Source organism: Microcoleus sp. S13_B4, assembly GCF_036700885.1.
Classification (GTDB): domain Bacteria; phylum Cyanobacteriota; class Cyanobacteriia; order Cyanobacteriales; family Microcoleaceae; genus Microcoleus.
On sequence record NZ_JAUBPU010000004.1, the window covers coordinates 115344 to 173014 of the forward strand.

A 57671-nucleotide genomic window follows, 5' to 3' on the forward strand; every position below is an offset into this window, starting at 1 on the left:
AATGCTTCCCCAAACAAGCTGACGAAATCTCCGCTGACAATGTAGTGAGTGACATTTTTGTTGCCTGCCCTGCTGAGATTTTTCCGAAAAGTGTTGAATGTACTCGCTGAGACTCCCGGAGAGTTGAAAGTAAAGATATCTCCGGTCAGAGATGTGTATTCGGTTGCTACAAGTTGAGCGACGGCTCCGCCCCAACTGTGCCCGATGACATCGGGCAATAATTTGCTGGGATTTTTAGCAGTATTTTGACCTATTTCTGTCAGCCAATTTTTGATATTATCTTTGTTCTTTTCAAATTCAGGTAAACCAATGTCTCGGGAGTCGGAAAATATAGCGTCGCCGTCGATGAAATCTGTACCTTTAAATACGAGGGCTGGCGGTTTTTGGGGATCGAGTGAACCGAACCCGATCGCATAAAAGTTTGTTTCTGGGTCGTCGAATATGCGATCGATATAGTAGCCATTAGTATCTAGGAAACGCGAAACTTCATTTTGTGCGTTCGGTTTTTGATTCAAAAAAACAATTGACTTAGCCAGAGCTTCATAAACAGCAGGCGAGGCACTCATAATATTATATTTTGTGTTTGTTGGTATTTGCGATCGCTCAAGCTTGAGCTAAGTGTCCAATCAACCATTATAGCTGACAAGCTTTTATGGTACACTTGATAATATCAACTCAACAATCAAGTTTTTGCGGTTATGGCAATCATTCGTCAATACATTGCTCCATTAATAGCGATATTAGTATTTTTCCTGGCTCTGGTAGCAGTCAGCGCTCGCATCTTTTTGCCGGCTGACATGGCTGCCCCGGCACCGATTGAGGAAGCGATCCCCCAAAAGCAAGCGGCAGTAGTGAATCCAATTTTCTTGGGGCTAAATTATGCCGCTCTCCGTGTCCGCTGAGCTGATGTCTGCTCAACTAATACCGGGTTACTGGCTGCGCTCAGGATCGGGACTCGATCGAGCAAAACTGGTAAAGTTTATGCACCGGACATACCAAGAGCTTTACCCCGATCGGGAATTGGGACATTTGGCTCAAACGGTCGAGCAGTATTTTTCTAACCAGACGCCGGTTTGGTGGGTAGAGTGCCAGAAAAACAGCCAGGAAGAGGCAGAAATTTTGCCGGTGCTTCCCTCGCAGTATCTCAATCCCCAATCTCAAATCCAAAATCTGACATCGGTTGTGGGATGTTTATGGTTGGGAAATGCGATAGACCAAACCACCGGAGAACGGTATGCTCACATTTTTTTGCTGTACGTAGCACCGGAACATCGCCGTCTGGGGATGGGTGCAGCTTTAGTTATTCATGCTGAAAATTGGGCGCGCGAAAGGGGCGATCGGCAAATTGGTTTGCAAGTATTTCTGAGCAATCAGCCGGCGGTGAATCTCTATCAAAAATTAGGCTATCAAAGTCATTCCGTCTCGATGCTCAAGTCTCTTTAAAACATAAAAGGTAATGTTTGTAGTAAGGACGAAGAGTTTTGGTACAGAAAGAAGCTGAAAACTTCGTGACTTTATGGGGACTTAAGTCTTGACTACGAACTTTATGGAGGAGTGAAGTCCTCACTATGAACCACATGAGGAATTCACTCCTCGTTCGGAATACTTTTATTGGTATTATCCTAGTTGCTGTTGACCGTTGTCTGAGTTGCTCAGGAGCATCCTCAGTACGGTAAAGTTTTTTTATGAACAATAACGACTACTCCAACGCCCTTGATACTGACACGGAACTGGAAAGCCCTTTGGATCAATTTGACGAATCCCAACCCCCGCTGCCAGATCCCGAGGAAATGCTGCCTTTGCTGGAATCCCCGGAACCTCAGCACCGGATGATTGCGGCGCGGGCTTTTTGTGAACTGCAGGACGATCGAGCAATTTCGCATTTAATTAATTTGTTGAGAGACGGTTGCCCCTTGGTGCGGGTAAGCGCGGCTTATGCGTTGGGGCGAAATCCGAGTCCCGATGCTGTGGAACCGCTGATTCTTCAGCTTAACTCCGACTGGAACGGTTACGTTCGCAAAGGGGTAGTTTGGGCCCTGGGAAATTGCAGCGACCACCGCGCTTTGCCATCTTTAATTGATGCTCTGAAAACAGATATTTCGGCGGTGCGTTTGTGGGCAGCGAGTTCTCTGGGTCAAATGGCAAAAGTTGGTTACTATGTGGTGATTGCTGCGATTCCGCCGTTGATTCAAACGCTGCGGGGAGATTCTGTATCTGCTGTGCGGAGCAACTGCGCTTGGGCGATCGGGCAACTGGCCCGCGAATTGCCGAATAATATAGTCTACGGTGGGGCGATCGATGGTTTGATTGAAGCTTTAGAAGAAGATGAAGATATGGGCGTGCGGGAAGATGCTAAATCTTCGCTATTGCGAGTGGGCGACCCGCGCGGATTGCAGATAATTGAAGACTTAGAAATGGAAGGACTTTTGTGATTTAAACGCCCCCATTACTAATTACCCATTACTAATTATGCCTTTCATCAGTGCTAAAACAGATTTTGGTTTCAAAAAAATTTTTGGTTCGCCCCAGAGCAAAGACATTTTGATTAGCTTCCTCAATGCTATGCTCTATGACGCACAGCCAACCATTGAAGACTTAGAAATTATTGATCCTTACGCCGCGCCGAGCGTTACTGGATTAAAAGACACTTACCTGGATGTTAAAGCCAAAATTACAGGCAACAAAACTGTGATTATCGAAATGCAGGTAATAAATGTAGAAGCTTTTACTAAACGGGTAGTGTACAATGCCGCCAAAACCTACGCAACTCAACTCAGACCCAGGGAAGGATACTCTAAATTAAATCCTCTGATTGCTTTAACAATTACCGATTTTATTCTATTTGAAAATACCGAAAAGTGTCTCACCCATTTTGTCTTTAAAGAACTAGAAGAAAACTTCGAGTATTATAACAGAGAAATCGAATTAGTGTTTGTCGAACTTCCTAAGTTTAACAAAGAACTGGAACAAGTCGAAAACCTAATTCAAAGCTGGATTTATTTTATCAAAAATGCTCCCCTCTTCGAGGAAATTCCAGAAAAATTTGCATCAATGCCCGAAATTCAAACAGCTTTTTCCATTGCCAGCAGAACTAATTTAACCCTTAAGGAATTAGAGGAACTGGAAAAGCGGGAAATGTTTTTGGAAGACCAGCGCGGTGCTATTATTAAGGGGATGCAAGAAGGTCGCCAAGAAGGCCTTATTGAGGGGCAAACAGCATTAATCTTGCGTCAAGTCGCGCGGCGCACTGGCGAAATCTCACCAGAAACTAAAACTCGCATTCGGCAGTTATCTCTCGAACAATTAGAGGATTTAGGAGAGATTTTGTTAGATTTTACCAGTCAAGAGGATTTGATAGCTTGGCTGGAATCCGTGTCAGCATAAATTTATAAATTTTGCACTTCTGATACTAAATCCGGCTTTAATACCCCCTTCATTCTTGATTCGCCGCAGGCGGACTGTGTTTGTGTAGTAGCGGTTTCAACCGCCTAGTTCCTAATCTAATAAGTCAGGTTCTCGGCGCACAATCATGTCATAAAGCGGTTGAAAGCTAAACCATCCCATGCGGTGAGACCCTACTTGCTGCTGTGTTAAACGCGCACATTCTGGCTTGATGAGAATTGGTTTTCCCGCTGCTTCGGCCATTAACTGCGCTTGACAAGAACGTTCCATTGCAATAAACCACCAAGCTGCTTCATCTACTGTTTGACCTACTGTTAACAGTCCGTGATTTTGTAAGATAACGGCTTTTTTCTCACCTAAAGTTTTGGCGATGCGTTTAGCTTCTTCGATTTCCAAAACAACTCCGGTGTAATCGTCAAATAAAGCTTGGTCTTCATAAAAAGAACAAGCATCTTGCGTCAGCGGGTCAAGCAGGCGGCCCAAACTCGACCAACTTTTGCCGTAGGGAGAATGAGCGTGGGCTGCTGCAATTACGTCGGGGCGGGCGCTGTGCACTTGGGAATGAATGGCAAATGCTGCTTCGTTTACGGGTTTATTTCCTTCAACAACTTCGCCTTTGTGGTTGACTAAAATTAGGTCACTGACTCGAATTAAACCAAAGTGCATTCCAAAAGAATTGACCCAGAAATGGTCGAGGTGTTCGGGGTCGCGGACGGTGATATGTCCGGCCACTCCTTCGCTGAATCCGAAGCGGGCAAATAATCGGAATGCGGCGGCTAAACGTTGTTTGCGGTGACGGCGTTCTTCTTCAAGTGAGTTGAATGTGGGCGGTTGAAAAGTGACTTTGGGGATTTTTAATGCAACCATATATTTTATTTTGTAATAATGGGTAATTGCTAATTGTGGGGCAGGCATCTTGCCTGCCCTACTCAACTGCGATTTCACTAAGGCGCAAACCTGCGATATTTTGGCAGTCGAAAGTTGCGTTATTTCCGGGGTGGCGTTTGATTAATTCGATGATTTGTCCGGCGGGGTTTTGCAGAAACCACTGGGTTAATGAGCCGGAGTCTAGAGGAGGCTCTGATAGCGGTTTAAAGTTTTTATTTTGCCATATTTTAGCAGCATTCTGCAAGTTTTCAACTCGGATCGCGACGTGGTGAACTGCTGTTAATCCTCTTTCTTGCTGGAAGCGGTCTGCTTGGTCGCCGGCTGCGTGGGGCGCATCTAATACTACTAAGCCACCCGCTGGCATTAATAAGGTCATTAAATACAGCCACAAATCGGAGGGAATCTTGATATTTTGCGAACAAAAGTTAATTGGGAACAAGTCTGGGCCTTCGACAATTTTGGCACCGAAGGGGCGGAAAGATGCGGCGTAGTTTTCGAGTTCGGTTCGGCTGGGAAATGTGATGACAAAGTGGTCGATCGCAACTTGTTCGTCGTACAGGTGTGTTTCAAACGTCCAGGCTGTTAAAAATTCGGGAGTGATAAATTTGGGGTTGAGTTCCACCAAGCCATTTTTTTCGATGAAAGGTGAGTCAAGATGGCTGTCAAGGTTGCGATCGAACTTTAGGGTTTTTAGATTCAAGTTTTTCATGTATCTCACCCGATGTTAACTTCGCAAAACTGCAAATTTTGTCTGCAAGCCGAATTGGACGCACATTTGGTGCGCCTTAATTTAAAAATAACACAAAATTTAATACTGGCAAGTCTACATCGAGTTCAGTGGCCGATCGCGTTCCCGGCCAACCACGCCGTAGTCCAAGCACTTTGGAAGTTGAAACCGCCCGTCACGCCGTCGATATCTAAGATTTCGCCAGCAAAGAAAAGTCCGGGACAGTGGCGGCTCTCCATTGTCTTGAAATCGACTTCTTTGAGGTTGACACCCCCGCAGGTGACGAACTCTTCCTTAAATGCGCCTTTTCCGGCAATCTGATATTCGCCTTGAACGAGTTCTTGCAGGAGGCGATCGAGGGTTTTGTTAGATAAGTCGGCCCAGCGTTTTTGCTCATCAATGCCGATCGAACTTGTCAAACGTTCCCAGAGGCGGCGCGGCACCGGAAACGGACAGCTAGAGACAATCAATCGGTGCGACAACTGCGACTTAACCGCTAGCAGTTGCTGCCGCAAAACTTCCGCATTGTACTGGGGAAGCCAATTAACCAGCACAGATGTTTTATAATGGCGATCGTGCAAAAATCTCGCACCCCAAGCCGACAGTTTGAGTACAGCAGGCCCGCTTAAACCCCAGTGAGTAATTAGCAAAGGCCCGCTTTGTTCTAATTTAGCTCCCGGCAATTTCACCTTAGCATTAGGAACAGAAATTCCGGCTAAATCTTTAATTCGGCTGTCTGAAATATTAAAAGTAAATAGAGAAGGAACGGGCAGTTCTACAGTATTACCTAACTCTTTTGCCCACTTATAACCCGATGGATTGCTGCCTGTAGCGAGAAGAATGCGATCGCACTTCAATTTCTCCCCGGATTTCAACTCAATTTCAAAACTAGGGGCGGTGTCTCCGTGTTCGCCCTCTGCCGTATTTCCTGTTAATTTCTTTACAGAAACTACTGCATCGCCCGTGCGAATTTTTACGCCTGCATCCTCAGCAGCGCGGATCAAACAGTTAACAATAGTCCCCGAATCGTCTGTGGTCGGAAACATTCGCCCGTCTTCTTCTGTTTTCAACTTCACACCGTGACCTGCAAACCATTCTACAGTATCGCGCGGTTGAAATCGAGTAAAAGCACCGCGCAGAGCTTTTCCACCTCTGGGGTAATTCTGCACTAAAATACCGGGATCAAAACAAGCGTGAGTAACGTTGCAGCGCCCGCCGCCCGAGATGCGAACTTTGGCCAGGAGTTGCCGGCCAGCTTCTAGTAAAGTGACGCGGGCCTGGGGGTAGGTTTGGGCACAGGTAATTGCACTAAAAAAACCAGCAGCACCGCCACCTATGACTGTAATTTTGAGCATTCGATCGGACAAATTATTTCTCGCTTATTCTGGTTCAAAATCGGATTTTTTCGCCCCGCAAGTGGGACAAACCCAATTGTCGGGGATATCTTCAAAGGCAGTACCGGGATCTATGCCTCCGTCGGGGTCGCCTACTTCGGGATCGTAGACATAATTGCAAACTGTACAAACGTATTTTTGCATTTGCTTAACTCAATTTTATATTGTAAGCCTATAGATTGTACTTGACAACGCAACCTAATGCAATACCACTTTCAAAAAGTAAGGCGACTTTCGGCAATTCCCAAATTAATTATTAAAAATTAAGTGGTTGACAATCAATTAGAAAATCTAAAGTATATTTAATATAATTAAGTTTTGCACAATTAGAAAATCTAAAATCTAAAATCGTCAAAGCCTCCAGAACCACAGTTCTAGAGGCTTGATTGTATTTTTTATTAGTTTACTGCGATTGGAAGACTAGACTTTCGCTAAAGGCTTAGTCCAAACGCCGCTTTCATCTTCTTCGTACTGCTGATGAATGGCGGCCCAAGCAGTGTGTTCCGCTTGTATCGAGTCGTTGGTTTCGTCAAATGCGGCGTTGTAGGATTCCATAAAGGTTTTTTGAGCAGCTTCCGACAGGTGCGATCGCACTTCTGGAGATAAATCTGCCGGACTATTGCAGCGACCTTTGACGGCGCGCGGCAGCGTCATTTCGCTAACTGAAACTTCTTCGCCACCTGCACTTTCTAGCAAGAGTTGAAATTCGCCCGATTTATCTGCAGGAACTTCTGCCATCACGAGAAATTCGCCTGCTTCAACGCGGGTTTGATAGATAGTTGCTTTCTCTTCGGGCATTCCCAAAGCGACCAAAGCGGAAACTAGACCCGCACCGGCCGAACCTGCGATCGCGCCGCTAGCTGCACCCAACAGTACCGCACCCAGCGGGCCCGCCGATACTACTGCACCGACAAAGGGAATAAACAGCACGCCGACGCCAGTTAGCAAACCCAAAAAAGAACCGAATAAGGAACCAAAAATCGCCCCGCTTCGGAGACCGCCTAATATCACATCTTTTTTAGTAATAAAGCCGGCAATTTTAGTTTTAGATTGAAAGTTTTTTCCCATTACTGAGATGTGGTCGCGGGAAACTCCGCGATCGAGCAACCGCCGAATTACGCCGTCTAATTGTTCTTCTTCCTTAAATACGGCTGAAACTGTGCGTTCGGCTAAATATTCCTCGGTCATTGTTCCTCCTTGATCGTTTTTCGATTAGTTATGCTGGTTTTTAGTATAGGAAGACAGTGTAGGGCAATCGCATCGACCGTGAGATAGAGGTCGATGCGATCGGATATAGTTTGAAGCTCTATCAAAAGACTTAAGGCAGTTTTTAATGGCGATGGCTCATCTATTATAGACAGCTATTTAGATACAATTTAACCTTTTAAATTTGGCTATTTTATTCTATATTAACGGCTTAAATTTATGGTATTTTTCGATTTAAAGCGCTTTCGATCAGTGTTTTTTTGCTGCTATATCTGCGTCTATTTTGTCTGGGTTCGCCTAATAGCAGGCTAGTACATCATAAATTTGCGATCGAGTCAAATGCGGTTTTTAATCAATGATTTTTTCTGGAGGCAGCCCAGCATTAAAATCAATAGCAATATTTTCTACGGTAATTCGGGTTTTGGCGATGCGGGGGCGGCCGTCTGCAGTTCCTGGCGTGCTGACAATTAGCGTTACAATATCAACGGCAGTTGTCATATTTACCTCGATTGGGTTAACTTTATTCTATTGTAACGCAGCTTCATTTCTACCCGATCGCATTTATCAAGGTTAATCAATGCCATTAGCACCCCTGTTTCCTGTCGTTCATCCCATTCTCAAATCTGCTTTTCCCAGATGTCTGTGGACTGGAGATATCAACAGCCGAGAAATTGCCCTCACATTTGACGACGGGCCCCACCGTCAGCACACACCTCAACTGTTAAAAATTTTAGATAAATACGACATCAAAGCTAGTTTTTTCTGGCTAGGTTTTTGCGTTGACAGGCATCCAGAAACGGCTAAAGAAGTGTACGATCGTGGACACTGGATCGGCCTCCACGGCTATCAGCATATATCGTTTCCAAAACTCAAAACCCACGAACTCAAACAAAGTTTAGAAGATACCCAAAAAGCAATTGCCAAAGCTTGCGATTTAGACCCAAAATTAATCCGGGACGTGCGCCCGCCCAACGGCATTTTTACGCCACGAACATTAGAGTTATTGCAACAGTGGGAATATCGCCCCGTAATGTGGAGCGTCGTCCCCGAAGATTGGGTGCGACCGGGGGTTATGAAAGTTATTGGTCGAATCGTGCAGCAAACTGAAAACGGATCTATTATTGTACTGCACGACGGCTATTGCGGCGGCGAAGATGTTGCAGCTTCGGCGGACAAAATAATTCCCTTGCTTTTGTATAAAGGTTACAAATTCGTGACAGTCGATCGCCTGTGGGAACAGACCAACATTCAAATAACAGGAAATTAAGTTAATGAAAAAAAGACAGTTTATTGCATCTCTTTGTTTGGTAAGTGCCGGATGGGCGATCGAGCTTTCTCCTGCTTCCCTCAGTGCGGAAACTCCACTTGTCGTGCAGCAGCCAGCCCCTGGCGTATCCGCGCTTGTCCGCAACTCCAAAACCCCGCAAGTGGAACTGCTAAATCCGGGAGTGGAACCCCGACAGCAACTGCGTTTGAAACCAGCTATTAATGTCAAAGAAACCACTGTGATGACCGTAAAAATGGATATGGACATATCCGCATCTGGTCGGTCTTCGGCTGCGGCTAAAATTCCAGTATCGGTGATGACTTTCGAGACCAAAGTCACTAAAATCCATCCCAACGGCGATATTTACTACGAGTTTGCTTACACTAATGCAGATATCGTCGGTGATACTGGAAATGCCCAGCCCGCGGCGCTAAATGCCATGCGTTCTGAACTCAAAAACATGGTGGGAGTGAAAGGCTCTTTCATCATGGACAATCGCGGTTTTCATAAAGGAGGTGACATTATTTTGCCCGAAGGAGCTGACAACAACGTCAAACAAATGGTTCGACAAATGTCTAAATCTCTAGAGCAACTTGCCTCGCCTCTGCCTGCCGAAGCCGTCGGAAAAGGAGCCAAATGGCGCGTTTCTTCTTTCTCTAATTTCAGTGGCATTAATGTGAATGACATTGCTACGTATGAATTGGCTAGCTGGCAAAATGGAGTTGCGTCTCTGAATGTAAGTATAGAGCAGCAAGCAAACCCCCAAAATATTACCTCTCCCCAACTGCCTCCGGGAGCTACCTTAACCCTAAAATCTTTTGCTTCTCAGGGTCGGGGAGCAGCCACAATGCGCTTGGATAGATTAATTCCTTTTCGCTCTACTGTGTCTATTAGTTCAAATAGCGAAATGAGTGCTAAAAATGCTGGCAGTTCTCAAGAATCAACAATCAAAACAAAAATGGCCATGGAGATGACTTTAGAGTCGAAGTAAGCTTTATTATAGGAACTCTAAAAATTAGGGACACGGCACTGCCGTGTCCTTGGTCGTCGATAAATTTTTAATAAATGGTATTAAATCTGGTTAATGTAGCTGATATTATATAAACCAAGTTTCCGAAAGTTTCGATCGCCAATTTGCAAGTAGAGGAGTCTGTTCTATGGTTCGATCGCACAAAAGTCAAGCTGTAATTGCTTTCGTTGTAGCTTTGGGCATAATCATCGGGAATTTAGTGTTTCCGGGCCTGAATGTAGCGCCGGCATTTGCGGAAGCAAAATTTAAGGATGTTAACGACCATTGGGCGCAAGCTTGCATTGAGGAGTTAGCAGAAAAAAAAATCATCAGTGGCTACTACGAAGACGGCACTTTTCGCCCGAATCGCCCCGTCAGCCGCGCTGAGTTTGCGGCGATGGTTCGCATGGCTTTTCCCGATGCCAAAACCGTCCGCGCTCCGATGGATTTTGCAGATATTCCTACAAATTACTGGGGTTTTAAAGCAATTCGAGAAGCTTATCAGACGGGTTTTATGTCTGGATACAGTGGCAGTATCTTTAACCCCACTTTGAATATTACCCGCTGGCAGGCTTTGGTAGCTTTAAGCAGCGGCTTGAAATATACACCTACGGGGCCGGCGGCTGAGATTTTGGATGCGACTTTTGAGGATGCGCCGCAAATTCCCGAACTGGCAAGAAATGCGATCGCAGCCGCCACAGAAAAACGACTCGTGGTCAATTATCCGGCTGTTAAACAGCTAGAACCTACTCGGAATGCTACTCGCGCTGAAGTAGCGACTTTTTTCTGTCAGGCGATCGCCAAACCCGGCCAAACTGCCTTAGTTCCTGCGGAATATATCGCCCAAGTTCCGCCGAATATCGGCCCGCCGAGAACAACAGAAATCTCGGAAGCGGGGAAAGTTCGGGCGGAAGTTTCTTTTGTAAAAGAAGCAGAAAATGCTAAAAATCTCCGCATCAGAATTATCCGCGACGGTAAAACTTTATTAGAAGAACCAGTGCTGATTCCGACTCGTTCTCTAGTAGATAATCCCGACACAAGAGCCAGCGAAGAAATATCAGAAGGACGTTTTTTATCGCTGCGAATCCGTGATTTGGACGGGGACAAGGAACCGGAAGTGCTGGCAGATTTAGTGTCAATCAAAAGCGGCGTCCGCTGCTGCAATTATTCGTTTATTTACCGCTACGAATCGGGGACAAACAAATACAGTCACATCAAGCATTTTTGGGGCAATGTGAGTTACGAAATAGTGGATTTTGGCAAAAATGATATCCCCGAGTTTAAGAGCCAGGACGGCAGATTTTCCGAGGCTTTTACAAATTACGCTGATTCTCGCTTTCCGCTGCAAATTTGGCAGTACCGCCAAGGTCAAATGCAAGATGTTAGCAAACAGTATCCGGTGGAAGTATACACGAATTCTGCTGAGCTTTGGCTGGAATCTAACAAGCGTTTGAGTGAAAATGGGGAGGTGAAAGGGGTTTTAGCGGCCTTCCTGGCGAACAAGTATGTCATGGGCCAAGAGGCGGAAGGTTGGCAGTTGTTGGAGAGAGTTTATCAAGGGCGCGATCGCACTCAATTCTTTGGGAAGTTGCGCGAGTTTTTGGTAAGTACGGGTTATGCGAGTAAGTAGATTTGGAGGTTTTTAACCGCAGATGAACGCGGATTAACGCGGATAGTGTCTGTAGGGCGGGTTTTACGAAAATATCTAATTCCCACTCACAATATTACTAAACCCGCCCCCAAACAACTTTTTTAGGCTTTAAGCTAAAATTAAGTATAAAAGCTCAAGCTTAAAATCACTTAAAATGGTATATCCACCTGCACCTTGGAATCTGCAAGGTTATGCTGTTCAGACTTTACAATTGGTAGATGTGGCACGAGTGCGCCCCTTGGTTCCCTCTGAGTTAGAAATTGTCTCTTTATTGCCCGGAAAAACCCTAGGTGGCATTTATATATCGTCCTACGGGTTGGGTTCGGTGATGCAATACAATGAGTTAATTGTAGTTAGCGCGATCGCCAATTATGCAGGAAAATGGGGCGCTTGGATTTCCCATATTTACGTAGACAACCCTAACTCGGTAGCCGGCGGGCGCGAAATTTGGGGACTTCCTAAAGAATTAGCTACATTTAGTTGGGAAGGCAGCGATTCGGTAAAGGCAGCACCGCTAGGCTACCGCGTCACAGTTAGCCAAGGAAACCGTCCACTGTGCAGTCTCAATTACAGCAAGCAAACTTTAGCCTTACCGCTGCCTTTTAGCGGAAATGTTTTCAGCGCTGACCGCAGCAATTTGCTGTTGTTTAAAGGAGGATTACTGTCTCGCATCGGTTTGATTAAAGGCGAAGTAGAAGTGGCCGAAGAAAGTCCTTTTGCCAGTTTAAAATTTGGCCACCCCTTGCTAACTTTTGGCTGCGAAGATATGCGTTTAACAGTCGGTGCGCCGGAAGTTGTGGCCAACAAATCCCTTGAATTCAGTTATTAGCTGTAAAGTGCGGGTATTCGCCGTAAACCTAAAAAAACAGAACAGCCAGAAACCCGGTTTCTTGAATAAGCCGGGTTTCTGGCACGGCGTATTAGTTTGAGTTGCTTACTAATCTTTTTGAGGACTTACGCATCAAACGGCTAAAAACCCGTTTTCTTCTTAGATGCCTCGTTGCTGCACCCAATATTCTCCTAGAAACCGGGTTTTTTTTCGTAAGTCCTATTTTAAATGCCAGCCCCCGGAGCGGCTTCAGCACCCATTTCTAAAACTGTACCGCGAAGGAAATCAATTTGTTGCTGAAAGTCCATCGCCTGAACCTTTCCTAATAAAGCTTTTCCTGCTTCGGGAAGTTGATAGTCGGGAGGCACAGGAATAATAGTTCCTTCGTCCATTCCTACTGCTAGAAAATACCAAAAAGCCAGCTTGGTTTCAGGACTCATCGAGCCGTACATCCGGCTGAGTTCTGTATTGGCTTTTGAGGCAATGTCGCGCATTACTTGCAGTTGTGCTTCGTGGGGCAGCGGTTTGACTTGCTCGAACAAACCCTGAGCGATTTCCGAACCCGAAGCACCGGGAGCCGCTGGCGTTATTGACTTGCCGATTTCGGTGTAAATAAACCACAGCACACCTAATTGGTCGTCTACACTCAAGCTCTGGATATCTGCTTTTCCTTGGTCGTAAGCACCGGCAGTAGTAAATGTCATTCAAGCCTCCAAAATAATATGTATTGCTCAGTTTTCTTATTGTTTAGAAAACTTTTGTTTGCTACTTAAGTTAAAGTACCTAATAAAGAGTGAGGCTAGAATCTTGCTTAAGACAGAGATGATCCCGCACATAAGTTCGGGGAGTAAATTCACCAAAATTGGGAAAATTTGCAACCAAAGGATGAGGAAATTTTGACAAGATTGTTGTTACCCGTGCTCATGATTAGCATTGTTTAGCCGATCGACGATCGCCTATAATCGCACCAGACCTGTATTGAGGTGCTGTTATGTCGATCGCAACTGCAAAACGCTTCACCATAGCGGAATATCACCGCCTGACAGAACTGGGGTTCTTTAGTGAGGACGATCGAGTTGAGTTAATCAAGGGAGAACTTGTCAACATGGCTGCTAAAGGTACGGCTCACTCTGTTTGCGAGACACGCTTGGAACGCGAGTTATTTAAGCTGCTGGGAGAAAGGGCGACCCTGCGGGGGCAACAACCGATTATTCTGCCTAATGACAGCGAACCAGAACCCGATCGCGCGATCGTGCAAAATCGCCCTGATGACTATTTATCCTGTCACCCCACTGCTGCGGATATATTGTTACTGATTGAGATTGCGGATTCTTCTTTGAATTACGACAAACAAGTCAAGTTGCCCCTTTATGCTGAAGCGGGTATCTCTGATTATTGGATATTTAATTTATTAGAAATTTGTTTGGAATGTTACAGCGAACCTTATCAGAATTCCCAAGGCCAATTTGGTTATCGCGTCAAGAGAATTTTTCTGCCTAACGAGACAGTTGCCCTGCCTAATTTTGGGGATTTCTCCCTCGATTTATCTAAAGTATTTCCTCCTAGTTTTCTCGGCGAATAGAATTCACTATAGAAAAAAAGTCCGCCGCAGTTGACGTGGCAGGATGTAGGGTCGGGTGGACTAAAAAAGCCGGGTGTCACTCAAAGAAAATAGGCTGGCAAATAGCCAGCCTAGAATCAGGAGAACTTTATTTCCAATTCGTGGAAAGTCTAGCTAAACAAACCCGAAATACCACCGACCGCTATTGCTCCAGCCAAAGCCGAAACAACCACAGAAGTCAGAGCCGTACCGAACAGCCACCAAGCAGCAGTTGCGGCGGCTTCGCGCGCATCTTCTGCTTGCTGCTTTGCCTTGTTTTTGAGCTGTTTCAGGCGTTTTTTAGCTTCAGTTTGCAGGCGTTCCGATCGCAATAAAACGCTGTCCCGGGCTCCTTCCATTTGGTCAACAATTCGGTGCGCGTCTGTCTCGGAAATATCGGAACGAGAACTCAGTAGGGCAACTAAAGTACCACGATCGAACTCACCTAAACGCTCCTTAATCGCGTCAAATCCGGCCTGCGGGTCGTCAAACACTTTGCGGAAATCCCGCTTGATGCCTTCGTAGTTGAGCTCTGGTCGATCAAGCGAATTGAGGTAATCGCGAATTTTCGTGAAAATACCATCAATTGCTGACTGAAACTTGTCCTGAACCATTTGAACTTGTTCGACAATTTGGTTGCGGACAGATTCAATTTGGTCGGCAATTCTGTTAGCTTCCTCTTGCGAGATGTCTTCCCGCTGCGACAACAGTGCTACCAGAGTATCGCGGTCAAAATGCTTCAGGCGATCGCCCAAACTTTGCATCCCCGCTCCCGGCTCACTAAACAGCAATTGTAAATCGCGTTTGATGCTTTCAGGATTTAGTTCTTCCTTGTCCGTATTCCGCAAGTAATTTTCCAAACTTCCTTGGAAATCCCGGACTGTTTTTTGAGCGCGAGATGCCAAGCGGCGGGGCGATTTCACAATGCTGCGAATCGAATCTTGCACGCGATCGATCGTCCGATTGATCTGTTCTTCGCTCAAATCTTCCCGCTGCGACAGCAACTGAACTAAAGTTTCGCGATCGACCTGAGAAAGTCTATCCCGAAGTGCCAATGCACCCTCTTTCGGACTTTCAAACAATTTGGTCAAATCCCGATTGATGCCTTCAGGATCGAGTTCTTCCAGGTTAGTATTCCGCAGGTACTCGCCAATTTTTGCAGTAACTTCCTCGTACTGCTCCTTAGCTTTATCTGCAACTATTTGCGGGGCGTGGATAATATTGTCGCGCACAGATTCGATGCGGTCGATCGCCTGATTTATCTGTTCTTCGCTGAGGTCTTGCCGCTGTGACAGCAACTGCACCAGCGTATCGCGGTCGAATTGGGATAAGCGTTCTCTCAGCGATTTAAATCCGGCTTCCGGGTCGCTTAAAAGCGTTTGAAACTCGCGCTCGATCGCTTCAGGATTGAGTTCTTCCTTATTAGTATTGCGGAGATAGTCTTCTACCTTTTGCCGCAATTCTTGCGCTTTCGATTGCGCTTGCTCTTGCAATTCTTGAGCTTTAGAAATCACGCGATCGCGCGAACTCTCCAGTCTGCCGATTAACTGATCGGCTTCCTCTGGACTGAAATCCTCCCGCTGACCGAGCAACTGCACCAAGGTATCGCGGTTAAACTGAGACAGGCGATCGCGCAAAGCCTCGAAACCAGCATCCCGATCTTCCAAAAGCGCTTGGAAATCCCGCTCAATACCTTCAGGATTCAATTCTTCCTTGCCAGTCGATCGCAAATAATTCTCAATCCGGCTCCGCAAATCTTGAGACTGTTCTTCACCAGCAGCAGCTTGCACAATTTCCAACACTTCTTGTCGGACACCTTCAAGCTGTTCGGCAATTTCCGTCACCTGTTCAGGAGCAAACCCCTCGCGGCGGCGCAGAATCCCTACAAAATAATCGGGATTAAACTGCTCTAACTGGCGCAAAACAGCTCCCGGAGAAGCTTCCGGGTCGTAAATCACATCCCTAAATTCCTGCTTGATTGTCTCCCGGTTGAGATGCCAAGGTTGGGTATTCAGCAAGTAGTTTTCCACATCAGCCTTACCTGTATTGAAAGGCAGCGCAGGCACTTTGTCACCCACCTTAGAAGCCAAAGATTTAGCTTGTTCCGTCCCTTTGGCTGTCAGTTGCTGCAACTGACCAGAGATTTTTTCAACATCCAAATCAGACAAATCCGTCCGCGACAAAACAGTGCCCACAAGAGCTTCCACACCCAACTGCATCGCTCGCTTCATGCCGCTGCTGGATTCCGATTTGTTTTCCCTACTTTCCAGAATTTGAGACAGCTTGGCGTTGAGTTCGTCCGACTTCAGCAAATCTGGAGCCGCAAACTTGAGAAAATCCACCAACTCCAAATTCGGGTCTTTTTGCTCTTGCTGCTTGCCGAATGTTTGCTTCCAAACGCCTTCGAGTTGGTCGGCAACTTGAGTTATTTCCTCTTGAGAAAAGTCTGTGCGACTCTTAATTAAATCCACAAAAGTCTGGCGGTTAACATTCTTCAGAACGTCGCTTCCCGCAAGAGATTTGATATCTGCATCGCCCAGCAACTTTTCAAATTGACCGCGAATTTCTTTAACATCTAGTTTCGGTAACTGCAAAGCACCCACATAATCTTGCAGTGTTTCGCGAATGCTATCGGGGTCTACCGCGGAACTCAATTCGCGGCGGACAGCGGCAACAGATGCCTCTACAGTATTCACCATTTGGTCGCTAGCCATCTTCCCGCCGATCGCTGCACCAGCAGTACCCATGACGCCTTGAACGCCTGAAAAAGCAGTTTTTATCAAGGAACCGATCATAGAACCGACGGCGCTAGAACCGAGCCATACAAGGGTTAAAAAGTACGCTGCCCAGATGACCACACCAATAATTGCCGCTCCATCTACGCTGGCAATTGAAGTTAGTTTTACCGCCAGAAAACAAGCCAAAAATAAAGCTAGGTTAACTGTGACTAAAATCCAACCTCCGACTAAACCTTCGATTTTCCGAACTTTAGTGCCTAAACTTTCGGACTCATCATCGTCATCGTCGGCTAAAGCCTCGTCCCAATTTGAGATTTTGGCGGCGATCGAGAAATTTGTTAACAGGAATTGGAAGCCGAAAGCCATGATGACTCCGGCGATTAATGCCACGAAAAACTGAGGGCTTAAAAACATCAGACCTCCGATATCGGGGTGATTAAATGGCACATCTATTTCTACTGGCATTTCTACTGGCATTTGACCCCTATTGAGTTGGGGAGTGTACAGCGACATTAATAACTCGCTTTGAAACATAATTTACCTCCTTAATTTTTATGCCTAACTCGGCATAGCGAAAATTGCCCCCAACTTTTTTCTAGGGGTGTTTGTAATCTTTAGATGAGGTTTTGTTTTGGTTCGGCTTTATCTTACGGAAGCCTTATTAGTGACATTGGGATGAGTGGTAACTCAGTTCTATAGTGATCTCATCCTTACTGCTTATTATGGCTCTGGAAGCTAAAAAATAAATCCGTCTAAAGTCAGAAATTACTTTTTAAGGGATTGGTAGCAGCAGAGTTCGCATAAAACGGGCAAGTTTGAGGCGGGGGCAATCCCCACCAATTATCAATAGTAGTAAAGTGCGATGTGATGCACTCTACATATCGTAGAGTGCGCTACCGAGTTAGGATTCCGTCGGATTTTCAGGCTCAAAACGAGCGAGTAATTGCGATCGATTGAGCTGCATAATCAGTCGTTGGCGAGGGAGGGTTTCTAAATCTAATTACAGGCAATTCAACAAACATGATATCGGGTGCGCTGCAGCCTAGGCTACGAATTTTTGCCGCAGCATTTTCCCTCACAGTTGCGAATGCTGCGAATACAGCCGTACTGCTCGAAACGTTGACTGTGTTTGCGAACAGTAGGATAGGCCAGTAAATATAAGGGAATTCCGATTATTTTGTAAAGCAATCGACCAGCAGCATGAACAATATCCCAAATTTCACTTAAATTAGGTTCTCGAACAAATTCTCCTATTTCATCTTTTAAGGCAAGCCACTGAGATTGCACAGTAAAAGAGTGACAATCATCAAAGACTGCCATACCTTTTTCGTAGTTTTGCCAAATTTTATTCATATATTTAATCAAATCGGGCTTAGTTCTGATAATATCAGAAGTTGATCTAAAATTACAATCATCCGGTATTTTAAGGAAATTAGCTATGCGACTCTCTCAAATGCTTTTTGTCACCCTGCGGGAAGACCCAGCAGAAGCAGAAATTCCCAGCCACAAACTATTACTGCGTGCGGGATATATCCGGCGCATCGGCAGCGGAATTTACGCTTATCTGCCCTTAATGTGGCGTGTACTCAAAAAAGTCTCCCAAATTGTGCGCGAAGAAATGGACGCTACCGGCGCTCAAGAATGTCTCCTCCCGCAATTGCAACCGGCCGATTTGTGGCGGGAATCCGGTCGCTGGGACACCTACACTCAAGCTGAAGGTATTATGTTTGCCATGACAGACAGGCAGCAGCGAGAATTGGGACTGGGGCCAACGCACGAAGAAGTAATTACTACAATTGCTAAAGATATGATTCGTTCCTATCGGCAATTGCCTTTACATCTTTATCAAATCCAAACTAAGTTTCGCGATGAAATCCGCCCGCGTTTTGGGTTGATGCGCGGTCGCGAATTTATTATGAAAGATGGCTATTCTTTCCATACAAACGAAGAAAGTCTGAAAAAAACTTATCAGGATATGGCTCAAGCTTACAGCAATATGCTGCGCCGATCTGGCTTGCAATTCCGAGCAGTAGATGCTGATTCGGGAGCAATTGGCGGTTCGGGTTCTCAAGAGTTTATGGTGCTGGCTGAAGCGGGAGAAGATGAAGTTCTTTATACTGAAGATGGTCAGTATGCAGCTAATGTGGAAAAGGCTGTATCGATGCCGGCTGATGTAGAACCGTCGCCCTTTGCAAGTTTTGAAAAGCGGGAAACGCCGGGAACTGAAACAATTGATAAACTTTGCAAATTTTTGAAATGTTCTCCGACGCAAGTTGTCAAAAATGTGCTTTACCAAGCTGTTTACGACAATGGCATCACAGTCTTGGTATTGGTAAGCATTCGCGGCGACCAAGATGTGAATCAGGTAAAGTTGCTGAATGAATTGACGAAGTTAGCGGGCAATTATCAAGCTAAAACTGTTTTATTTTTGACTGTTCCAGATGCGGAAGCTCAGCGGAAATGGGCTGCTAAATCTTTACCTCTCGGTTATATGGCTCCCGATGTTGCTGATGATTATATCGCTGGGAGCAAGGAGGTAAACTCTAAGTTTTTGCGTTTAGTCGATCGCACTGCTGTTGACCTGACAAACTTTGTCACCGGTTCAAACGAATCAGGATACCACGTTGTCGGGGCCAATTGGAACAAAGAATTTCCTCTACCAGCAACGGTTGTAGGTGTCAGAACAGCCAAAAAAGGCGATAGGGCCGTGCACAACCCCGAACAAACCTTGCAAAGCGCCAGAGGCATCGAAGTCGGCCACATCTTCCAATTAGGAACCAAATACTCCCAAGCAATGGGCGCCACCTACACCAGCGAACAAGGCGAAGAAATGCCCTTTGTTATGGGCTGCTACGGCGTCGGCGTGTCGCGGCTAGCTCAATCTGCCGTAGAACAATCCTACGACAAAGACGGGATAATTTGGCCAGTGGCGATCGCCCCGTATCACGCCATCATTAGCATCCCCAATATTTCCGACCCCCAACAAGTAGAAGTCGCCGAAAAACTCTATGCAGAGCTTAACCAATCTGGCATTGAAACCTTACTCGATGACCGTGACGAACGAGCAGGAGTTAAATTCAAAGATGCTGATTTAATCGGCATTCCCTATCGCATTGTTCCGGGTCGTTCGCTGAAAACAGGCAAAGTTGAAGTGGTGGAAAGAGCAACTCACAAATCCCATGAAATTCTTGTTGATGAAGTAAATTCTACTTTAAAACAGTGGATTGAAGCCGCCATCAACTAAGCCTTTTTCACCAGTAAGGTGCGCGCACCGCGCACCTACATTTAGGCTCGCAAGGTGCGCGGTGTACACCCTACATTAGCTCCCCTCTTGGGAGCATCTCAATGAAAGCACCCAGCTAGAAATTGGAGACAGGGGGCAGGATGCAGGAGGAAAGTGGAAGAAAGAAGGAGCCAGAAGAAGTGTTTTTACAAATATGAGATGCTCCCCCCCTCTTCCTTCTTCCCTCTTCCTTCTTCCCTCTTCCCTCTTCCTTCTTCCTTCTTCCCTCTTCCCTCTTCCTTCTTCCCTCTTCCTTCTTCCTTCTTCCTTCTTCCTTCTTCCTTCTGATGTGAAATTCCCTAAAACTTAACACTCGATATGAATCTGAATTTAAATCAGTTTCTTCGATTCCCTCAATCCCGAATTGGGCGGTACTTAGCCCAAGTAACTGTCGTTGCGGTCGCTTACGCCGTGGGGGCGAGGCTAGCAATTTCAATTCAAGGTGTTAGTCCCTTCGCTTCCTCGGTGTGGCCACCCGCAGGAATTGCACAAGCCGGACTTTTATTGTTTGGGAGTAAAGTCTGGCCTGCCATTGTTTTGGGTACATTTTTGCTCAATTTGGTTAACCCAAGTGAACAGATATTTGCACTTTGGCTGGGAGGAAACGCCGGGGCAATTCTGCAAGCGGTTTTTGCAGTAACTGCCCTGAGCTGGTTCCGATTTCGTCCCTCTCTCGAACGTTTGAAAGATGTAATTAATTTAATCTTGTTTGGCGGTCTAATTGCTACTCAAATCAGTTGCACTATTGGCGCATTTTCTCTGTATTTAGCGGGCAAAATAGAGTGGAGCGAGTATTGGTCTGCTCGATGGAATTGGTGGTTAGGAGATACCATGGGAGTTTTAATTATAACTCCCTTAATTTTAATATTTATTCGTCCTCAAGTAACCGCAAATCGTTTAAAAATACAAACAGAAACCAAGAAAGCTTATTTAATTGAGAGAGGAGTATGGTTAATATTATTGATCGGGGTGAGCTGGCTGGTATTTGAGTCGAAACATGAAGCTTCGATTTCTCGTTATCCCCTGGAATATTTACCGTTTCCTTTGATCATGTGGGCTGCGCTTCAATTCGGTCAGCGAGCCGCTGTCCTAGCATCGTTTATTGTCTCAATCATCGCAATTTTTGGCAGTTCTCATGGAGGGGGCCCCTTCACAGCCAAAGCCGAAAATATCAATCAGGCTATCTTATTTTTGCAAGCTTTTATGGGTGTAATTACGATTACCTCGCTGTTATTGGCAGCAACAGTTGCTGAACGTACATCAGCGGAGTATTCTTTACGAAAGAGCGAAATTAAATATCGAGAATTGGTGGAAAATGCTAACAGCATTATTCTGAAACTGGATGCTGAGGGCCATATTACTTTTTTTAACGAATTCGCCGAAAATTTCTTTGGTTACAAGGAGGAAGAAATTCTGGGAAAAAATGCCTTGGGAACCATTATTCCACAGACGGACATCGCAGGGAATAACTTAGAGTTGGTTTATGGTCAAATTTTACAAAATCCCGATCGCTTTACCAGCTATGAAAATGAAAATATCCGGCGCAGTGGCGATCGGGTTTGGGTATCTTGGGCAAATAAACCGCTGGTTGATTCAGCGGGCAAACTTTTGGGCATCCTCTGCATCGGGACAGATATCACCGATCGCCGAAAAGCTGAAATAGCGTTGCAAAAGCTCAATGAAAAGCTAGAAATCCGAGTAGAAGAGCGGACAAATGCCCTGAAACAAAGCGAACTTCAGCTACAGAAACAGAAAGCGGCATTAATTGATTTAGCCAAAAATAAAGCGCTGAATCAAGGCGACTTAACAAAAGCGCTTCAAGAAATAACTGAAACTGCTAGCCGTACTCTGGAAGTTGCCCGATCGAGCGTCTGGCTGTACGATCGTACTAAATCCAAGATGGAGTGCCTGGATTTGTTCGATCGCACTCTCAACCAGCACTCACACGGCTTGGAATTAGCAGCAGCAGACTATCCTGCCTATTTTCAAGCACTGGGAGAAGAACGCGCAATTGCTGCCTTTGACGCACAACAAGATTTTAGAACTAGAGAATTTGCGGAATCTTACCTAGTTCCCTTCGGCATCACTTCCATGCTAGATACGCCGATTCAAATAGGCGGTGAAACAGCAGGAGTTATTTGTTTGGAACACGTAGAAACTCCCCGTTATTGGACTATTGAAGAACAAAGTTTTGCTGTTTCTCTAGGAGACTCTGTAACTTTCGCCGTAGAAGCGCGACAACGCCAGCGGGCTGAAGAAGCGCTGCGGCAAGCTGAAGAAAAATACCGCAGCATCTTTGAAAATGCGATAGTCGGCATTTTTCAAACTACCCCAGATGGGGAATATCTCAGCGCCAATCCTGCTTTGCTTCGCATTTACGGTTACAGTTCGGGCGAGGAATTGGTCGGCACATTAACTGATATTAGCCAACAACTTTATGTTGACCCCGATCGCCGCGCCGAAGTTGTCCGCTTAATAGAAGAACAAGGCAAAGTATCGGATTTTGAATCTCAAATTTACCGCCGAGATGGCAGCGTAATTTGGATTTCCGAAAATACTTATACCGTGCGCGATTCCTACGGAAATTTGCTTTATTACGAAGGTACTGTTCAAGATATCACAACTCGTAAACAAGCTGAGGCAGCTTTGCGCTTAGAACAAGAAAAATCTGACCGTCTCCTGTTAAACGTTTTACCACAACCCATTGCCGACCGATTAAAACAAGACCAAAGCATCATCGCCGATACTTTTGCCGAAGTCACAGTATTGTTTGCAGATATAGTCGGTTTTACCCAAATTAGTTCCCAGATTTCTCCGCCCCAATTAGTTTCCTTGCTTAACGACATTTTTTCCACATTCGATCGCCTAGCAGAAAAGCACGGATTGGAAAAAATTAAGACGATTGGCGACGCTTACATGGTAGTTGGAGGGCTGCCGATGCCCCGCAGCGATCATGCAGAGGCGATCGCACAAATGGCCCTCGATATGCAGCACGCAATTACTGACTTCAGCGATACCCACAAGCAAGATTTTAGCATCAGAATTGGCATTAACACCGGCCCGGTTGTCGCCGGAGTAATCGGTATTAAAAAATTTATTTACGATTTATGGGGAGACACCGTTAACACCGCTTCCCGCATGGAATCCCACGGCTTGCCGGGGTGCATTCAAGTCACGTCTGCAATTTATGATATATTGCAGGACAAGTATGTATTTGAAAGTCGCGGCGCGATCGAAGTTAAAGGCAAAGGCCAGATGAACACTTATTTTCTAACAGGCATCAAGTTATAGCAGTAAGGAAAAAAGCCCTTCGGCTTCGCTCAGGATAAAAAGAAGGAAGAAGGAAGTAGCAATATAAGAACTCATCTTTCAGCAATTAAGAACCTCCTAATGGGACTTAGGCAAAAACCGAAGCGAAAAAGGATTCAAACCCATAGCTAGAAAGACTTTTAGCTCTAGTAGGCATAAATCTAGTATGCACAAAGGTTTCAGGCGTTTTTATATCCTCAACCTGTTTTCTTTGTCCACAGAGGTTTTCCTCCCCTTTAGTGGCTAGAAAATGTCTAAGTCCTGCTAATATTCAGTCGCAATTACTATAGTTAGTTAAAAATACAAAACTCAGTATGAACCAAAACAAAAATCAGTTTCTGCGATTTCCTCAATCTAGAAATTGGCAATACTTAGCACAAATAGCTGCCATTGCTTTTGCTTACGCTTTGGGAGCAAAAATAGCAGTTTCAATCCCCGGCGTAAATAAATTAGCTACCTGTGTCTGGCCGCCCGCAGGAATTGCACAAGCGGCAATTTTATTATTTGGTCGGCGTGTTTTGCCGGGAATAGCTTTAGGCGTATTTTTTTACGAGACTATTAATCTCAATATATCCATAATAAGTGCAGCAATTAGTGCTTTTTGCGGTTGTTTACAAGCTTTGTGTGCATTTACTTTGTTGCATAAACTCAAGTTTCGCCCGTCACTAGATCGGCTAATCGATGTAGTCAATTTAATTTTTTGGGGTGCTGTAGTTGCCACTCAAATCAACTGCACTCTCGGCACGCTGCGCCTCTGTGTAACTGGTTTAATTGACTGGAGCGAATATTGGCACATTCGATGGAATTGGTATCTCGGAGATACATTAGGAGTTTTAATTTTTACTCCCCTGCTGTTGATTATATACAACCACAAACCAGCGCCCAGCCCTTCACAAAATACAGATTCTCAAACAATTGTAAATCGCATCGGTGCCGGAATATGCCTCCTGTTATTAGTAACAGTCAGTTGGCTAGTATACAACTCAAAAAGTGAAAGTAATCTCTCCGGTTATCCCCTCGAATACTTACCATTTCCCTTGGTAATTTGGGCAACCATTCAATTCGGGCAGGGCGGGGCTGTTATAGCATCTTTCATTGTATCCAGTATCGCCATTTGGGGCGGTTCTCAGGGAGGTGGCCCCTTTATTGCCAAAGCGGAAAATATCAATCAGGCAATCTTATTTTTGCAGGCTTTTATGAGCGTAATTGTAGTTACTTCGCTGCTGTTGGCCGCCACTGTAGCCGAACGCGCCTCAGCAGAGGATTCGCTGGGCCAAAGCGAAATTAAGTATCGGGAATTAGTGGAAAATGCTAACAGCATTATTTTAAAACTAGATACAGAAGGAAATATTACTTTTTTTAACGAATTTGCACCAAACTTTTTTGGTTACGATGAAAAAGAGATAATTGGCAAAAACGCCGTGGGAACAATTATTCCCCATACAGATACAACAGGAAATGACTTGTCAGCAAAGTTGAGAGATATTTTGCAAAACCCAGAACAATACGCGCGCAATGAAAATGAAAGTATCCGCCGCAGCGGTGATCGCGTTTGGGTATCCTGGGCAAATAAACCGCTGTTTGACTCGGCAGGAAATTTTGTGGGAATGCTGGCAATCGGTACGGATATCACAGACCGCAGGCGGGCGGAAATGGCGCTTTACAAGCTGAATGAAGAGTTAGAATTTAGAGTGAAAGAACGAACTCATGCTCTGAATAATACTTTAAATGCCCTGCAAATTCAACAGGAACAATCAGAACGCTTGTTGTTGAATATTTTGCCTGAAGAAATAGCAAATCGGTTGAAGCGAGGAGACAGTACGATCGCAGATACTTTTGCTGACGTTACTGTCTTGTTTGCGGACATAGTAGGCTTTACTCAATTGAGTTCGCGAGTTTCTCCAACGCAATTAGTAGCCTTGCTGAATGACATCTTTTCGACATTTGACAACCTCGCAGAAAGGCACGGTTTGGAAAAAATTAAGACGATTGGCGACGCTTACATGGTAGTTGGAGGGCTGCCAATTCCTCGCCCGGATCACGCAGAAGCGATCGCCCAAATGGCCCTGGATATGCAGCAAGCAATTATTGACTTCAGCAATACCCACAGCCAAGATTTCAGCATCAGAATCGGCATCAACAGCGGCCCGGTTGTCGCCGGAGTCATCGGCATTAAAAAATTTATTTACGATTTGTGGGGAGACACCGTTAACACCGCTTCCCGCATGGAATCTCACGGCAAGCCAGGGAGTATTCAGGTAACAGAGACAACTTATCAGCAGTTGCGAGAAAAGTATTCCTTTGAAAACCGTGGCGCCATCGAAGTTAAAGGCAAAGGCCAGATGACTACTTATTTACTGAAATGCCGAAAATAGCTTTAGTAAAAGTTTTTCTCTAAAAGTAAGGGCGATCGCACACATGAAAGTGCGATCGCCCTTACTTTTAATTTAGCCAAGTTTTTTAAAGCTTGTACAGGTTAATTCCAGCTTCCTTCGCCATGATTTCCAAACCCTTGTGTTGCAAGGTTTTAATTGCCTTTGTAGAAAGATGCAATCTTACCCAGCGCTTCTCCTGCGGCCACCAAACCCGCTTCCACTGCAAATTGGCGTCTTGCAATTTGTGAGTGCGGTGGTGCGAGTGAGAAACCGCAAAACCGTTATTCGCCTTCTTCCCCGTTAGCTGACATTTCCGTGACATATTGCCCTCCAGATTACCGTTTTTTTGCGTGCAGCATTTCATTATACCCGAAGGAAGAAGGAAGAACGAAGAACGAAGAAGGCTTCACTTATCCCTTTACCCATAGAAATAGACTCTTGCCTCCCCCCTTAGCAAGGGGGGGTTGGGGGGGTAATTACATTGCACGTTCAGTCAATTTTGTCAACACTTGATTCGATCGCTCGACAAAATCCTTCATCCCTTCAGCATCGAAACCCTTCTGGGCCATCAAAGCCAAGTCGTAAACGTGGTGACAAATCATACTCGCCAACTGACTTGACGGAGACTCCCCGCCGCCTTGAATAATCGCACCCTGACTCAAACTAGCCAGATTTTGAATCAGCGGGTGAGACGTATTCACCAGCAAAACGTGTTCTTCGGGGAATTCCGCTGCTTGCTGCTGCAAAAGCGCCGTCATGTCGCGCATCCGGCGCAAAGCTTCGGGCAAAAGTACGATCGCAGGTGGCGTCCCCTCCGCAGAGTCAGACTTCAAAGCTTCTGTGCGGATGTTCACTTTCGGCTTATTAAGAGCTTTTTGGAACATTTCTTTAACTTGTTCGCTGCGAGTTTTATTCGTCGCCGGATCGACAATTTCCGCTTCTTTCTCTTTGTCAATTAGCGTTTCGTCGATGTCGGAATCAACCCGCGAGAATTTGACATCTGAGTATTCTCGTTCCAAGAAGCTGATAAAGTGCGTGTCGATGAAAGAATCCATAAACAGCACTTCTAAACCTTGGCTTTTGTGCATAGCAACGTAAGTTGCTTGAGACGCAGGTTCCGTACAATAAAACACGCGATTTTCGTGACGTTTTTGATTGCGTTCCAAATACTCTTTTAGAGTCGTGTAAGGCTGCGTGGAACTAGAATTTTCCGACTTCGGAGTGACATCTTGCCACAGATCTCCTTCCTCAGTTTGCACCTGAACTTCGGGCGTTACAGTTTCTGGCTTCTCGGCTGTTGGTTCGTAGGTGCTGCGGTAGATTAAGATATCTTCGACTTGCTTTTTGAACTTGTCATCGTTGAGAGTTCCAAACTTGACAAAAGTGCCGATATCTTGCCAGCAGCGGATGTATTCGTTACGGTCGTCGCGGTAAAGTTCTTTCAGGCGATCGCCCACTTTTTTCGCAATATAATCAGCGATTCTCCGCACAGTACGATTGCTTTGCAAAGAACTGCGAGAAACGTTCAGCGGAATGTCGGTACTGTCAATAACTCCCCGCAGCGGCATCAAGAATTTCGGGATAATTTCTTCGCAGTGATCGCTGACAAAAACCTGGTTGCAGAATAGCTTAATATTGCCTTGGGTAACATCGACATCCGGCCGCAGTTTGGGAAAGAAAAGAATCCCGTTGACAATGAAAGGATAATCTGTATTTAGGTGTACCCACAGCAGAGGCTCGTCTTGGAACGGGTAAAGGTAGCGGTAGAGTTCCAAGTAATCTTCTTTTTGCAAATTGCTGGCTGATTCCCGCCAAATTGCTTTGTGCTTGTTGAGTTCCTCTCCCTCAAATTTGATGGGAACGGGCATGAAATCGCAGTAAGTTTTGATTAACTGCTTAATGCGACTGGGTTCTACATATTCTTGTTCTTCGTCTTGGAGGGTAAGAGTAATAGTAGTGCCGCGTTCCGTGCGGGTGGATTCTGATAGTTCAAAGGCGGGAGAACCGTCACAATGCCAGTGTACTGCTTGCGCGCCTTCTTGGTAAGAAAGGGTGTCTATGTCTACTTTCTGAGCGACCATGAAAGAAGAGTAGAAACCGAGACCGAAGTGACCAATGATTGCGTCGTCGCCGCTGCCTTGATATTTTTGAATAAATTCTTCTGCGCTGGAGAAAGCGACTTGATTGATGTATTTTTTTACTTCGTCGGCGGTCATGCCGATGCCGTTGTCGGTAATTGAGAGTGTTTTGTTTTCTTTGTCGATCGCTATGTTGATTTGCGGTTCGCCCATGTCGCCGCTGTATTCGCCGGAACGAGAAACCATTTTGAGTTTGGCAATGGCATCGACGGCGTTAGAAATTAGTTCCCGCAAGAAGACTTCGTGGTCGGTGTATAGCGACTTCTTGATAATCGGGAAAATATTTTCGGTATGGATTGAGATTGTTCCCTGTTCTAAAACTGTCATAATTTTTCTCTCTGATGACTGCTAATTGCTTAGAAATAGCTATTTAATGATTTTCGGCGATCGCGCTATCTTCTGCAAAAGGGATTACCCTAAAAAGACGATTCGGTTTCCCTCACATAGTAACTCACAAAGGCAGCCGCAGGAGAAAGGTGCTGCCGGAATCCAATTCGCTGCGGGCGCTGAGGCTGCCGCGGTGTGCCCGGGCTATGGTTTGGGCGATCGCCAATCCCAGTCCCGAACCGCCGGTATTGCGCGATCGATCGCTGTTGACTCGGTAAAATCGATCGAATATTCGCGCTAAATCTGCCACCGCCATCCCAATACCCGTATCTTGAACCTGAACGATCGCCTCCTGGTGACTGCAATCTAAAATAACTGTTACTTTCCCGCCCGCCGGAGTGTATTGAATGGCATTAACAATTAAATTAGCAACTAAGCGATAAAGTTGGTCGGAATTGCCGACAACATTTAATTGCTGCTGTACGCGGATTTCGGATGTTAGCGCTATTTGAGAAGCGATCGCCATTGCGGCCAATTCCTCGACTAAATCGCTAACAAGGTCATTCAAACAACACAATTGAGCGCGAGAGGGTATGGCTTGATTATCCATGCGGGCCAGCAGCAGCAAATCCGCAACTAACTGAGTCAGTCGTCGGTTTTGGCGATCGATAGTCCGCAAAGTCTCCCGCGCTTCTTTTTCATCTAATTGAGGCGTTAACAGCGCCGATTCTACTGTCGCCTGCGAAGCCGCTAAAGGCGTCCGCAATTCGTGGGCGGCATCCGCTGTAAACTGTTGAATTTGTCGGTAGGAAGAGTAAATCGGTTTCATTGCCAATCCTGCCAGCCACCAACTAGAAAATCCTACCAAAACAAGCGCTGTCGGCAATCCCAATTTCAAAACCAATTTCACTGTACTGAGATAACTGTTGAAGTCTTGCAAACTCCGCCCCACTTGAAAATATCCCCAATCTTTCTGCGTCTGAGTGTGCAGCGATACAGAAATTTGATGATAAATATTGCCTTTTTGGTCAGTGATTGTTTGCCAGTGTTTGGAGTTAAATTGTTGAGGTAATTCTGCTGGATAAGCGCCCGCAGTAGCAATCAATTTTCCGGAATAATTAAATAAACGGGTATAGTAATAGCTTTGGTTAATAGCACTTAAAGTATGGCGCTCTGGCAACTGTTCTTTAATGCCGTTAACTCCAATTACGCGGAGGTTCGGCAAAAGTTCCTTGACGATTGGTTCCAAGCGTCCGGGCTGCTGCAATTTGAGTTCTAGGCTGTCGTGCAGCGTCCCGGCTACCGATTCTAATTCCCGGTCTATGGCTACCCAGTGAGCGTGGGCGATCGCCTTATATACGCCGAATCCCAACAAGCTTAAAATCACACCCATTACAGCCGCATAGGAAATGGCTAATTGCCAGCGAGTTCGGTTAAATAGTTTATTTTGATTCACCTTTCATATCTTGCTAGTAATTGGTAATTGGTAATTAGTTGAAGATGATATTTTTTTATTTACCGCAGAGGGCGCAGAGAACGCAGAGGAGGAGTAAAAAAGAAAGAATAAGCTTAACTAATCAGGTTTCTGACCCGGTGCCTAATTCCTATGAAAATAAAAGTTTACCGCTAAATAATACATTCTTTATATTTGACTGTCATGCCAAATCGTCATGTTTTAGGAGTTCTGCATATTCGCTTATTCCGAGTTCCGCAAGTTGTCGGTCTTCTTCGGCAAATTCGCCGTAGAGTGCAGCTAAGTTAGTTTCATCGATTGCTAGAATAGTAGCTAACCTGGCACGGAATTTTAAGAAGGTAATAAATTCAAATACTTGTTTGAGTTGTTCTAGATCGAGATTTTCTAACTCTTGTTGGATTAAATCTTTCATAGCAGTCATTTTTACGATCGAGTTTTATATATTATAGCCAGATACTGGAAACGAGATATAATCCGCCCGCCGCTGCCCCTACAGCTTTAATTTCTCATGCGGTATCCGACGCCGTGAACGGTTTCAATTAAATTTGTGCCGCCAACTGATTCAAGTTTGCGCCGTAGCAAGCGCACTTGAGCTGCTACCACATTGCTAAAGGTATCTGCACTAACTTCCCATAGCTGATTCCGAATTTTGTCAGTGGTGACAATTTGGTTGGGATGTTTCATAAAGTATTCTAGCAGTTGAAACTCTTTGTTTGTTAGAGAAATTATCTGGCTGTTACCACTGCGACCGAGATGACACACAGTGCGATTTCCGCAGTCCAAAACCAGATTTCCTACCTGTAGCTGTTGCGGTTGAATTTGGGGCGATCGCCTTTGCAAAGCCCGCAATCTTGCTAATAGTTCCGCCATGCCAAACGGCTTGACTAAATAATCGTCAGCCCCGGCATCTAGTCCCGCAACTTTATCTTCCATTCGGTCTTTGGCGGTTAGCATCAAGACGGGCAGGGCGCTATTTTTAGCACGCAATCTCCGCAGCAGTTCCAATCCTGACAATCCTGGTAGCAACCAGTCAAAAATAGCCAGGTTATATTGCATCCAGTGACTGTCTAAATATTGCCAAGCTTCACTGCCATCCAAAGCCCAATCAACTATATATTTTTCCTGCTTTAAAGTGCGCTCGATCGCTTTTCCTAAATCGGGCTCGTCTTCAACTAGCAAAACTCTCATAACACTAATTTACAGCGCTAAATCTCTATACATTGTTAGCCGCCGACAGCGCCAACCCCCAGCATCTAAGTTGGCACACTTAGATGAAATCAGCATGAAATCTTCTGAGTTTGCGGAAGAAAAAGATTATAGTTGACAATTATTGACAACAAGCGGGAAATGTCTTATACTCAAATGCGACCAAAGTTTTGAGAATTATTTTCAAGAAAAATGGCAGACTTATCCGATCGTTCCGTCATTAAAATGGCGGGGCGCTTGAGTCGCCGTCAACTCCTACAGCTAGGAATAGCCAGTGCTGGGGTAGCGGGCGGCGCGATCGCATTGCAAAATTTCACCCAAAAACGACCGGCAGCCGCGAGAATACCGCCAATGCCCGCCGATGCAGTCGCATCTAGCAACATCAACCCGATGCAGATTGCGCGGGATTTTGATTACGGCACGGTGACGCGCGAAAATGGACGCACGGTTCGGGAATTTCGCCTGGAAGCTAATACTTCGATCGTCCAACTTAACAGTGCCGTCACTTTCAACACCTGGAACGTCAACAATCGCGTGCCCGGGCCGACATTGAGGGCAACTCAGGGCGATCGTATCCGCGTCATCTTTTCTAACAAAGGTGGACATTCTCACTCGCTGCACTTTCACGGAATTCATACCAGCGAAATGGATGGCGTTAAACCTGTGAGAAACGGTTCGGTATTTATTTATGAATTTGATGCCAATCCTTACGGAGTGCATCTATATCACTGCCATATTGCTCCCGTAACACGCCATATCGGTAAAGGACTATATGGAATGTTCATTGTCGATCCGCCAAAACCCCGTCCTCCCGCCGATGAAATCATGTTAATCATGGCGGGATATGACGTAAACGAGGACGAAAAAAACGAACTTTACGCTTTTAACGGGTTGCCCAACTATTACATGAAAAACCCTATCTCTATCTATAAAAATCAGCTAGTTCGGCTCTACGTCCTCAACCTAATTGAGTACGAAGCAGCAGTAACCTTCCACTTGCACGGTAATTTTTTTGACGTATATCGCACGGGAATGACTTTAACTCCCAGTGAAAGAACTGATGTCATCACAATGGGAGTAGCTGAAAGACATATCTTAGAATTTACTTACGGCTACGCTGGAAAATATATGTTTCATCCCCATCAAGATGCCATCGCCGAAGCTGGCTGCATGGGTGTATTTGAAGTCATCACTTAAACCCAATCCTGCTACCAGGGTGCGCCGATTCAAATAAAGAAACTATGAAATTATTTGACAAGCTCGATCGCACATAGGTAGAATAAATAGCTCACAAATTGAGAATTATTCTTAATAAGTTGTGAGTCCAAATGCACATAAAGTAAAAATTAGCAACTGCCATGTTACCATCCTTTCGCTTATTACCGACCGCCACGGCTACAGCCATCCTCGTTGCTCTGACCGGTTGCGTTTCCCCCACAGCCAGCAACACCAGCAGCACCGCCTCACCCGTTGCCACAGCCAGTCCCCCATCCACAAGCGGTCACAGCATGAACCACGGCGGCAAAGGCGGCATCAACATCAATACTGCCATTCTTTCAGAGTTAGATAAACTCGAAGCCAAGTTAGGAGTGCCGGCACTTTCTAACAAAATTCAAGCCAGCCGCCCTTACGGAAAAGTCGAAGAATTGGTGTCAAAAAATGTCATTACTCAAGCCCAATTCGACGAAATAAAAGAATTGGTAACTATTGAAGATGTGGTGCTGACAGGGGAAGCCAAAGATGTAGACTTCATGACTAAAATGGGATTGATGAAAGGGCATCTTTTCGTAGCCAAAGAACTCTTGGCTCAAGGCAAACCAGACCAGGCAGAACCTCACATCGGGCATCCAGTAGAAGAAATTTATGCCGATGTGGAAGATCAGCTAAACGAGCGTAAAATTACTGAATTTAAGACTACTTTAATTAAATTGCAGGATTTAGTTAAAGCGGGTGCAAAAGATCCGGCTCAAGTGAATGCGGAATTCGACACATCCATGCAAGCAGTTGACGGAGCAATTGCCGCCCTTCCCGAAGCCCAGCGAAAAGATCCGAAATTCGTACTGCAAGTGATTAACGGCTTGCTGGATACAGCTAATTCCGAATACGGAGCGGCAGTTGCTAACGGCAAAATTTCCGCAATTATTGAATATCAAGATTCGCGGGGTTTCGTCATGTACGCGGAAATGCTGTACAAAGATATCGCCGAGCAAGTGGCTAAAACCAGCCCGGAAATCGATAAAGCAATTGTTGCCAACATGACTGAACTGAAGACAAATTGGCCAACGGCGATCGCACCCCCCGCCCCCGTAAAAACCACCGAACAAGTCAGCCAGCTCGTTAAAACTATCGAAAGCGACAGCCAAAAAGTTCTCAAACCAGCATCCTAAAAATCTCACTCTCATCGTCGGCGGTAATTGGTAAATAATCTGCCAATTACCTCGCTCCTTAACTACTCCCATTCCTACCATAAAAAAATGAATTTTGGCGAAGCATTGCCCACATTTGTAATTACTCTGCGCGAAGGAGTCGAAGCCGCCTTAGTTGTCGGAATCGTTCTCGCTTGTCTCAAAAAATCAGGACAAAGTTATTTAAGTCCTTGGGTTTTCGGCGGTGTTGGCGTTGGACTTATCGCCAGCGCTTTGATAGGTATACTGTTCGGTTGGACTATTCAAATTTTATCCGCATCCAATCAGCCTTTTGCACCGATTATGGAGTCGCTGCTAGAGGGAATCTTTGGGCTGATAGCGATCGCAATGCTGAGCTGGATGCTGATTTGGATGACAAAACAAGCGCGATTTATGAAAGCCGAAGTTGAAGGCGCTGTGAGTGCGGCCTTAACGCAAAACTCTCATGCTGGTTGGGGCGTATTTAGTTTAGTTTTTATTGCCGTTTTGCGCGAAGGGTTTGAAACTGTTTTGTTTGTCGTCGCCAAGTTTCAACAAGGCATTATTCCGGCGATCGGCGCTTTGGGAGGAATACTTTCAGCCGCCGGACTTGGCGTCCTGCTGTTTAAATGGGGAGTCAAAATTAATATCCGCCTGTTTTTCAAATATATGGGCATTTTATTGCTCTTTATTGTAGCGGGTTTAGTGGTATCTACTTTGGGTATTTTTGACAGCGCGATGAATATTTTATCGCAAACAAATCGCGAATCAGCAGCACTGTGTTTCTATTACGAAAGATTTACTAAAATCCACTCTTGCATTCTCGGGCCGATGGTCTGGAATACCTCGCAACTGCTTCCCGAAGAAAAGTTTCCAGGTTTGTTGTTGAGTGCGCTGTTTGGCTACACGGATAAGCTCTATGTCGTGCAGGCGATGGCTTATTTCGTCTTTTTAATTACCGTCGGCGGCATCTACCTCCAAAGTTTGGCAGGTCGAGTGTTTTTCCCATTCAAAAAAACTCAGGTAATGAAATAGGAAATTAAGTGCGATCAAAATACGATCGGCTTTTTAGTGGAAATGTAGGAGGCAGTTGTTTGTTGCTGATTTCCTAATGCGCTCTCACTTATGGGCGCATTAGGAAATCAGCTATCTATTGATTGAAGGTAAAACGACCGTCAACTTTTTCTCCGTTAATATCCGCAGTAACTTTCACGGGATAACTTCCTGCATCTTTGCCGGGAAACACCACAGCGTAATGTTTGCCCTCAGCATCATACTTGAGAGCTAGGGTTTGCTGCTTTCCATTCGGCAACTGCACTTGAGCTGTCATTTTGGCGTTAGGAACTGGTTCCTTTTTCTCCCCTTTTTGCAAAAAAACATCTAAATGAGTTCCGGTAGCTTCTTTTTCAGGTACAAACTCTAAATAGTAAGCTCCAGACTTTACAACTTGCCCCCCTTTAGTTGCTGTTGCAGGAGCAGTGGCGGGAGCCGAAGACGCAGGTTGAGAGGCGACAGGAGGGGATGCTGGAGTGGTATTCGGCTCGCTTGCTTGGTCGCCTTTACTGCAAGCTCCCAAAAACAGTAATCCGACACTACCTAGAATAACTAAGCTAGACTTGAGCGATTTCATTGGTTTAACTCCTTGCTGACGGACAATCATTAGAAAATATCACACATTAAGTACCTTACCGTCTTCAATAACTGGCTGAGGTTTTTGAGGTCGTAAAAATGTCCCAAATTGAGCATACAAAGCTGGCAAAACTAACAGAGTTAGTGCTGTAGAAGTAAATAATCCTCCTAAAACTACTACTGACAGCGGTTGCAAAATTTCCTGGCCCGCCCCGCCTTCAAATACTAAAGGTGCTAAACCCAAAGCTGAAGTTAAAGCGGTCATCAGGATGGCGTTGAGCCGTTCCATCGAGCCTTTAACAATAGCTTCCTTAAAAGGCAGTCCTTCGGCAAACTTAGAGTTGTAGTTGTCTACTAAAAGCAAGCCGTTACGGGTAGCAACCCCGAATAATGTGACAAAGCCAACCAGGGAAGCTACAGAGATGATGCCGCCAGTCAAAGCTACCGCAATGACTCCTCCCACTAATCCGATAGGCAAATTAATCATAATCATAGCAGTTGAAGCGATCGACTTGACGGACAAGTACATCAATACGGTAATTACCAAAAAGGCGATCGCACTAAATATCATAATATTTTGCGAAGCTCTTTGTTCTGCTTCAAATTGACCGCCGTACTGGATAAAATATCCAAAAGGCAACTGCACCTCTCGTTTGACTTTAGCTTGAATTTCATTCACAACCGATCGCAAATCCCTACCTTTAGCATTAGCCGCCGCCACAATCAAGCGAGAAACATTCTCACGGTTAATCGTATTGGGGCCCGTACCGTATTTGACAGTAGCAACTTGGGCGAGGGGGATTTTGTTGCCACTTGGAGTATCTACCAGCAAATTCTGAATAGTTTCTAAGTTATTTCTGGCTTCAGGCTGCAACCAAACAACCAAGTCAAAAGTTTGCTGCACCTCCAAAACTTGAGAAACAACTTTGCCGTTCAAAGCTGTCTCAATAATTTCTGAAAGCTCTCCTATTTTCAAACCGTATCTACCCGCAGCTTGGCGGTTAAACTTAATTTGAATTTGTTGCACGGGAACCTGGGGTTCTAGTTGCAAATCCACAATTCCTTCAACTGTTTTCATTTGCTCTTCAACTTGGGCACCGATGCTGCGAAGTTGCTCCAAATCCGGGCCAAAGATTTTGACAGCAATCTGACTTCGGACACCAGATAAAACCTCATCCATCCGGTGAGAAATAAAACCGCCGATATTTGGTGCAACTCCCGGCAATCTAGCAAATTCCTGCCGCAGCGACTCCAAAGTTTTCGGCCTGTTTTTCATCCCAGCCTCGCTCAAACCGATATCAATGTGAGCTAAATTAACTCCCGCAGCATCAGCATCTCCGGGAGCTCTGCCCGATCGCACTTGCACGTATTCAAACCTGCTATCATCCTTAAGTGCATCTTCAATAGCAAAAGCCGCGCTATCTGTTGTCTCCAAAGAAACCCCCGGATAAAGCAGAATAGTATTTACCAAAGTTTGCTCCTGAAACTCCGGCAAAAACACCCGTCCAAAGGAAGGCAAAATAATTAATGCAGCCACCATACTAGCAGCCGCTAAAGCTAAAATAATCCCCGAATAACGCATTGACAATTCTACGATCCAATGATATTTTTTCTTGCAAAATCTTGGCAACCAGGGTTCTCGTGAACTCATGCGTTTGGTAGGCAACAAGATAGCGCAAAGTGCCGGAGATATTAACAGCGATTCCAGACTAGAAATCACAACAACTACCAAATAAGTAATCCCCATCGGCGTAAAAATCCGACCTTCTACACCGGGCAAAGTAAAAATTGGCGAAAACACCACAATGCCAATAACAGTCGCTCCAATTAACGAATCGCGCACCTCTTGACTGCCGTCAAAAATCACATCCATCACCGGACGTGGATGAAGAGAAGACGTATTTTCTCTCAAATTGCGGTAGGTATTTTCCGCATAGACGATCGCATCGTCGATCGCAGTGCCGATCGCCACCGACAAACCACCCAAAGTCATGGTATTCAGCCCCAGCCCCAGCCAATACATCGCCAGCAAACCGAACAGCCAAGTCAGAAAGAAATCCAGCAAAACAACCGTCAGAGTGCGCCAATTCATCAAAAACGGGATGAGAATAAGGGTGACGATAATACTGCCTTCAACTAAAGCCCCTCGCACATTCTCCACCGAGGAATTAATATATTCTTCCTGTCGAAAAGTCACAGTAACTTTAATATGTTTGGGCAGAGCTTGCTGCACCTCAGCCATTGCTGCCTCAACCGCTTTAGTTACCGTCGGAGTATCAGCAACTGGCTGTCTGTTTACCATCACAATCACAGCTTTTTTGCCGTTAAAACTGCCATCGCCCCGCTTGATTGCAGCACCAATTTTGACATCAGCTACATCAGCAATTCTGACAGGTGTTCCGTGGCGAGAGACGATCGCCGATTGCTGCAAATCTTCCACAGACTCAATTCGCCCCACCCCCCGGATTAAAGTTTCTCGATCCGGCGTAATTAAATACCCCCCCGGCGCGTTAACATTCGCAGCCGCCGCCGCTTCGGCAACTTGCTGCAACGACACATTAAACGCTTTCAACTTGGCAGGTTCTACTAATACTTGATACTGCCTCTGATCGCCGCCGTAAGCTACTACTTGAGCAACGCCAGCCACTGCTAGAAGGCGATTTGTAACTTGCCAATCAACCAGACGGCGCACTTCCATCAAAGAAGTAGTTTCCGAGGTAAAAGCATAGGTAATAACAGTACCCACAGGAGAAGTTGTGGGAGAAATTTGTGGTGCCTCTACTCCTGCGGGAAGCTTGCTTTGAGCTTGCTGCAACCGTTCTGTTATCAACTGGCGCGCTTGATAAATTTCAGTTCCCCAATCAAAGATTACCTTAACTGCAGAAAGACCCACAGCGGAAGACGATCGCACTGCTGTCACCCCAGGAGTTCCATTAATCGCACTTTCAATTGGCAGTGTTACTAAAGACTCGATTTCTTCCGGCGCGAGACCCGGTGCTTCCGTCTGAATTTCGACTTGCGGCGGTGCAAAAGGAGGGAAGACATCAAGGGACATTTGGGGGATGATATATAATGTCCAAAGACTAACAATAATGGTGGCGAGAACGACTAGCCAGCGGCGGTTAATTACCCATCTGAGAATTGTGCTGAACATTTAATAATTTGGGAATTAGGCATTGGGAATTGGGCATTGGGAATTGATAAAAACAGCTATCCGTGTATCCGTGACTTCCGTGTCGTGCTGTTACTTTAAACTCTTGACTTCTGCGTCTTGAGTTTTAACGTGATGGTTGTCATTGTGTAACAGCAGTTCATTGTCCAACGCCGGTGCAGAGGCGGAAAAACTATTGTTTCCGGCATTGGTTCCAGAATCGGCTGCTAGTGCTGGAAATTTGCGCCGATTTCCCCACAACACGCCGGCTGCAAAAGTCAGGGATGCGATCGCAACTCCTCCTCCTATTCCCGCCCACCATAAAGACACGGGTAAATTATTAAAATTAACTTCTGTTATCTTGGGATTTGCCTCTTTCTTTGCCTCGTCTTTTGAGGGCTTGCTGCCGCCCCGCAAAGATTGTGCGTAAAGTTGAGGTGCTCGCTGCGTTACTATCAAATCTCCCTCGAATAAACCCCTCTTCACTTCAACTAAATCTCCAGCAGTTTGACCCAGTTCAATTTCAACCGCTTGATAAGCATTGCCATTTTGGACGTAAACGGTTTTTTTACCGCTAACATCCACTACCGCCGCATTCGGAATTGCTAAAATATTTGTTGCAGTTTTGTCTGTTAAAATCTCCAACTCCGCAAACAGTCCGGGCTTTAATTCGCCGTTAATATTATCTAGTTCTGCTTTCACCGGCACCACCCGCGTTTCTCCTTCCACGGATGAGCCAATTAAGGCGATTTTGCCATTGAAAGTGCGATCGGGTAAATTAGCGACTTTTACCCTGACTTCCTGACCCTGTTTTACTTGATTCAGGTCTTTTTCGTAAATATTGGCTGTGGCAAAAACGCGGCTGTCATTTAACAGACTCATCAACGGTTTTTCAGCGTTTACTGACTCTCCTAGGGTGATTTCGCGATCGGCTACCGTCCCCGAAATCGGAGCAACTACGGTAACGAGTCCTCGATCGTTGGCAATAGTTCCTAATTGTTGGAGCCGCGCTTGATAGGCTGCGTCAGCCAAGCGAATGCGCGACTGAGCGACTTCGACGGCAGTTTTGCCGCGTTTGAGTTGGTTCTCGGCTTCTAGGACTTCCCGGCGGCTCTGGGCTCTGGTAAGTTGAGCTTTTGCTTCTGCTACTCTGCCTTGAGATTCCCGCAATTCCCGCATAGGGAGGTCTACTTCGGCTTGTTTAATTTCGGTTTCGGCTTTGATAACTTCAGGACGGCTTTTTGCCTTGGCAACAGCGGCTTTTGCTTCGGCGAAGTGGGCTTGCGATTCCAGCATTGTCCGCCGCGAGATCGCTCCTGATGCCACTAATTCTTGGTCGCGATCGAACTGTTCTTTAGCAATAGTTAATTCTGTTTCAGCCCGCGCTATTTCGGCCTGCGCTATTTCAACTTGACGTTGATAGTTTTCTTTAGCGGCTTGCACAACGGAACGCTTGTTTACTAATTCTTGTTCTCGCTGGTACTGCTTAGTTACCGCTGTCAATTGGGTTTGGGCTTGGGCGATTTCTGCTGCGGATATTTGAAGTTGGCGATCGTAATTTTCTCGTGCTAGTTTGAGATCGCCTTCGGCTTGCTGCAAATCTGCCTCAGCTTCGGCACGTTTCGAGAGAGATTCAACCCGCAACAGTCCTAATTCTGAACTCGATAAAACCGCAACCAGTTGACCTTTTGATACTTTGTCGCCAGGCTTAACCAGCAACTCTACTACTTTGCCAGCAACAGGAGCCGTCACTTCGACTTTTTGGTTGGGCAAAGTTTCAATTTGTCCTGTGGTTTTGATGCCGATATCTAGTCGCTGGCGGGCGGCAGGGGAGACTTTAATACCTAATCGTTTTGCTGTTTCGGCATCGACAGAAATAGCAGCAGGAGTTTGAGTTATTTCGCCTCTTTGGTGAAATTCATTTCCGTGACCAGCGTGGGCAAAAACAGCGGCAGGAAAGCTTAGCCAAATTAAGCTCAACAAACTTCCCGAAAAGCTGCTAATAATTGCCGGAGATAGAGCATATTTGTGGGATATCATCGTTGGCATTGTCCTTGAAATCAGGTTGAGTGCCACAGGTTTAGCAGTTGGTATTATGCCAAGGTAAGTAAGTGATACCCATTAAGTAAAGTTACTTATTAGCATTTTCCAAGAAGCGACCGCTAAGCAATGACCAAGAGCTAGAATTGCTCTACTCAACCTAGTATTTCACGGTCAAATGAAATTAGGATGAAATTTCGCATCAGCAGCCCAGATGCCCACCAGATTCTAAAATACGAAGATAAGTTTCGCCTAATGACAAGCGATTTTGCTGTAGATTTTTTTCCGGTTTTTTTATCTCTGCTTGCGCTTCAATTGCGTTTGTCAATGCGCTCACTAGCTCATCTACGGCTGAATTTGATTTATAAGTTGTGGTTAATTCCAAGCTATTCAATATCATAAACTACCCTCTCTATCTATATAGCTTTTTGCTGACTTATCTACTACTTTAGAGGTAGGGGTTATCCATCGTCTACAGTATTCTTACGTAACTTTCTACTACTTTAGAGGTAGGGCGGCTCAATTATCTACAGTATGTCTAGGTAATCTCAGGAAACTGAGGTGGAGTCAGACAAATGCTGACAGCCACAGTCGATCTACATTACTTTGTCTACCAAGGTTGTCGCCACTTTTTCATTTGCTCAATTTCTTGCTTTGGTGAAGCAAGTATTTTCGGAACTCTTGAGCTACTGTGATTAATGTCACTCATTTTCGGGATTTGGATCACGTTTTGTTAAGGGGAGCTAAATTACTGTTTGTACCAAGCTTGCCGCCACTGTTTCATTTGCTCAATTTCTTGCTTTTGCGAAGTCAGAATTTCTTGAGACAATTTCTTCATTTCGGGGCGTTTTGACTTCTTCAAAGCATCTTCAGCCATCACTAAAGCTCCTTTGTGGTGAGGAATCATCGCATTGATAAATCGCAAGTCAAATTGGTCGTCAGCGGCCCCTAAATCCATGCTCATCATCATGCTTTGCATTTGTTCGGGAGTCATGGCCATCATGTGACCCATGGCAGCATGATAAGCCATCGGCGTACTGCTGGCTTTGGGATACCAAGTTTTTCGCCACTCTTTCATTTGATTAATTTCGCGGTTTTGAGCAGCAATTATATCAGTGGCAAGTTTTTTCATTTCCGGGCGTTTGGATTGTTTAAGCACATCTTGAGCCATTTTTACAGCACCTTGATGGTGTACTGTCATGCCATCAATAAACCGCAAATCGTAGTCGGCATCAGCCGGCCCTAAATCCATTGACATATTGTGATTCATGCCATGATTCATGCCACCCATGCCGCCGCCTTGTGCCATGTCTTGCTTGTTGTTTGCTTCCTTTGCAGCCGTAACCTTTGGGGCTTGAGTTTCGCTGGAAGGGGCTTTTGAACAAGCTGCAAGCACTCCGCTGGTTAAAGCGGCTGCGGCGGTCAATATCAGCCCTGCAAAGCCTGTTTTTAATGAAATTGGTTTCATAGATTTTATATCCTTAAAAAGGTCATTTATCTTCAGCTTTCCACATATAAATGAAATTAGGATGAAATTTTGGCCTCGGAATTGTAAATAATTATTGCTGTGCCGTCGATCGCACTCAAAGTTAAGATTTACAGGACTCACTTGAACCTAATTATGTAGGGTGCACAGTGCGCGCCTTACCCCTATGGGTAGCGTGTCACACCAGTTTTTTGATAATTTCTGATTTATTTTGCAATTCCTCTTGACTCTCCTGTGGACTGGAGACTTTACAATAGAGTTAATTCATTGATTGAGCAGAGTAGTTTCTGCTGAGGTTCAAATTATGACTTTACAGCTAAAAGTTCCTAAGATGGCTTGTTCTGCTTGTGCGACTACAATCACAAAAGCAGTCCAAGCCATTGACTCAGCCTCCACGGTTGAGGCGGATATCAAGACAAAATTGGTCACGATTCAAACAGCTAAGTCGGAAAGTGAAGTTAGGAAAGCGATCGCATCGGCCGGCTATCCAGCTATTTAAAGACAGAAGGTAATTGTCTAATTTAGGAGGGCATCTATGGACAATCTCACACTTAAATTGCGGGGCATGAGTTGTGCTTCTTGTGCTTCCTCTATCGAACAAGCAATTCAATCTGTTCCGGGCGTAATTGAGTGTCATGTCAATTTTGGGATGGAACAAGCAACCATCCAATACGACTCCAAGCAAACAAACTTAGAAACAATTCAAGCGGCTGTTGATGCTGCGGGATACCAAGCTTTGCCACTTCAAGAAATGGCGGCAGCAGAGGATGATTCCGAACAAGCCGATCGCAAATCTGAATCTCAAACCTTGCAGCGGAAACTCTGGACAGCAGGTATCATCAGCATCCTGGTAGTTGTGGGCGCTATTCCGGCGATGACCGGCTTGCACCTGCCATTTATTCCCGCGTGGCTGCACAATTATTGGCTGCAATTAGTCCTGACCTCACCCGTACAATTCTGGTGCGGGAAATCGTTTTATGTGGGAGCTTGGAAATCCCTAAAACGGCGCGTAGCAACAATGGATACCCTGATTGCTTTGGGTACGAGTGCTGCTTACTTTTATTCTGTATTGGTGACATTTTTTCCCGGTTTCTTCACCGCTCAAGGTTTGACTCCTAGCGTTTACTACGAAGTGGCAGCTAGCGTTGTTGCCTTAATTTTGTTGGGGAAAACCCTAGAAAATCGCGCGAAGGGAGAGACTTCCGAAGCCATTCGGAAACTCATGGGTTTGCAAGCAAAAACGGCTCGGATAGTTCGCAACGGGGAAGAGTTGGAAGTGCCGATCGCCCAAGTGGAAATTGGTGACATCGTGCAGGTGCGGCCGGGCGAGCAAATCCCCGTAGATGGAGATGTTGTTGAAGGCTATTCCACAGTAGACGAAGCAATGGTTACGGGAGAAAGTTTGCCCGTTAAAAAGCAGCTTGGCGACGAAGTTATCGGAGCCACAATTAACAAAACTGGCAGCTTCAAGTTTCAGGCGACAAGAGTGGGCAAAGATACATTCTTAGCTCAAATTGTCAAGATGGTGCAGGACGCACAGGGTTCAAAAGCACCGATTCAAAAGTTAGCAGACCAAGTGACTGGTTGGTTTGTTCCAGCAGTAATTGCCATCGCTTTAGCTACTTTTATTATCTGGTTTAACGCGACTGGAAACTTCACTCTAGCCACAGTGACAATGGTGGAAGTGCTGATTATAGCCTGTCCTTGCGCTTTGGGTTTGGCGACTCCGACTGCTGTGATGGTGGGAACTGGTAAAGGTGCAGAAAACGGGATTTTAATCAAAGGATCGGAGAGTTTAGAATTGGCTCACAAAATCCAAATTATCGTGTTAGATAAAACTGGAACTCTCACAGAAGGCAAGCCGACGGTAACTGATTTTGTGACAATTAAAGGAACGGCGAACAGCAATGAGTTAAAGTTGCTGCAATTGGCGGCGTCTGTCGAGCGAAATTCGGAGCATCCTCTGGGGGAAGCTGTTGTGAGGTACGCTCAATCTCAAGAGGTTAATTTGACGGATGTTAAGGATTTTGAGGCGATCGCGGGGAGTGGTGTTCGAGGGGTTGTAGGCGGAAAGTCGATCGCCCTGGGAACGCTCAGGTGGATGCAGGAACTAGGCTGCGATACTGAATATCTGGAACTGCGCGGGAGAGCTTTGGAAGCTGCGAGCAAAACGGTTGTTTGGATGGCTGTAGAGAGCCAAATAGAGGCAATTCTGGGCATTGCGGATGCTCTGAAACCATCGTCAGCGCAGGCGGTGAAAGCACTTCAAAAACTCGGTTTGGAGGTGGCGATGCTGACGGGGGACAACCGCGCGACTGCGGAGTCGATCGCCCAATCCGTGGGCATTACTCGCGTTTTTGCCGAAGTTAGACCCGACCAAAAAGCAGCTCAAATTCAAGCCCTGCAAAGGGAAGGAAAAATTGTCGCGATGGTGGGAGACGGGATTAACGATGCACCGGCTTTGGCCTTAGCAGACGTGGGAATTGCGATCGGCACCGGCACCGATGTGGCGATCGCAGCCAGCGACATTACCTTAATTTCAGGAGATTTGCAAGGCATAGTTACAGCAATTCAACTTTCCCGCGCCACCATGCGGAACATCCGCGAGAATCTGTTTTTTGCGTTTATTTATAACATCGCTGGAATACCCATCGCGGCGGGCATTTTGTACCCCATTTTCGGTTGGCTGCTCAATCCAATTATCGCCGGCGGAGCAATGGCTTTTAGTTCAGTTTCCGTACTTACTAATGCTTTGCGCTTGCGGAATTTTAAACCAAAATCTATTGCATAAATTTGGAGGAATTATAAAAATGTTAGACCATCGTCAAATTTTGGGAATTCTCGCGAGTTTAGGACTTGTGATGGGAATGGCATCGGGAGTTGAAGCTTCCGAACAGTCCGTCCAGCATCCTACTTCAACGAATCAATTCCGCAGCATTGAACAGCCGTTAAGTTTAAAAATTGGCGTAACAGCAGGCGGATTGACATTAATTGGTTTAGAACTGTGGTGGTTTTTGTTCAGTAAAAAGCAAGTTAACACCAGGTAAACTGTACCGACGCGGTTTTTTCCAGCAAGATATCGCTAAAATTGAGGAAGCTTAAAAAATTTGGAGTGAGCTAAATGCAACTACTACACACGATGCTCCGAGTCGGCAACCTGGAAGAATCCCTCAAATTTTACACCGAGGTTCTGGGCATGAAATTGCTGCGACAAAAAGAGTATCCAGACGGTAAATTTACTCTGGCTTTTGTTGGCTACGGCGACGAATCAGACACTACAGTTTTGGAATTAACATACAACTGGGGCGTCGCAGAGTACAATTTAGGGGATGCTTACGGTCATATTGCGATCGGCGTTGACGACATTTACGGTACTTGCGAAGAAATTAAAGCCCGCAGCGGTAAAGTTATTCGCGAACCCGGCCCAATGAAGCACGGTTCAACTGTCATCGCTTTTGTGCAAGATCCAGATGGATATAAAGTTGAATTAGTTCAACTGGAAAAATAGCTACCACTATTGCTAGAAAGAAACCGGGTTTCTGCGATAATTTTGGCATCCTCATCGAGACTTGGTGAAGAAACCCGGTTTCTCACTCCCAATGGGAACCAATTATTAAAGTTTAGGGTTTCTTTTTGGGAGATTTGGGAGATTGGGGAGATTTTAAGATTTTGTCGGCGACCATTTTATCAGCAACTAAATCGCCGATAATTCTAGCTCCGTGGGAGGTAAAATGCACGCCATCATTAGCTTTGACATATCCTCGCTTTCCGGATTTGTCAGCAACTACAGTAACCAATTTTCCGGCTTGGGCAAAAGTCTCCCAAGTAGAAATAAATTCGATTTTGGATGAAGATTTGCTGGCATTTTTATAAATATCGTTCATGATTGGAAAAGCTTTGAGATACAAAGATTTAGTAGGTATGGATTGACCGATCCAATACACTTTTCTCACAGATGACGAATTAAGTAAATTGGCATATTTTTCAACTCTTTCTTGATAAGCTTTTTGCCATTCTTTGCCCAAAACAGCCCAGGCTTTCCCTTGAAAATCAATAATATTTTGAGGGTCATTTGCTCCGAACAAAATTATCACTACATCCGGCTGATAATTATTAAGAATTTGGCTAGTTCTGGCATACCAGTCATAATAATCTATCCGATTTAATCCGGTCGAGACCTTGTAGTCAATTTTCGTATCGGTGATATTGTATTTTTTCTTAAGAGTGTACTGGAGTTGAATTCCTAAGTCGAACATTACGGAATCTCCAATAAATAAAAATCTGCGATAAGGTCGGGTCAGCTTGGGTTTAGCTGGGGTTTGTTTTTTAGCAGTAGCCGGCTTTGGGGGCTCAACGGCCACTTTTGTTTCTGTTTTTACAGGAGGAATTTCTGGTTCTTTAGGGAGGCTATCGAAGTTAATATCTTTAATTTGGCTCCAAAAATCTTGTTCGGATTTTTTGAAATGGTCTAGTTGGATTTGGCGCGCTGCTTGTTTGATTTCTGGACTGGCGAAAGGGGTTGAAGCAAAGCTTTTTAGAAATAATGATAAGTTGGAAAATATTAAAGTGAGAATTACAGAAGTAACAATTAGCAAAATTTCCCGGTCTTTCATATTTCTTAGAAATTAAAGTAAATAAAAGGCGGAACGGTACTCGGACCCAACATCAAGATAGTATACACGAGCAACGAAACTAAGACAACCCGAAAGAAAATGTTTTTTAATGACAATACGGTTTGCAATAGTTGGGAGATGCGATCGCCCCACAAGTTGATCGCGCCAATGACTGCAATTACTAAATACAATTGCCAAAAGTTAAATTGAAAAGTTGCGACGGCAGGATGGACAATTCCTTCAAAAAAACTCACCGCCGTTTCCCAATTGGGAGTGCCGAAAAATACCCAACTACAAGTAACAAAACTAAAGGTTAACAACCAACTGCAAAATTTAGCAAATCTGGGAAAGGCATAGTCTAATTTAAAGTGGATAGCTTGGGGAAGATCTTTACATAAATGGTTGATAACCAATCCTAAACCGTGAATTGCTCCCCAGAAAATAAAGTTTAAACCTGCGCCGTGCCAAAATCCGCCGATCGCCATTGTTAAAAATAGATTGAGGTACTTCCTCAACTTGCCGTATTTGTTGCCGCCCAAGGGAAAATAAACGTAATCCCTCAACCACTCGGAAAGACTGATGTGCCACCTTTTCCAAAATTCTTGCAAGCTGAGCGATCGGTATGGCATATTAAAGTTGGCAATGGGTTTGAAACCCAGCAAACAGGAGATGCCGTTGGCTAAATCCGAGTAGCCGCTGAAATCTACGTAAATTAAACAGGAATAGGACATTGCCGCGAGGATTAAATCGATGCTGCTGTACTGCTGCGGGACTTTGAATGGCAAGTCAGTGAAGTTAAACAAAAAGCTCGCTAAAGTATATTTTTTAAACAGTCCCGACAAGATCAAAACTATAACTTCTTCGATTTGATAGTCGTATTTGTTCGGTGAATTTAGCTGCGTGTAAAATTCGCCAGCCCGGGAGATTGGCCCGGAGGCAATTTGGGGAAAGTAGGTAATGTATGCGGCGTAATCTACCAATTTAGGACAGGCTATTTTTTGCTGGTAGCAGTCGATTAAATGCGAAATCATTCTAAAAGTGTAGAACGACACACCGACGGGGGTGATTATTTGCAAAACTTGAAAGTTGGCTGGAATTTGTAGCTGGTTCAGTACCTCAAATAAAGAAGTTACAAAGAAGTTGCAATATTTAAAGATGCCGAGAGTGCCAATGTTGAAAATTAAGCCGGAGATTAAAGCGATTTTTTTATGTTTACCGTTGCCGGCAGCCCGAAGAATGATATAATTGTATGCTGTACATAAAAGAAGAATTAAGAGAAAGTCGCAACTCCAAAAGGAATAAAATAATAAACTGGAAACTAACAAAACAATTTTATACAAATCGACTTGGGGTTTTACCGAGACGATAACGCTAAAAGTAATGAGGAAAAATATTAGAAATTGGTAAGTGGGAAAGAGCATAAGTCTCAACCGATAAAAAATCTTGTTGCCGGCAATATTTTTATAAGTACGGCCACCCAACCTATCCCGAAGGGAATTGCCATAGTCGGTTTGAACGCACCAAATTTCGGGGTGGATTGCGGACGGTAAGCTTTTGCAATCTTGTCAATTATTTCACAACTTCCGCCCTAGTTAACCGCACTCATAAATTCATAATCCTGTTTAAAGATTATGATGGTTGTGAGACGATGTATTAACGGATAACAACAGGCATCCCCTTGATTGCGAGGAACCAACGTGCAGCCAACAGACCCTAGCAAATTTACCGATCAAGCCTGGGAAGCCATTGTCAAATCCCAGGATGTAGCCCGCCGCTTTGCCAATCAGCAGCTAGAGGTTGAACATTTAGCGATCGCCATTCTCGAACAGCTTGCGACAGCAAACACCATTCTCAGCTTGGCTGGGGTTGATGTCACCCGCTTGGCCCAGCAGTTAGATGCTTTTGCCAAACGACAGCCCAGAGTTGCCAACGCTGACCAACTATACCTCGGTCGCGGCTTAGAAGTGATGTTAGATGTTGCCGAGGCCACCAGAGCGACTTGGCAAGATAATTTTATCGCGGTTGAACATTTATTAATTGGCTTAGTAGAAGACGAACGAGTCGGCCGCAGGTTGCTGACAAAAGGCGACGGCCCGCCGGGCCGCCCCGGTTACGATCGCAAACCCCCAGCCGGTACGATCGATCGACCAAAACTCGAAGAAGCCATCAAATCTTTCCGCGCCACTGCTAAAGCCCAAGAAAAAACTTCTGAAACGGGGAAAGCCAGCCGCAGCAACGCTAAAGCCCAAGATCAAGATGGCGAAGCTAACTCCGACGCCCTCAGCAAGTACGGCCGCGATTTGACAGAAGCCGCCAAAGCCGGCAAACTCGACCCAGTAATCGGCCGCGACGAGGAAATCCGCCGCGTGGTGCAAGTTCTTTCCCGCCGCCAAAAAAACAATCCGGTGTTAATTGGCGATCCCGGAGTTGGAAAAACTGCGATCGCCGAAGGTTTAGCCCAGCGAATTGTCAACGGCGACGTACCGGAATCTTTGAAAAATCGCCAGCTATTTAGCCTCGACATGGGCAGTTTAATTGCTGGGGCAAAATTCCGGGGCGAATTTGAAGAACGATTGCGGTCTGTTCTGCGGGAAGTCATCGATTCCGACGGGCAAATTGTCCTATTTATTGACGAATTGCACACAGTTGTCGGCACTGGCGGCGGTGGTAGTTCCGGTTCGGGAATGGATGCGGGAAATTTGTTGAAACCAATGTTGGCTAGAGGCGAATTGCGCTGCATCGGCGCTACAACTCTCGACGAATTCCGCAAGCATATCGAAAAAGATCCTGCCTTGGAACGTCGGTTTCAACAAGTATTTGTCGGCGAACCCAGCGTTGAAGATACTGTTTCGATTTTGCGCGGATTGAAAGACCGTTACGAACGCCACCACGGGGTAAAAATTACTGATTCGGCCCTGGTAGCTGCTGCAACTCTGTCTTTCCGCTATATTTCCGATCGATTTTTGCCGGACAAGGCGATCGACCTGGTAGATGAAGCGGCCGCCCACTTGAAAATGGAGATTACCTCTAAACCTGTGGAATTGGAAGGAATTGACCGCCGGGTGATGCAGTTGGAAATGGAAAAATTGTCGATCGAAGGCGAAGGAAAAGGTACTCTCGCCCCTGGGCTCGGCTTCCGCGTCGAACGCATCACATCTGAGATTGACATCTTAAAAGTCAAGCAGGAAAAATTGTCCTCTCAGTGGTTGGGCGAAAAGCAGTTGTTGGATGCAATCAATAAATTGAAAGCAGAAGAAGACCAACTGCGAGTCCAAATCGAACAAGCAGAAAGGGCTTACGATTTGAATAAAGCCGCACAGTTAAAGTACGGCAAGTTGGAAACGGCGGTGCGCGATCGCGAAGCGAAAGAAGCGGAACTTTTGAAACAGCAAGCTCAAGGTTCTTCCCTGCTGCGAGAAAAAGTTACTGAGGGCGATATTGCGGAAATTGTCGCCAAATGGACGGGCATTCCGGTTAATCGGTTGTTAGAATCCGAACGCCAAAAATTGCTGCAATTGGAAAAACACTTGCACCAAAAAGTCATCGGTCAAGAGGAAGCTGTAACAGCCGTGGCGGCGGCAATTCGGCGCGCTAGGGCGGGGATGAAAGATCCGGGGAGACCGATCGGCTCTTTCTTGTTTATGGGCCCGACAGGCGTCGGAAAAACAGAGTTAGCGCGGGCGTTGGCGGAGTTTTTGTTTGACAGCGATGATGCGATTATCCGCATCGATATGTCGGAATACATGGAGAAGCAAAACGTCTCCCGGTTGGTAGGAGCTCCCCCCGGATATGTCGGTTACGACGAAGGCGGACAACTTTCCGAAGCAGTGCGGAGACGCCCTTATTCGGTGGTGCTATTTGACGAAGTGGAAAAGGCACACCCGGATATATTTAACATTTTGTTGCAAGTGTTGGATGACGGCAGAATTACCGATTCTCAAGGTCGAGTGGTTGACTTTAAAAATACCGTAATTGTGATGACTAGCAATATCGGCAGCGATCACATTTTAGACGTGTTTACTAAGAAGGAAAAAACCGTCAAAAAACCTGCCAGTCGGAAGCAGGAAACGAAAGATTTGTCAAGCCAAAAGACAGATTATAAAGTGGCTGCCGACGGTACTGTTGAGGTGTCGGCCGAGCGAGTCGATGGTGATACTGTAACTAAGAGTGAAAACAAGACTGAAAACAAGAGTGAAAATGAAAATTTATTGACTCAAGAACGGGAGACAGACCAAGAGTACGAACAGATGTTAAAACGGGTGATGACAGCGCTGCGATCGCACTTCCGGCCCGAATTTCTCAATCGGGTGGACGAGATAATTTTGTTCCACACTTTGAGCAAGGTCGAACTGCGGCAAATAGTCAGTATCCAAGTGAAGCGGATCGAGCGTTTGTTGGCCGAGCAAAAAATCACTTTGGAACTGTCCGATGCGGCGAAAAACCATATTACAGATGTCGGTTACGACCCGGTTTACGGCGCTCGTCCCTTGAAACGCGCCATCCAGCGGGAGCTGGAAAACCCGCTGGCTAACAAGATTCTGGAAAATGCCTTTGTGGAGGGAGATACAATTGCGATCGACTGTGAAAATAACTCTTTGCAATTTCGCAAGAAAGAGTCTCGCCCAGCGCTGACAGGTAAGAGTTTGTAGTTGCCCAATAGTTAGGAACAGGCAAGATGCCTGTTCCACAAACAATCAATTTTCTTGGGGAACAGGCATCCTGCCTGTTATTGAAAATTAGGAACAGGCAGGATGCCTGTTCCACAAACCATCAATTCTCTTGTGGAGCAGGCATCTTGCCTGTTATTGAAAATTAGGAACAGGCATCCTGCCTGTTATCGAAAATGGTGAAACCTGTTACTTGATATCAAGAATTCGAGATGGTGCGGCTGCCGTAAGCATCCATGCTGTAGGCGGGAACGCGAACGCTGTAATCCATCTCTGTTGCTGTGATTGCTACAGCCAATTTTTCAAAAGATTCATCGTTCCAATTCCGCTCGTGGATGGGCTTTGACTGTTCTCCGAGGAAATATGCTTGAGTGCCAATTACGGAGGCCGCGACCCAACCGACGATTAAAAGAGCGATTACAATAGCCATATTTGTTTTTTCCTTAACTTTTGTTGCTTTATGTAAACTAATGTAACGAAAATTAGTAATCAACGTCAAGGTAGTGTATTGTCGTGGCAACCGTCCGGCAGGTAGTAAATACCGCACCTAATCCTGAGTCTGTAGGGTGTGCTTAGTGTCAATAAGGGCTCGATCCCCCCTAGCCCCCCTTAATAAGGGGGGGACAAGAGTGTTCTCAAAGTCCCCCTTATCAAGGGGGGCTAGGGGGGATCTAGACTGGGCTACCAGCAAGAGATACAGAGGGGTTTCAGGCTTAAGTTTACACGCCTTGCTAGGGTGGACACTACCGCGCATCGGTAGCTAGCACAGGACCCGGATTGTGAACTGTATCCGAAATTGCAAAACAGATTGTTGAGAGTTGAGAGTTAAGAAATTATAAGTTTTGCATTAATAAATTACGATTAAAACTCTGCCGCTCGCATGAGGAATTGCGGGCAAATTATGAGTTATGATTTATCAGTTTGGATGGGAACTAACACATCCCAATTACCAAATTTTAAGTACAAAGTCCCAATTACCAATCATCGCTACAAATCATGCCAAACTCAATGTTAAATAACGACCCCTTGTGGTTCAAAGACGCGATTATTTACGAAGTACCAGTTCGGGCTTTTGCCGACAGCAATGCAGACGGCATCGGCGACTTTAGAGGACTGACAGAAAAACTGGATTACCTGCAAAACTTGGGAGTAACAGCAATTTGGGTACTGCCATTTTTTCCCTCGCCGCTCCGAGACGACGGTTATGATACATCTCACTATACCACCGTCAACCCGATTTACGGCACATTAGAGGATTTTAAAGACCTTTTAGAAGCAGCGCACGATCGGGGAATTCGAGTCATTATTGAGTTGATTGTCAATCACACTTCCGATCAGCACGCTTGGTTTCAGCGAGCGCGCCGTGCCCCAAAAGGCAGTAACGAAAGAGATTTTTATGTGTGGAGCGACACGCCGGAAAAATATCAAGATGCTCGGATTATTTTCCAAGATTTTGAAACATCTAATTGGGCTTGGGATGCGGTAGCAAAAGCTTATTACTGGCACCGTTTTTATTCCCACCAACCCGATTTGAATTACGACAATCCCGCCGTCCGCCAAGCCATCTTAGATGTAGTAGATTTCTGGTTGGCACTGGGAGTAGACGGACTGCGAATGGATGCGGTGCCTTACCTGTACGAGCGGGAAGGTACTAACTGCGAAAACCTGCCAGAAACTCACCTATTCCTGAAGCAATTGCGGCAGCACGTAGATGAGAAATTCCCGAACCGGATGCTGCTGGCTGAGGCGAATCAGTGGCCGGAGGATGCGGTTGAATATTACGCTGCTGGCGATGAATGTCACATGAACTTTCATTTTCCGCTGATGCCGCGTTTATTTATGGCTTTGCACATGGAAGATAGCTTTCCAATTAGCGATATTCTCCAGCAAACTCCCCATATTCCTAATAACTGTCAGTGGGCTTTATTTTTACGGAACCACGATGAATTGACGCTGGAAATGGTGAGTGATGAAGACCGAGATTATATGTATCGGGTTTACGCTCAAGACACTCAGGCGAGAATTAATTTGGGCATCCGCCGCCGCTTGGCTCCTTTGATGGGAAATAACCGCCGCCGCATTGAGTTGATGAATGCTTTGCTGCTGTCTCTTCCGGGTACGCCGGTGCTTTACTACGGCGATGAAATTGGCATGGGAGACAATATCTATTTGGGCGATCGCAACGGGGTGAGAACTCCGATGCAGTGGAGTGGCGATCGCAATGCCGGTTTCAGCCGTGCTAACCCGCAGCGACTGTACGCACCGCCCATTGTTGACCCTGAATATCACTACGAATCTGTTAACGTGGACACGCAGCGGGCGAATCCAAGTTCTCTGTGGTGGTGGATGAAACGCCTAATTGCAATTAGGCAGCGCTTCCAAGCATTCGGCCGCGGAACGTGCGAGTTTCTGTCCCCGGAAAACCGCAAAGTTTTAGCTTTTGTGCGGACTTATCAAGATGAACACATCCTCATAGTCGCTAATTTGTCGCGGTTCGTGCAGACGGCAGAATTAGACCTTTCGCCCTTTAAAGGTGCTGTTCCGGTGGAGATTTTTGGTCGCACTGAGTTTCCGGCGGTTGGCGAATCACCTTACTTTTTGAGCTTGAGTCCTCACACGTTTTACTGGTTTACTCTTACTGTTAAACACGAAGATTTTTCCCTGCACGGTTATCATACAGACTTGCCGAGTTTGGCGGTCATCGGCAATTGGAAGAATGCTTTTTCTACCAGCCAGTTAAGCGATATGCTGCTCAATCTGTTGCCTGAATACTTGCGCCGCAATCGCTGGTATAGCGGTACAGACAGGACAATTCAATCCTTAGAAATAAGTGAGGTGGTGCCTGTTGAATGTAAAGATAGTGCCGGGGAGGAATCAAAAGTTTACGTTCTGTTTTTGCTGTTGAATTATACTGAAGGTATGCCGGAAACTTACGTCTTGCCTTTAGGTTGGGAAGAGATAAAAGGCGATGTGGACGATCGGGCGATCGCGCGCCTGCAGTTCCCAGAAACCAACAAGGAAGTCGGGGTACTATTTGACGCTGCCGGGGACAAAGGTTTTCTGAGCGCGCTGCTGGAGGCGATCGGCAATTCTCGCAGTTACAGAGGTGTTGCAGGTCAACTGGTAGGAATTGCCGACAGTGCATTCAGCTCAGAAGAAGATTTATCGCAGCTCGACCCTCACCTGTTCAAAAAAGAACAAAGCAATACATCCGCAGGTTACGGCGACCGCTTCGTCCTGAAAATATTGCGAAAAGTCGAGGAAGGAATCAACCCCGAATTAGAAATCGGACGCTTTTTAACAGAGCGCAACTCGATCCAACATTACGCTCCAATTGCCGGAGCATTGGAATATCACACACCAGCAAAACAAGTCCTTACAGTCGGAATCCTACAAAAATTAATCCCCGACAGCGTAGATGCTTGGTCTTATACATTAGACACACTGCGCGACTATTTCGAGCAAGTAATGACAGTAGAAGCAAAGCATGCGGGTGAGAATTTATCTACTGCCCCCGAAAATTATTTACCGAACGCTTTGACCGGACAAACGCAGCGGCAGCAAAACTCGCTAGTAGCCGATTTATCGCTAGAAATTCCGGAATTAGCTCGCGAACTCATCGGCTCTTACTTAGCATCAGCGGAACTTTTAGGTCAGCGGACAGCCGAACTTCACCTCGCTTTAGCTTCTGACACAGAAAATCCCGCTTTTGCCCCAGAAAACTTCACCTCCTTTTACCAGCGTTCCATTTATCAACACATGAGAAATCTGGCCGGAAGAACTTTGCTGGATCTGAAAAAACGGATGTCCAAACTGCCGCCAGAAGTACAAAAATCGGCTCACAAGCTCCTCAACCGCGAAGAGTTAATCATGGAACGTTTCAAGTCTATTTTGAACTTGAGAATCACGGCCGATAGAATTCGGTGTCACGGGGACTTTCATTTCGGACAAGTTCTTTATACAGGCAAAGACTTTGTAATTATTGATTTCGGAGGAGAACGGAATCGACCGTTAAGCGAGCGGCGGATGAAGAGGTCGCCCCTGCGAGATGTTGCGGGAATGCTGCAATCTATAAGTTACGCTGTTACTTTGGCACTCCGCAAAGAAGTAGAAAGTGGGATGATTCGCCCGGAAAATCTCCCGGAGATGCAGCAGTGGGCGAACGTTTGGCTCCGCTGGGTCAGCCTAACTTTTGTCAAGAGTTATTTGGCGACTGCCGCCGATGCAAATTTCTTGCCAAAATCTATCCCGGAACTACAAGTTTTGCTGGATGCTTACATTTTGGAAAAAGCGGTTGCCGAACTAGCATACGAACTCAATTACCGCTTGGATTTGGCCGAAATTCCGCTGCAGCGGATTCTACAATTGCTAAATTAATAAGGGCGGGTTATCTATACCCGTTAGGGTGCGTGACTTTCTAGCCACTCAAGTGGCAGCGAGATGCTGGAGAGTCACGCACCTTACACCATACCCAATCTACTTTGATAACGATTTGATCGGCGAATATAATTCGCTCTTCTACAAACAAATTCCGCGCCCAGCGAGGCGAGAAGAAAAGATGGTAAAAAAGTGATTTCCTATTACTTAAAATAAAGAGCGGCTTGATATAAAACTTGTTCTTGATGAGTTAACAAAGTGCAGTCAGAAAGCGGGTAAGCCACACAAGTAACAGCATAGCCAGCTTGCAATTCTGACGGCTTCAAAAACTTTTGTTCGCTTTGGTCTATTTCACCACTCAGCAGTTTGACAACGCAAGCAGAACACTCTCCTTGCTTGCATCCGTTGGGCAAGCGAATACCGACATCTTCTGCCATATCTAAGATATACTGGTCGTCTGGTACTGCGATCGTGCGATCGAGCGCGAGAGCCTCATTCACCAACCGAACTTGATAAACTGCCATTTTTTTCTTATTCCTCGCGAAAGGGCGGGTTTACGATGCTGTTAGTCCTAGCAAATATTTCGGGGAAAACCCGCCCCTACAACTAGAAAGGGCGGATTTATATCGTGTATATCTAGACAATTGCTTCCTGATAATCGAGATTTTCATCTAGATAAATAGCCCGAATATCCTCCGGCAAGTTGGATTCTAAACTTTGATATCCTTTTTGCAGCAAAGCCTTTACCTGAGCGGGCGAAATAGCTTCGCCTTCTGCTTGCAAATAAGCTGCAATGCGAGTTTCGCTCCAGCGGAAAGTCTGAGCCATCAACACCACTAAACGCGGCAGCGGGGCTAACAATTCTAAAGCTTGTTTGACGTAACACCACAGGGGAGGCGGAGCCGATTGCAAAGAGTAGTGAATCGACTCAACAGGGGGCAATTGGGCTTGATTTATGCAGACTGCGGTGACATTAATCAGCCAGTTTTGGAGACTGAGATTTTCGCTTTCAGACTCTTGGATTTCGCGACGCAAATCCAGACCTCGCAGTTCGTGATAGATGTGCAGCCAAGTGTGGGCAAATAGGTAATCGCCTTGTACGGGCGATCGCACGGAATGGCGAATCAGGGAGTGTACAATTTGAGCGTAGCGGCAAAAAATCGCCGTGAAGAAGCGACCCTGATCGGGATGGTTTTGAAACAGAGTCAATAATTCCTGGTCGCTGTGATGGAACAGGGATTTGACCACAGGATGGTTGAGTTCGGAAAAATTAGGTGTTTGCACAATTGTTCTGGAAAGGTTGGGAGAATAAATGCTGGTGCAGCCCGATTCTACACTACGATATACATTTGATGCAACTCCTTAAAAACTGTTGATATTTAAGTCAATTAATTATATAATAGAGTTGTTGGTGATGCTGCATTAATTTAAATTAATACATATAAACTCTATGTATTCAGCGCACCTAAAAAGATAATTAGTTGTTTCAATGGTAAGGTTATTGTATGTCTAGCATTAATACTGGTATCGAATGGTGCGATCGCACATGGAATCCAACAACTGGCTGCGATAAAGTCAGTCCCGGTTGTACGCATTGTTATGCTGAAGCATTAACAAAACGGTTTCATACTAATTTTCCTAACGGGTTTACTTTAACAGAATACCCAAAGCGCTTGAACGAACCTAAGAGTTGGCGAAAGCCGAGTCGCATTTTTGTTAACTCAATGAGCGATTTGTTCCATGAAGATGTTTCTCTTGAATTTCTGAAACAAGTCTTTGATGTAATGCGTGAAACTCCTCACCACACTTATCAAATTCTTACGAAGCGACATGAGCGTTTAGTAGAGTTAGCTCCTCAACTTGAGTGGTCGAATAATATTTGGATGGGGGTGTCTGTTGAAAATCAAAACTATGTTCATCGTGTGGATCATTTGCGACAAGTCAATGCAAAGGTACGCTTTTTATCCTGCGAACCACTTTTAGGGCCGTTACAGCTTGATTTAACAGGAATTCACTGGGTAATAGTTGGGGGAGAGTCGGGGCAAAAACACCGTCCCATGCAAGCCGAATGGGCACAAAGTATTCGGGATCAATGTCAGGATGCTGGAGTCGCGTTTTTCTTTAAGCAATGGGGAGGTAGAACACCTAAAGCTGCTGGGAGACTGTTGGATGGGAAAATTTGGGATGAGATGCCCGATGTGTTGGATCGGCATTTAACAAAGTGCAAACAGCACACACTGGAACCAAATCGAAAAAGCAACAACGTAGGTGTTACTGCTTTGCTGGAAATGTGATTTTTACCGTCTCTGCCAGTGTATTTTTTCTTCTTTTATTAACAGGTGGATCGGTGATAATTTTTCCCTCCGCCTCCAGTTTAAGCAAAACCTCCCTGTAGTTTTTCTCAATGTAGCGCTTGCCAACGTGGTGGCGATTATAAATGTCTACTCTAGTTAATGTCTGAGCTGCAAATTCATCCATAAGCATATTTTCAAGCTCATCAA

49 protein-coding genes (2 of these 49 cut by a window edge) are annotated in these 57671 nt (G+C 45.5%); 22 read left to right on the forward strand and 27 right to left on the reverse strand.

The window, feature by feature from the left end:
• Positions 1-566 carry the beginning of a calcium-binding protein gene (locus QT994_RS04360; protein WP_333172080.1) on the reverse strand. 796 nt of this gene lie to the left of the window's left edge, so only the first 566 of its 1362 coding nucleotides appear in the window; its start codon is at positions 564-566; its stop codon lies off the left edge, out of view.
• A gap of 132 nt (positions 567-698) precedes the next feature.
• On the opposite strand from QT994_RS04360, the gene QT994_RS04365 reads away from it, so the two are divergent.
• The 4 genes from QT994_RS04365 (at position 699) to QT994_RS04380 (ending at position 3384) form a co-directional block, all read left to right on the forward strand.
• Positions 699-902: a hypothetical protein gene (locus QT994_RS04365; protein WP_333044997.1), complete on the forward strand. Its 204-nt coding sequence runs from the start codon at positions 699-701 to the stop codon at positions 900-902.
• 4 nt (positions 903-906) lie between these two features.
• Positions 907-1443, forward strand: coding sequence for a GNAT family N-acetyltransferase (locus tag QT994_RS04370; RefSeq protein WP_333172081.1), 537 nt, complete (start codon positions 907-909; stop codon positions 1441-1443).
• Positions 1444-1685: 242 nt separating this feature from the next.
• The gene (locus QT994_RS04375; RefSeq protein WP_333044994.1) at positions 1686-2432 is read left to right on the forward strand and encodes a HEAT repeat domain-containing protein; all 747 of its coding nucleotides are present in this window, start codon (positions 1686-1688) and stop codon (positions 2430-2432) included.
• A gap of 37 nt (positions 2433-2469) precedes the next feature.
• Positions 2470-3384: an Rpn family recombination-promoting nuclease/putative transposase gene (locus tag QT994_RS04380; protein WP_333172083.1), complete on the forward strand. Its 915-nt coding sequence runs from the start codon at positions 2470-2472 to the stop codon at positions 3382-3384.
• A 111-nt stretch (positions 3385-3495) separates the two neighbouring features.
• On the opposite strand, the gene QT994_RS04385 is transcribed toward QT994_RS04380, so the two are convergent.
• The 6 genes from QT994_RS04385 to QT994_RS04410 all read right to left on the reverse strand — a co-directional run bounded on the left by QT994_RS04385 (position 3496) and on the right by QT994_RS04410 (position 8115).
• Complete coding sequence (locus QT994_RS04385; protein ID WP_333172085.1) at positions 3496-4269, reverse strand: class II aldolase/adducin family protein; 774 nt, start codon at positions 4267-4269, stop codon at positions 3496-3498.
• Positions 4270-4327: 58 nt separating this feature from the next.
• Positions 4328-4999: a hypothetical protein gene (locus QT994_RS04390; protein WP_333172087.1), complete on the reverse strand. Its 672-nt coding sequence runs from the start codon at positions 4997-4999 to the stop codon at positions 4328-4330.
• Between the two features lie 125 nt (positions 5000-5124).
• Entirely contained in the window at positions 5125-6372 is a 1248-nt protein-coding gene (locus tag QT994_RS04395; protein WP_333172089.1) for an NAD(P)/FAD-dependent oxidoreductase, read from the reverse strand.
• A 24-nt stretch (positions 6373-6396) separates the two neighbouring features.
• Positions 6397-6555 carry a rubredoxin gene (gene rd, locus QT994_RS04400; protein ID WP_333172091.1) on the reverse strand — a complete coding sequence of 53 codons (159 nt, stop codon included), beginning with the start codon at positions 6553-6555 and terminating at the stop codon, positions 6397-6399.
• A gap of 276 nt (positions 6556-6831) precedes the next feature.
• Positions 6832-7599 (reverse strand): ChaB family protein, encoded by a 768-nt coding sequence (locus QT994_RS04405; protein ID WP_333172093.1) that lies wholly within the window; start codon positions 7597-7599, stop codon positions 6832-6834.
• A 366-nt stretch (positions 7600-7965) separates the two neighbouring features.
• The gene (locus QT994_RS04410) at positions 7966-8115 is read right to left on the reverse strand and encodes a DUF433 domain-containing protein (RefSeq protein WP_333044985.1); all 150 of its coding nucleotides are present in this window, start codon (positions 8113-8115) and stop codon (positions 7966-7968) included.
• Between the two features lie 79 nt (positions 8116-8194).
• Between QT994_RS04410 and QT994_RS04415 the strand changes: the two genes are divergently transcribed.
• From QT994_RS04415 to QT994_RS04430, 4 genes are all read left to right on the forward strand, one after another.
• On the forward strand, positions 8195-8884 hold the full coding sequence (locus QT994_RS04415; protein ID WP_333172095.1) for a polysaccharide deacetylase family protein: 690 nt from the start codon (positions 8195-8197) through the stop codon (positions 8882-8884).
• Between the two features lie 4 nt (positions 8885-8888).
• Positions 8889-9875 carry a hypothetical protein gene (locus QT994_RS04420; protein WP_333172097.1) on the forward strand — a complete coding sequence of 329 codons (987 nt, stop codon included), beginning with the start codon at positions 8889-8891 and terminating at the stop codon, positions 9873-9875.
• 166 nt (positions 9876-10041) lie between these two features.
• Positions 10042-11523, forward strand: a complete 1482-nt coding sequence (locus tag QT994_RS04425) for an S-layer homology domain-containing protein (protein WP_333172099.1) — start codon at positions 10042-10044, stop codon at positions 11521-11523.
• 175 nt (positions 11524-11698) lie between these two features.
• Positions 11699-12373: an acetoacetate decarboxylase family protein gene (locus tag QT994_RS04430; RefSeq protein WP_333172101.1), complete on the forward strand. Its 675-nt coding sequence runs from the start codon at positions 11699-11701 to the stop codon at positions 12371-12373.
• 224 nt (positions 12374-12597) lie between these two features.
• Here QT994_RS04430 and QT994_RS04435 read toward each other — a convergent pair whose 3' ends face one another.
• The gene (locus QT994_RS04435) at positions 12598-13077 is read right to left on the reverse strand and encodes an orange carotenoid protein N-terminal domain-containing protein (protein ID WP_333044976.1); all 480 of its coding nucleotides are present in this window, start codon (positions 13075-13077) and stop codon (positions 12598-12600) included.
• A gap of 287 nt (positions 13078-13364) precedes the next feature.
• On the opposite strand from QT994_RS04435, the gene QT994_RS04440 reads away from it, so the two are divergent.
• A complete protein-coding gene (locus QT994_RS04440; protein ID WP_333130216.1) occupies positions 13365-13955 on the forward strand; it encodes a Uma2 family endonuclease in 591 nt (196 codons plus the stop codon).
• 149 nt (positions 13956-14104) lie between these two features.
• Here the strand turns inward: QT994_RS04440 and QT994_RS04445 are convergent, their stop codons facing one another.
• Both QT994_RS04445 and QT994_RS04450 read right to left on the reverse strand, forming a co-directional pair.
• Complete coding sequence (locus QT994_RS04445) at positions 14105-17245, reverse strand: MFS transporter (protein WP_333172103.1); 3141 nt, start codon at positions 17243-17245, stop codon at positions 14105-14107.
• A 513-nt stretch (positions 17246-17758) separates the two neighbouring features.
• The gene (locus tag QT994_RS04450; RefSeq protein ID WP_333046774.1) at positions 17759-18064 is read right to left on the reverse strand and encodes a hypothetical protein; all 306 of its coding nucleotides are present in this window, start codon (positions 18062-18064) and stop codon (positions 17759-17761) included.
• 85 nt (positions 18065-18149) lie between these two features.
• On the opposite strand from QT994_RS04450, the gene proS reads away from it, so the two are divergent.
• Complete coding sequence (proS, locus tag QT994_RS04455) at positions 18150-19955, forward strand: proline--tRNA ligase (protein WP_333172105.1); 1806 nt, start codon at positions 18150-18152, stop codon at positions 19953-19955.
• Between the two features lie 115 nt (positions 19956-20070).
• Here the strand turns inward: proS and QT994_RS04460 are convergent, their stop codons facing one another.
• The gene (locus tag QT994_RS04460) at positions 20071-20307 is read right to left on the reverse strand and encodes a hypothetical protein (RefSeq protein ID WP_333172107.1); all 237 of its coding nucleotides are present in this window, start codon (positions 20305-20307) and stop codon (positions 20071-20073) included.
• A 5-nt stretch (positions 20308-20312) separates the two neighbouring features.
• Between QT994_RS04460 and QT994_RS04465 the strand changes: the two genes are divergently transcribed.
• Both QT994_RS04465 and QT994_RS04470 read left to right on the forward strand, forming a co-directional pair.
• Positions 20313-23285, forward strand: a complete 2973-nt coding sequence (locus QT994_RS04465; RefSeq protein ID WP_333172109.1) for an adenylate/guanylate cyclase domain-containing protein — start codon at positions 20313-20315, stop codon at positions 23283-23285.
• A gap of 332 nt (positions 23286-23617) precedes the next feature.
• Positions 23618-25678: an adenylate/guanylate cyclase domain-containing protein gene (locus QT994_RS04470; protein WP_333172111.1), complete on the forward strand. Its 2061-nt coding sequence runs from the start codon at positions 23618-23620 to the stop codon at positions 25676-25678.
• 85 nt (positions 25679-25763) lie between these two features.
• Here QT994_RS04470 and rpmB read toward each other — a convergent pair whose 3' ends face one another.
• From rpmB to rppA, 5 genes are all read right to left on the reverse strand, one after another.
• Positions 25764-26000, reverse strand: a complete 237-nt coding sequence (rpmB, locus tag QT994_RS04475) for a 50S ribosomal protein L28 (protein ID WP_006634309.1) — start codon at positions 25998-26000, stop codon at positions 25764-25766.
• Positions 26001-26154: 154 nt separating this feature from the next.
• On the reverse strand, positions 26155-28143 hold the full coding sequence (gene htpG, locus QT994_RS04480; RefSeq protein ID WP_333046771.1) for a molecular chaperone HtpG: 1989 nt from the start codon (positions 28141-28143) through the stop codon (positions 26155-26157).
• Between the two features lie 124 nt (positions 28144-28267).
• A complete protein-coding gene (gene rppB, locus QT994_RS04485; RefSeq protein WP_333172113.1) occupies positions 28268-29599 on the reverse strand; it encodes a two-component system sensor histidine kinase RppB in 1332 nt (443 codons plus the stop codon).
• Between the two features lie 199 nt (positions 29600-29798).
• Complete coding sequence (locus tag QT994_RS04490; RefSeq protein WP_333172115.1) at positions 29799-30029, reverse strand: hypothetical protein; 231 nt, start codon at positions 30027-30029, stop codon at positions 29799-29801.
• A gap of 86 nt (positions 30030-30115) precedes the next feature.
• A complete protein-coding gene (gene rppA / locus QT994_RS04495; protein ID WP_333172117.1) occupies positions 30116-30805 on the reverse strand; it encodes a two-component system response regulator RppA in 690 nt (229 codons plus the stop codon).
• Positions 30806-31015: 210 nt separating this feature from the next.
• Between rppA and QT994_RS04500 the strand changes: the two genes are divergently transcribed.
• The 3 genes from QT994_RS04500 (at position 31016) to QT994_RS04510 (ending at position 34242) form a co-directional block, all read left to right on the forward strand.
• On the forward strand, positions 31016-32020 hold the full coding sequence (locus tag QT994_RS04500) for a multicopper oxidase domain-containing protein (RefSeq protein WP_333172119.1): 1005 nt from the start codon (positions 31016-31018) through the stop codon (positions 32018-32020).
• 161 nt (positions 32021-32181) lie between these two features.
• Positions 32182-33210, forward strand: coding sequence for a helix-hairpin-helix domain-containing protein (locus tag QT994_RS04505; RefSeq protein WP_333172121.1), 1029 nt, complete (start codon positions 32182-32184; stop codon positions 33208-33210).
• Positions 33211-33297: 87 nt separating this feature from the next.
• Positions 33298-34242, forward strand: coding sequence for an FTR1 family protein (locus tag QT994_RS04510; RefSeq protein WP_333172123.1), 945 nt, complete (start codon positions 33298-33300; stop codon positions 34240-34242).
• Between the two features lie 115 nt (positions 34243-34357).
• On the opposite strand, the gene QT994_RS04515 is transcribed toward QT994_RS04510, so the two are convergent.
• From QT994_RS04515 to QT994_RS04535, 5 genes are all read right to left on the reverse strand, one after another.
• A complete protein-coding gene (locus QT994_RS04515) occupies positions 34358-34837 on the reverse strand; it encodes a hypothetical protein (protein ID WP_333046765.1) in 480 nt (159 codons plus the stop codon).
• Between the two features lie 39 nt (positions 34838-34876).
• The gene (locus QT994_RS04520) at positions 34877-37990 is read right to left on the reverse strand and encodes an efflux RND transporter permease subunit (protein ID WP_333172125.1); all 3114 of its coding nucleotides are present in this window, start codon (positions 37988-37990) and stop codon (positions 34877-34879) included.
• 90 nt (positions 37991-38080) lie between these two features.
• The gene (locus QT994_RS04525; RefSeq protein ID WP_333172127.1) at positions 38081-40027 is read right to left on the reverse strand and encodes an efflux RND transporter periplasmic adaptor subunit; all 1947 of its coding nucleotides are present in this window, start codon (positions 40025-40027) and stop codon (positions 38081-38083) included.
• A gap of 202 nt (positions 40028-40229) precedes the next feature.
• Positions 40230-40427, reverse strand: a complete 198-nt coding sequence (locus QT994_RS04530) for a hypothetical protein (RefSeq protein ID WP_333172129.1) — start codon at positions 40425-40427, stop codon at positions 40230-40232.
• A 348-nt stretch (positions 40428-40775) separates the two neighbouring features.
• Complete coding sequence (locus tag QT994_RS04535) at positions 40776-41495, reverse strand: DUF305 domain-containing protein (protein WP_333172130.1); 720 nt, start codon at positions 41493-41495, stop codon at positions 40776-40778.
• A 322-nt stretch (positions 41496-41817) separates the two neighbouring features.
• Between QT994_RS04535 and QT994_RS04540 the strand changes: the two genes are divergently transcribed.
• The 4 genes from QT994_RS04540 (at position 41818) to gloA (ending at position 45021) form a co-directional block, all read left to right on the forward strand.
• Entirely contained in the window at positions 41818-42012 is a 195-nt protein-coding gene (locus QT994_RS04540) for a heavy-metal-associated domain-containing protein (RefSeq protein ID WP_333172131.1), read from the forward strand.
• A 36-nt stretch (positions 42013-42048) separates the two neighbouring features.
• Positions 42049-44304 (forward strand): heavy metal translocating P-type ATPase, encoded by a 2256-nt coding sequence (locus QT994_RS04545; protein WP_333172133.1) that lies wholly within the window; start codon positions 42049-42051, stop codon positions 44302-44304.
• 19 nt (positions 44305-44323) lie between these two features.
• Positions 44324-44560: a hypothetical protein gene (locus QT994_RS04550; protein ID WP_333172135.1), complete on the forward strand. Its 237-nt coding sequence runs from the start codon at positions 44324-44326 to the stop codon at positions 44558-44560.
• Between the two features lie 74 nt (positions 44561-44634).
• A complete protein-coding gene (gene gloA / locus QT994_RS04555) occupies positions 44635-45021 on the forward strand; it encodes a lactoylglutathione lyase (RefSeq protein ID WP_333046757.1) in 387 nt (128 codons plus the stop codon).
• 112 nt (positions 45022-45133) lie between these two features.
• Here the strand turns inward: gloA and QT994_RS04560 are convergent, their stop codons facing one another.
• Together QT994_RS04560 and QT994_RS04565 are read right to left on the reverse strand one after the other, a co-directional pair.
• Positions 45134-46126 carry a DUF459 domain-containing protein gene (locus tag QT994_RS04560; RefSeq protein ID WP_333172137.1) on the reverse strand — a complete coding sequence of 331 codons (993 nt, stop codon included), beginning with the start codon at positions 46124-46126 and terminating at the stop codon, positions 45134-45136.
• 5 nt (positions 46127-46131) lie between these two features.
• Positions 46132-47547 carry an MBOAT family O-acyltransferase gene (locus QT994_RS04565; protein ID WP_333172139.1) on the reverse strand — a complete coding sequence of 472 codons (1416 nt, stop codon included), beginning with the start codon at positions 47545-47547 and terminating at the stop codon, positions 46132-46134.
• A 276-nt stretch (positions 47548-47823) separates the two neighbouring features.
• On the opposite strand from QT994_RS04565, the gene QT994_RS04570 reads away from it, so the two are divergent.
• On the forward strand, positions 47824-50775 hold the full coding sequence (locus tag QT994_RS04570; RefSeq protein WP_333172141.1) for an AAA family ATPase: 2952 nt from the start codon (positions 47824-47826) through the stop codon (positions 50773-50775).
• Between the two features lie 217 nt (positions 50776-50992).
• Here QT994_RS04570 and QT994_RS04575 read toward each other — a convergent pair whose 3' ends face one another.
• Positions 50993-51223, reverse strand: coding sequence for a photosystem II protein, Psb35-related (locus QT994_RS04575; RefSeq protein ID WP_333046753.1), 231 nt, complete (start codon positions 51221-51223; stop codon positions 50993-50995).
• Positions 51224-51801: 578 nt separating this feature from the next.
• Here QT994_RS04575 and treS point away from each other — a divergent pair.
• Positions 51802-55170: a maltose alpha-D-glucosyltransferase gene (treS, locus tag QT994_RS04580; RefSeq protein ID WP_333172143.1), complete on the forward strand. Its 3369-nt coding sequence runs from the start codon at positions 51802-51804 to the stop codon at positions 55168-55170.
• Between the two features lie 203 nt (positions 55171-55373).
• On the opposite strand, the gene QT994_RS04585 is transcribed toward treS, so the two are convergent.
• Positions 55374-55694: a 2Fe-2S iron-sulfur cluster-binding protein gene (locus QT994_RS04585; RefSeq protein ID WP_333172145.1), complete on the reverse strand. Its 321-nt coding sequence runs from the start codon at positions 55692-55694 to the stop codon at positions 55374-55376.
• 112 nt (positions 55695-55806) lie between these two features.
• Positions 55807-56454 (reverse strand): sigma-70 family RNA polymerase sigma factor, encoded by a 648-nt coding sequence (locus tag QT994_RS04590; RefSeq protein ID WP_333172147.1) that lies wholly within the window; start codon positions 56452-56454, stop codon positions 55807-55809.
• Positions 56455-56675: 221 nt separating this feature from the next.
• On the opposite strand from QT994_RS04590, the gene QT994_RS04595 reads away from it, so the two are divergent.
• A complete protein-coding gene (locus QT994_RS04595; RefSeq protein ID WP_333172149.1) occupies positions 56676-57464 on the forward strand; it encodes a phage Gp37/Gp68 family protein in 789 nt (262 codons plus the stop codon).
• On the opposite strand, the gene QT994_RS27750 is transcribed toward QT994_RS04595, so the two are convergent.
• Positions 57442-57671: the 3' portion of a hypothetical protein gene (locus tag QT994_RS27750; RefSeq protein WP_445243868.1), read on the reverse strand. 112 nt of this gene lie beyond the right edge of the window; the window shows 230 of its 342 coding nt (coding positions 113-342); the start codon falls outside the window, past its right edge; it ends in the stop codon at positions 57442-57444. The genes QT994_RS04595 and QT994_RS27750 overlap by 23 nt on opposite strands.

Bases quoted from the DNA above. Each gene is read 5' to 3' on its own strand.
- QT994_RS04465 (WP_333172109.1), top strand. From the start codon at position 20,313: ATGAATCTGAATTTAAATCAGTTTCTTCGATTCCCTCAATCCCGAATT.
- treS (WP_333172143.1), top strand. From the start codon at position 51,802: ATGTTAAATAACGACCCCTTGTGGTTCAAAGACGCGATTATTTACGAA.
- QT994_RS04450 (WP_333046774.1), bottom strand. From the start codon at position 18,064: ATGAATAAAATTTGGCAAAACTACGAAAAAGGTATGGCAGTCTTTGAT.
- QT994_RS04375 (WP_333044994.1), top strand. From the start codon at position 1,686: ATGAACAATAACGACTACTCCAACGCCCTTGATACTGACACGGAACTG.
- QT994_RS04560 (WP_333172137.1), bottom strand. From the start codon at position 46,126: ATGAAAGACCGGGAAATTTTGCTAATTGTTACTTCTGTAATTCTCACT.
- QT994_RS04390 (WP_333172087.1), bottom strand. From the start codon at position 4,999: ATGAAAAACTTGAATCTAAAAACCCTAAAGTTCGATCGCAACCTTGAC.
- QT994_RS04500 (WP_333172119.1), top strand. From the start codon at position 31,016: ATGGCAGACTTATCCGATCGTTCCGTCATTAAAATGGCGGGGCGCTTG.
- QT994_RS04585 (WP_333172145.1), bottom strand. From the start codon at position 55,694: ATGGCAGTTTATCAAGTTCGGTTGGTGAATGAGGCTCTCGCGCTCGAT.
- htpG (WP_333046771.1), bottom strand. From the start codon at position 28,143: ATGACAGTTTTAGAACAGGGAACAATCTCAATCCATACCGAAAATATT.
- QT994_RS04520 (WP_333172125.1), bottom strand. From the start codon at position 37,990: ATGTTCAGCACAATTCTCAGATGGGTAATTAACCGCCGCTGGCTAGTC.
- QT994_RS04365 (WP_333044997.1), top strand. From the start codon at position 699: ATGGCAATCATTCGTCAATACATTGCTCCATTAATAGCGATATTAGTA.
- QT994_RS04550 (WP_333172135.1), top strand. From the start codon at position 44,324: ATGTTAGACCATCGTCAAATTTTGGGAATTCTCGCGAGTTTAGGACTT.
- QT994_RS04515 (WP_333046765.1), bottom strand. From the start codon at position 34,837: ATGAAATCGCTCAAGTCTAGCTTAGTTATTCTAGGTAGTGTCGGATTA.
- QT994_RS04425 (WP_333172099.1), top strand. From the start codon at position 10,042: ATGGTTCGATCGCACAAAAGTCAAGCTGTAATTGCTTTCGTTGTAGCT.
- rpmB (WP_006634309.1), bottom strand. From the start codon at position 26,000: ATGTCACGGAAATGTCAGCTAACGGGGAAGAAGGCGAATAACGGTTTT.
- QT994_RS04595 (WP_333172149.1), top strand. From the start codon at position 56,676: ATGTCTAGCATTAATACTGGTATCGAATGGTGCGATCGCACATGGAAT.
- QT994_RS04490 (WP_333172115.1), bottom strand. From the start codon at position 30,029: ATGAAAGATTTAATCCAACAAGAGTTAGAAAATCTCGATCTAGAACAA.
- QT994_RS04575 (WP_333046753.1), bottom strand. From the start codon at position 51,223: ATGGCTATTGTAATCGCTCTTTTAATCGTCGGTTGGGTCGCGGCCTCC.
- QT994_RS04415 (WP_333172095.1), top strand. From the start codon at position 8,195: ATGCCATTAGCACCCCTGTTTCCTGTCGTTCATCCCATTCTCAAATCT.
- QT994_RS04530 (WP_333172129.1), bottom strand. From the start codon at position 40,427: ATGATATTGAATAGCTTGGAATTAACCACAACTTATAAATCAAATTCA.
- QT994_RS04510 (WP_333172123.1), top strand. From the start codon at position 33,298: ATGAATTTTGGCGAAGCATTGCCCACATTTGTAATTACTCTGCGCGAA.
- QT994_RS04395 (WP_333172089.1), bottom strand. From the start codon at position 6,372: ATGCTCAAAATTACAGTCATAGGTGGCGGTGCTGCTGGTTTTTTTAGT.
- QT994_RS04470 (WP_333172111.1), top strand. From the start codon at position 23,618: ATGAACCAAAACAAAAATCAGTTTCTGCGATTTCCTCAATCTAGAAAT.
- gloA (WP_333046757.1), top strand. From the start codon at position 44,635: ATGCAACTACTACACACGATGCTCCGAGTCGGCAACCTGGAAGAATCC.
- QT994_RS04385 (WP_333172085.1), bottom strand. From the start codon at position 4,269: ATGGTTGCATTAAAAATCCCCAAAGTCACTTTTCAACCGCCCACATTC.
- QT994_RS04435 (WP_333044976.1), bottom strand. From the start codon at position 13,077: ATGACATTTACTACTGCCGGTGCTTACGACCAAGGAAAAGCAGATATC.
- QT994_RS04540 (WP_333172131.1), top strand. From the start codon at position 41,818: ATGACTTTACAGCTAAAAGTTCCTAAGATGGCTTGTTCTGCTTGTGCG.
- QT994_RS04525 (WP_333172127.1), bottom strand. From the start codon at position 40,027: ATGATATCCCACAAATATGCTCTATCTCCGGCAATTATTAGCAGCTTT.
- QT994_RS04440 (WP_333130216.1), top strand. From the start codon at position 13,365: ATGTCGATCGCAACTGCAAAACGCTTCACCATAGCGGAATATCACCGC.
- rppA (WP_333172117.1), bottom strand. From the start codon at position 30,805: ATGAGAGTTTTGCTAGTTGAAGACGAGCCCGATTTAGGAAAAGCGATC.
- rd (WP_333172091.1), bottom strand. From the start codon at position 6,555: ATGCAAAAATACGTTTGTACAGTTTGCAATTATGTCTACGATCCCGAA.
- QT994_RS04535 (WP_333172130.1), bottom strand. From the start codon at position 41,495: ATGAAACCAATTTCATTAAAAACAGGCTTTGCAGGGCTGATATTGACC.
- QT994_RS04405 (WP_333172093.1), bottom strand. From the start codon at position 7,599: ATGACCGAGGAATATTTAGCCGAACGCACAGTTTCAGCCGTATTTAAG.
- QT994_RS04410 (WP_333044985.1), bottom strand. From the start codon at position 8,115: ATGACAACTGCCGTTGATATTGTAACGCTAATTGTCAGCACGCCAGGA.
- QT994_RS04370 (WP_333172081.1), top strand. From the start codon at position 907: ATGTCTGCTCAACTAATACCGGGTTACTGGCTGCGCTCAGGATCGGGA.
- QT994_RS04565 (WP_333172139.1), bottom strand. From the start codon at position 47,547: ATGCTCTTTCCCACTTACCAATTTCTAATATTTTTCCTCATTACTTTT.
- QT994_RS04420 (WP_333172097.1), top strand. From the start codon at position 8,889: ATGAAAAAAAGACAGTTTATTGCATCTCTTTGTTTGGTAAGTGCCGGA.
- proS (WP_333172105.1), top strand. From the start codon at position 18,150: ATGCGACTCTCTCAAATGCTTTTTGTCACCCTGCGGGAAGACCCAGCA.
- QT994_RS04380 (WP_333172083.1), top strand. From the start codon at position 2,470: ATGCCTTTCATCAGTGCTAAAACAGATTTTGGTTTCAAAAAAATTTTT.
- QT994_RS04545 (WP_333172133.1), top strand. From the start codon at position 42,049: ATGGACAATCTCACACTTAAATTGCGGGGCATGAGTTGTGCTTCTTGT.
- QT994_RS04430 (WP_333172101.1), top strand. From the start codon at position 11,699: ATGGTATATCCACCTGCACCTTGGAATCTGCAAGGTTATGCTGTTCAG.
- QT994_RS04505 (WP_333172121.1), top strand. From the start codon at position 32,182: ATGTTACCATCCTTTCGCTTATTACCGACCGCCACGGCTACAGCCATC.
- QT994_RS04445 (WP_333172103.1), bottom strand. From the start codon at position 17,245: ATGTTTCAAAGCGAGTTATTAATGTCGCTGTACACTCCCCAACTCAAT.